This window comes from Candidatus Goldiibacteriota bacterium HGW-Goldbacteria-1, from assembly GCA_002839855.1.
In the GTDB taxonomy this organism is placed as follows: domain Bacteria; phylum Oederibacteriota; class PGYV01; order PGYV01; family PGYV01; genus PGYV01.
The window spans coordinates 1-57,671 of sequence record PGYV01000012.1 but is presented as its reverse complement, the minus strand read 5'-3'; the positions used below and the strand labels follow the sequence as shown (position 1 = coordinate 57,671).

General features: G+C 41.9%; 54 protein-coding genes (1 of these 54 running past the window's edge). 49 read left to right on the top strand and 5 right to left on the bottom strand.

The window, feature by feature from the left end; genetic code table 11:
- The 15 genes from CVV21_11415 to CVV21_11345 form a co-directional block, all read left to right on the top strand.
- A protein-coding gene (locus CVV21_11415) for a 6-bladed beta-propeller (GenBank protein PKL90754.1) crosses the window boundary here: on the top strand, window positions 1–798 show its 3' portion. It extends 297 nt beyond the left edge of the window; 798 of the gene's 1,095 nt are visible here — the last part of the coding sequence; its start codon lies off the left edge, out of view; the stop codon is at window positions 796–798.
- 71 nt (window positions 799–869) lie between these two features.
- A complete protein-coding gene (locus CVV21_11410) occupies window positions 870–1,967 on the top strand; it encodes a 6-bladed beta-propeller (protein ID PKL90753.1) in 1,098 nt (365 codons plus the stop codon).
- A gap of 344 nt (window positions 1,968–2,311) precedes the next feature.
- Window positions 2,312–3,154, top strand: coding sequence for a hypothetical protein (locus CVV21_11405; GenBank protein PKL90752.1), 843 nt, complete (start codon window positions 2,312–2,314; stop codon window positions 3,152–3,154).
- Window positions 3,155–3,220: 66 nt separating this feature from the next.
- The gene (locus CVV21_11400; GenBank protein PKL90751.1) at window positions 3,221–4,318 is read left to right on the top strand and encodes a 6-bladed beta-propeller; all 1,098 of its coding nucleotides are present in this window, start codon (window positions 3,221–3,223) and stop codon (window positions 4,316–4,318) included.
- A 104-nt stretch (window positions 4,319–4,422) separates the two neighbouring features.
- Window positions 4,423–5,514 (top strand): 6-bladed beta-propeller, encoded by a 1,092-nt coding sequence (locus CVV21_11395; protein PKL90750.1) that lies wholly within the window; start codon window positions 4,423–4,425, stop codon window positions 5,512–5,514.
- A gap of 349 nt (window positions 5,515–5,863) precedes the next feature.
- The gene (locus CVV21_11390) at window positions 5,864–7,033 is read left to right on the top strand and encodes a hypothetical protein (protein PKL90749.1); all 1,170 of its coding nucleotides are present in this window, start codon (window positions 5,864–5,866) and stop codon (window positions 7,031–7,033) included.
- Window positions 7,034–7,517: 484 nt separating this feature from the next.
- Window positions 7,518–8,951: a hypothetical protein gene (locus CVV21_11385; GenBank protein PKL90748.1), complete on the top strand. Its 1,434-nt coding sequence runs from the start codon at window positions 7,518–7,520 to the stop codon at window positions 8,949–8,951.
- 310 nt (window positions 8,952–9,261) lie between these two features.
- Window positions 9,262–9,555 carry a hypothetical protein gene (locus CVV21_11380; GenBank protein PKL90747.1) on the top strand — a complete coding sequence of 98 codons (294 nt, stop codon included), beginning with the start codon at window positions 9,262–9,264 and terminating at the stop codon, window positions 9,553–9,555.
- Window positions 9,552–9,953 (top strand): putative toxin-antitoxin system toxin component, PIN family, encoded by a 402-nt coding sequence (locus tag CVV21_11375; GenBank protein ID PKL90746.1) that lies wholly within the window; start codon window positions 9,552–9,554, stop codon window positions 9,951–9,953. The genes CVV21_11380 and CVV21_11375 overlap by 4 nt, the downstream gene beginning before the upstream one ends.
- Before the next feature lie 405 nt (window positions 9,954–10,358).
- Complete coding sequence (locus tag CVV21_11370; protein ID PKL90745.1) at window positions 10,359–11,372, top strand: hypothetical protein; 1,014 nt, start codon at window positions 10,359–10,361, stop codon at window positions 11,370–11,372.
- A gap of 183 nt (window positions 11,373–11,555) precedes the next feature.
- Entirely contained in the window at window positions 11,556–12,863 is a 1,308-nt protein-coding gene (locus CVV21_11365) for a hypothetical protein (GenBank protein PKL90744.1), read from the top strand.
- Window positions 12,864–12,958: 95 nt separating this feature from the next.
- Complete coding sequence (locus CVV21_11360; protein ID PKL90743.1) at window positions 12,959–13,156, top strand: hypothetical protein; 198 nt, start codon at window positions 12,959–12,961, stop codon at window positions 13,154–13,156.
- Between the two features lie 81 nt (window positions 13,157–13,237).
- Window positions 13,238–13,903: a hypothetical protein gene (locus CVV21_11355; GenBank protein PKL90742.1), complete on the top strand. Its 666-nt coding sequence runs from the start codon at window positions 13,238–13,240 to the stop codon at window positions 13,901–13,903.
- 195 nt (window positions 13,904–14,098) lie between these two features.
- Entirely contained in the window at window positions 14,099–14,728 is a 630-nt protein-coding gene (locus tag CVV21_11350) for a hypothetical protein (protein PKL90741.1), read from the top strand.
- Entirely contained in the window at window positions 14,725–15,537 is an 813-nt protein-coding gene (locus tag CVV21_11345; GenBank protein ID PKL90740.1) for a hypothetical protein, read from the top strand. Before CVV21_11350 ends, CVV21_11345 begins: the two co-directional genes overlap by 4 nt.
- 177 nt (window positions 15,538–15,714) lie before the next feature.
- Here CVV21_11345 and CVV21_11340 read toward each other — a convergent pair whose 3' ends face one another.
- Window positions 15,715–17,046, bottom strand: coding sequence for a hypothetical protein (locus tag CVV21_11340; GenBank protein ID PKL90739.1), 1,332 nt, complete (start codon window positions 17,044–17,046; stop codon window positions 15,715–15,717).
- 128 nt (window positions 17,047–17,174) lie between these two features.
- Between CVV21_11340 and CVV21_11335 the strand changes: the two genes are divergently transcribed.
- From CVV21_11335 to CVV21_11265, 15 genes are all read left to right on the top strand, one after another.
- A complete protein-coding gene (locus CVV21_11335) occupies window positions 17,175–18,368 on the top strand; it encodes a hypothetical protein (GenBank protein PKL90738.1) in 1,194 nt (397 codons plus the stop codon).
- Between the two features lie 43 nt (window positions 18,369–18,411).
- The gene (locus tag CVV21_11330; GenBank protein PKL90737.1) at window positions 18,412–19,857 is read left to right on the top strand and encodes a hypothetical protein; all 1,446 of its coding nucleotides are present in this window, start codon (window positions 18,412–18,414) and stop codon (window positions 19,855–19,857) included.
- Between the two features lie 102 nt (window positions 19,858–19,959).
- Window positions 19,960–20,391, top strand: a complete 432-nt coding sequence (locus CVV21_11325) for a polyketide cyclase (GenBank protein PKL90736.1) — start codon at window positions 19,960–19,962, stop codon at window positions 20,389–20,391.
- A gap of 205 nt (window positions 20,392–20,596) precedes the next feature.
- Complete coding sequence (locus CVV21_11320) at window positions 20,597–20,845, top strand: hypothetical protein (GenBank protein PKL90735.1); 249 nt, start codon at window positions 20,597–20,599, stop codon at window positions 20,843–20,845.
- A complete protein-coding gene (locus CVV21_11315) occupies window positions 20,845–21,216 on the top strand; it encodes a VapC toxin family PIN domain ribonuclease (GenBank protein PKL90734.1) in 372 nt (123 codons plus the stop codon). The genes CVV21_11320 and CVV21_11315 overlap by 1 nt, the downstream gene beginning before the upstream one ends.
- Before the next feature lie 454 nt (window positions 21,217–21,670).
- Complete coding sequence (locus tag CVV21_11310; GenBank protein ID PKL90733.1) at window positions 21,671–25,585, top strand: hypothetical protein; 3,915 nt, start codon at window positions 21,671–21,673, stop codon at window positions 25,583–25,585.
- Between the two features lie 85 nt (window positions 25,586–25,670).
- Entirely contained in the window at window positions 25,671–27,005 is a 1,335-nt protein-coding gene (locus CVV21_11305; GenBank protein ID PKL90732.1) for a hypothetical protein, read from the top strand.
- A 9-nt stretch (window positions 27,006–27,014) separates the two neighbouring features.
- Complete coding sequence (locus tag CVV21_11300; protein ID PKL90731.1) at window positions 27,015–27,707, top strand: hypothetical protein; 693 nt, start codon at window positions 27,015–27,017, stop codon at window positions 27,705–27,707.
- A 78-nt stretch (window positions 27,708–27,785) separates the two neighbouring features.
- Window positions 27,786–29,495: a hypothetical protein gene (locus CVV21_11295; protein PKL90730.1), complete on the top strand. Its 1,710-nt coding sequence runs from the start codon at window positions 27,786–27,788 to the stop codon at window positions 29,493–29,495.
- 79 nt (window positions 29,496–29,574) lie between these two features.
- Window positions 29,575–29,871: a hypothetical protein gene (locus CVV21_11290; GenBank protein ID PKL90729.1), complete on the top strand. Its 297-nt coding sequence runs from the start codon at window positions 29,575–29,577 to the stop codon at window positions 29,869–29,871.
- A 179-nt stretch (window positions 29,872–30,050) separates the two neighbouring features.
- Complete coding sequence (locus CVV21_11285) at window positions 30,051–30,971, top strand: hypothetical protein (GenBank protein PKL90728.1); 921 nt, start codon at window positions 30,051–30,053, stop codon at window positions 30,969–30,971.
- A gap of 364 nt (window positions 30,972–31,335) precedes the next feature.
- Window positions 31,336–32,091 carry a photosystem reaction center subunit H gene (locus CVV21_11280; GenBank protein ID PKL90727.1) on the top strand — a complete coding sequence of 252 codons (756 nt, stop codon included), beginning with the start codon at window positions 31,336–31,338 and terminating at the stop codon, window positions 32,089–32,091.
- A gap of 119 nt (window positions 32,092–32,210) precedes the next feature.
- Window positions 32,211–32,660 (top strand): hypothetical protein, encoded by a 450-nt coding sequence (locus tag CVV21_11275; protein PKL90726.1) that lies wholly within the window; start codon window positions 32,211–32,213, stop codon window positions 32,658–32,660.
- Window positions 32,661–32,822: 162 nt separating this feature from the next.
- A complete protein-coding gene (locus CVV21_11270) occupies window positions 32,823–33,656 on the top strand; it encodes a hypothetical protein (GenBank protein ID PKL90725.1) in 834 nt (277 codons plus the stop codon).
- Window positions 33,657–33,722: 66 nt separating this feature from the next.
- Window positions 33,723–34,445 (top strand): peptidase M48, encoded by a 723-nt coding sequence (locus CVV21_11265; protein PKL90724.1) that lies wholly within the window; start codon window positions 33,723–33,725, stop codon window positions 34,443–34,445.
- A 193-nt stretch (window positions 34,446–34,638) separates the two neighbouring features.
- On the opposite strand, the gene CVV21_11260 is transcribed toward CVV21_11265, so the two are convergent.
- Complete coding sequence (locus CVV21_11260) at window positions 34,639–34,980, bottom strand: hypothetical protein (protein PKL90723.1); 342 nt, start codon at window positions 34,978–34,980, stop codon at window positions 34,639–34,641.
- Window positions 34,981–35,162: 182 nt separating this feature from the next.
- Here CVV21_11260 and CVV21_11255 point away from each other — a divergent pair, with 182 nt between their 5' ends.
- The 4 genes from CVV21_11255 (at window position 35,163) to CVV21_11240 (ending at window position 39,670) form a co-directional block, all read left to right on the top strand.
- A complete protein-coding gene (locus tag CVV21_11255; GenBank protein ID PKL90722.1) occupies window positions 35,163–35,429 on the top strand; it encodes a hypothetical protein in 267 nt (88 codons plus the stop codon).
- Between the two features lie 155 nt (window positions 35,430–35,584).
- On the top strand, window positions 35,585–36,757 hold the full coding sequence (locus CVV21_11250) for a cytochrome C biogenesis protein CycH (protein PKL90721.1): 1,173 nt from the start codon (window positions 35,585–35,587) through the stop codon (window positions 36,755–36,757).
- A gap of 226 nt (window positions 36,758–36,983) precedes the next feature.
- The gene (locus CVV21_11245; GenBank protein PKL90720.1) at window positions 36,984–37,901 is read left to right on the top strand and encodes a hypothetical protein; all 918 of its coding nucleotides are present in this window, start codon (window positions 36,984–36,986) and stop codon (window positions 37,899–37,901) included.
- A 233-nt stretch (window positions 37,902–38,134) separates the two neighbouring features.
- Complete coding sequence (locus CVV21_11240) at window positions 38,135–39,670, top strand: sodium:calcium symporter (GenBank protein PKL90719.1); 1,536 nt, start codon at window positions 38,135–38,137, stop codon at window positions 39,668–39,670.
- A gap of 176 nt (window positions 39,671–39,846) precedes the next feature.
- On the opposite strand, the gene CVV21_11235 is transcribed toward CVV21_11240, so the two are convergent.
- Window positions 39,847–40,596: a hypothetical protein gene (locus tag CVV21_11235; GenBank protein PKL90718.1), complete on the bottom strand. Its 750-nt coding sequence runs from the start codon at window positions 40,594–40,596 to the stop codon at window positions 39,847–39,849.
- Window positions 40,597–40,847: 251 nt separating this feature from the next.
- On the opposite strand from CVV21_11235, the gene CVV21_11230 reads away from it, so the two are divergent.
- The 6 genes from CVV21_11230 (at window position 40,848) to CVV21_11205 (ending at window position 47,691) form a co-directional block, all read left to right on the top strand.
- Window positions 40,848–42,155, top strand: coding sequence for an aminotransferase (locus CVV21_11230; GenBank protein PKL90717.1), 1,308 nt, complete (start codon window positions 40,848–40,850; stop codon window positions 42,153–42,155).
- On the top strand, window positions 42,152–42,838 hold the full coding sequence (locus CVV21_11225) for a hypothetical protein (GenBank protein ID PKL90716.1): 687 nt from the start codon (window positions 42,152–42,154) through the stop codon (window positions 42,836–42,838). Before CVV21_11230 ends, CVV21_11225 begins: the two co-directional genes overlap by 4 nt.
- Window positions 42,839–42,901: 63 nt before the next feature.
- Window positions 42,902–43,591, top strand: coding sequence for a hypothetical protein (locus CVV21_11220; protein PKL90715.1), 690 nt, complete (start codon window positions 42,902–42,904; stop codon window positions 43,589–43,591).
- A gap of 46 nt (window positions 43,592–43,637) precedes the next feature.
- Entirely contained in the window at window positions 43,638–46,268 is a 2,631-nt protein-coding gene (locus CVV21_11215; protein PKL90714.1) for a hypothetical protein, read from the top strand.
- A complete protein-coding gene (locus tag CVV21_11210; GenBank protein PKL90713.1) occupies window positions 46,265–47,149 on the top strand; it encodes a radical SAM protein in 885 nt (294 codons plus the stop codon). Before CVV21_11215 ends, CVV21_11210 begins: the two co-directional genes overlap by 4 nt.
- Window positions 47,146–47,691 (top strand): hypothetical protein, encoded by a 546-nt coding sequence (locus CVV21_11205; protein ID PKL90712.1) that lies wholly within the window; start codon window positions 47,146–47,148, stop codon window positions 47,689–47,691. The genes CVV21_11210 and CVV21_11205 overlap by 4 nt, the downstream gene beginning before the upstream one ends.
- Window positions 47,692–47,744: 53 nt before the next feature.
- Here CVV21_11205 and CVV21_11200 read toward each other — a convergent pair whose 3' ends face one another.
- Window positions 47,745–47,924: a hypothetical protein gene (locus CVV21_11200; GenBank protein ID PKL90711.1), complete on the bottom strand. Its 180-nt coding sequence runs from the start codon at window positions 47,922–47,924 to the stop codon at window positions 47,745–47,747.
- A 1-nt stretch (window position 47,925) separates the two neighbouring features.
- Window positions 47,926–48,114, bottom strand: a complete 189-nt coding sequence (locus CVV21_11195) for a transcriptional regulator (GenBank protein PKL90710.1) — start codon at window positions 48,112–48,114, stop codon at window positions 47,926–47,928.
- A 586-nt stretch (window positions 48,115–48,700) separates the two neighbouring features.
- On the opposite strand from CVV21_11195, the gene CVV21_11190 reads away from it, so the two are divergent.
- From CVV21_11190 to CVV21_11150, 9 genes are all read left to right on the top strand, one after another.
- Entirely contained in the window at window positions 48,701–49,801 is a 1,101-nt protein-coding gene (locus CVV21_11190) for a hypothetical protein (GenBank protein ID PKL90709.1), read from the top strand.
- 11 nt (window positions 49,802–49,812) lie between these two features.
- Entirely contained in the window at window positions 49,813–50,622 is an 810-nt protein-coding gene (locus CVV21_11185; GenBank protein ID PKL90708.1) for a hypothetical protein, read from the top strand.
- Entirely contained in the window at window positions 50,622–51,587 is a 966-nt protein-coding gene (locus CVV21_11180) for a hypothetical protein (GenBank protein PKL90707.1), read from the top strand. Before CVV21_11185 ends, CVV21_11180 begins: the two co-directional genes overlap by 1 nt.
- Window position 51,588: 1 nt before the next feature.
- Window positions 51,589–52,539 carry a DUF1722 domain-containing protein gene (locus CVV21_11175; GenBank protein PKL90706.1) on the top strand — a complete coding sequence of 317 codons (951 nt, stop codon included), beginning with the start codon at window positions 51,589–51,591 and terminating at the stop codon, window positions 52,537–52,539.
- A gap of 21 nt (window positions 52,540–52,560) precedes the next feature.
- Window positions 52,561–53,943 carry a deoxyribodipyrimidine photolyase gene (locus CVV21_11170; GenBank protein PKL90705.1) on the top strand — a complete coding sequence of 461 codons (1,383 nt, stop codon included), beginning with the start codon at window positions 52,561–52,563 and terminating at the stop codon, window positions 53,941–53,943.
- A 1-nt stretch (window position 53,944) separates the two neighbouring features.
- A complete protein-coding gene (locus tag CVV21_11165) occupies window positions 53,945–55,465 on the top strand; it encodes a phytoene desaturase (GenBank protein PKL90704.1) in 1,521 nt (506 codons plus the stop codon).
- Window positions 55,452–56,264, top strand: a complete 813-nt coding sequence (locus tag CVV21_11160; protein ID PKL90703.1) for a hypothetical protein — start codon at window positions 55,452–55,454, stop codon at window positions 56,262–56,264. The genes CVV21_11165 and CVV21_11160 overlap by 14 nt, the downstream gene beginning before the upstream one ends.
- A gap of 27 nt (window positions 56,265–56,291) precedes the next feature.
- Window positions 56,292–56,882, top strand: coding sequence for a hypothetical protein (locus CVV21_11155; protein PKL90702.1), 591 nt, complete (start codon window positions 56,292–56,294; stop codon window positions 56,880–56,882).
- A 98-nt stretch (window positions 56,883–56,980) separates the two neighbouring features.
- Window positions 56,981–57,671, top strand: a 691-nt coding sequence (locus tag CVV21_11150) for a hypothetical protein (protein PKL90701.1), incomplete at its 3' end; no start/stop codon positions are given.

Genomic DNA, 57,671 nt, shown 5'->3' with positions numbered 1-57,671 from the left:
GTAGACAGCGTTACGGGCAGAGTATATGTTGCTAACAGAGGCATTGAAAGAATTTTGGTGTTTGACAATAACGGCACATTTATTAAAAGATGGGGAAGTCTTGGAAATCTGGACGGAGAGTTTTATGGTCCTACCGGTATAGCGATAGACAGTATTACAGACAGAGTATATGTTGTGGATTCCGGTAATAACAGAATACAGGTGTTTGATACTAATGGCACATTTATTACAAAATGGGGAGATATTGGAACCGAAGACGGGTATTTTGACTCTCCTTATGGCGTGGCTGTTGATGGCAGCACGGGACGGGTATATGTTGCGGATTCTTTTAATAGCAGAATTCAGGTGTTTGACAGTAATGGTACATTCATTACAAAATGGGGAAGCCGTGGAAGCGCTGACGGGCAGTTTGTATTTCCTTTTGGTGTGGCAGTAGACAATAGCGCGGACAGAGTATATGTTGTAGATACCGCAAACGATAGAGTACAGGTGTTTGACAGAAATGGCATATTTATTACTAAATGGGGAAGCATGGGAAGCGGAAACGGGCAGTTTCAATCTCCGTTAGGTATTACAGCAGACAGCATTACAGGCAAAGTATATGTTTCGGACACTGCTAATGACAGAATTCAGGTGTTTGACAGTAATGGCACATTTATCACAAAATGGGATGATGCCGGAAGTACAGTTGCGTCGTTGGTTTCGCCCTATGGCATGGCGATAAACAGCACTACAGGAATAGTATATGTTGCAGAATATACAGTGAGCAGAATGATGATGTATAAGGTTTATAATTGACGGTTTATTAAACGCCGCGCGGCAGATTTATTTGCCGTAACGGCGCGTGACAGTAATTATCAGGAGAGTTTATGAAAAAAATATTTTTTTTGACAGCTGTTATTTTAACTTTTAATATTATGCCCGGATGCAAGACGGCTGTCTCGCCTACGGTTCCGGCTTCTACAAGCACTGCTATTGCAACGCTGACGCCAAATGCAACGCTGACAATAGAGGCGATTGCCAATGATCTGGATAAAATTAATGCAACAAACACGGCAATTGCCGTTTTATCCGCAACTGCCACGCCAACGATGAGCGTTCAGTTTATTAAAAATTGGCTGGGTGGCGGAAGCGCAGATGGAGATTTTTCTATGCCTCATGGTGTATCGGTGGACAGTGTTACAGAAAGGGTATATGTTGCAGATACTTATAATAACAGAATTCAGGTGTTTGACAGCAACGGAGTATTTATTACAAAATTTGGTAGTGATGGAAGCGCCGATGGGCAGTTTAAGTATCCTCATGGTGTGTCGGTAGACGGTATTACCGGCAGGGTATATGTTGCGGATACCAATAACAACAGAATTCAGGTATTTGACACTAACGGCGTATTTATCACAAAATGGGGCAGTTATGGAATTAATGACGGACAGTTTAGTTATATTTGCGGCGTGACAGTGGACAGCAGTACCGGAATAGTATATGCAGCAGATGTTAATAATCAAAGAATTCAGGTGTTTGACAGTAACGGTTTATTTATCCGGAATATAGGGGGAGTGGGAAGTGATGATGTGGATTTAAATAACCCCAACTGTGTCGCGGTGGACAGCAGCACCGGAAGAATATATGTTGTTGATTACGGCCAAAACAGGATACAGGTGTTTGACAGTAATGGTAACTTTATTACAAAATGGGGCAGTTATGGAACCACAGACGGGAGGTTTCATTATCCATGGGGTATTGCATTTGACAGCAGCACCGGCAGAGTATATGTTTCGGACACTAATAATGACAGAGTTCAGGTGTTTGACAGCAATGGTACATTTATCACAAAATGGAATAATGCCGGAAGCGCAGATGAACTGTTGAATGTGCCCCGCGGCATAGCGATAAACAGCAGAACGGGAAGTGCATATATTGCACATAACTTTAGTGACATGATGCTGGTGTTTAAGATTTATAATTGAAAAGAATTAATAAATAATTGGTGCCGGACCTTGAAAGTAGAAAGTAAAAAGGAATAAGTTAACTAGTCAGACTATAGATTTTAAGATTGAAGATATAATCTTTTGTGGTTTATAATATGTGCGTCCGGGGTTGGGTCTACTTTGTAGCTCGTAAAAATCCTCTATGTCCCCGGACATTAAAATTGCTTCGCGATTTTAATGTGAGAATCGGGAATCGAAAATAGATAATCGGAAAAGAAGAGTATCTTGACACAGAATAATTGGTGCCGGACCTTGAAAGTGGAAAGTAAACAGCTTAAGACTTATCTTTAACAAGGAAAAACAGATAATTTTAGGAGGGTGTTATGAAAAAGAATAATATGCTGATTGTAACAATGATTTCACTTTCTATATTGTTTATAACGTCATTTTTTTCAGCGTGTTCCAAAGATGTTTCATCCGGACCCGATCCGGTCTATACCGCAACTCCTGTGCCTACTGCCGTAAACAGCAGGCTTTGCAGCGTTACGGCATACACTCCCGCCGGAGTCCTTTTGGGCTCGGAAGTTTACTACTATAATTTATCACAGCAGCTGGTAAGCCATGACGTTAAATATGCAAATGGTACTTCTGCCAATACATATGAGTATCTTTATGATGTAAATGGAAGGATTTATAAAATCAACTACTTCTCCGGCGGAAACCTGACCAAAATTGCCGAGTTTACCTACAACACAGCCGGGAAGCTTATTCATACTGATCAATATAAATATGATGGTGCGGTTTCAAGCCTTTTTTATGAAATGGATTTCACATATAATTCTGAAGGTAAGATAGCAACAAGAAGAGTGGCTGATGACGGTGACCGCATGATTTTTAACACGGTTTTTGTCGGGAACACCCATGGACAATATACAAGGCAGGATTTTTATGACTCTTCTAATGTTTTTTTTATGAGAATTGAGCAGGATTTTGACCACAATAACGTAATGAGAGTCAGGCGGCAGTATAACAGTGTTTTAACTGTTCAGAATTCAGTGACAATAACCGCCAGTGATGAAGCAAAGAAGACGGATATTTATGTATTAAACGGATTAAATACACTTCAGCAGCATGGGGTTTATCTCTATGAAGACGGAGTTCCAAATATAGATGAAAACGCTGCTGATATGTATGAGCAGGTATATTGCTATTTCATTGTTTTGTAACCTTGTCGAAACCGCCCGGCAATGTGACTTGATTTAAAAAGAAAGAATTATCGTGCCGGAGGGTGTTTGAAAAAAATATATGTCTTAACAGCTGTCATTTTTGCGGTTTTTCTTATGCGCGGATGTAAGACGGCTGTGTCGCCTGCGGTTCCGGGGGCTACAAACACAGCCGCTGCAACTCTGACGCCGAACGCAACGCAGACAATAGAGGCTATTACCAATGGCCTTAATGATATCAACGCGACAAACACGGCAGTTGCCGTCTTATCCGCGACCGCGACACCCACGGCAAATGTTCAGTTTGTTAAACAGTGGGGCGGTACGGGATCCGCGGACGGGCAGTTTGGGAACCCGTGGGGCATTGCGGTTGACGCCGTTAATAAAAGGATTTATGTTGCGGATTCATATAATGACAGAATACAGGTGTTTGACAGTAACGGGGTGTTTATTACAAAGTGGGGCAGCTTAGGCACCGCTGACGGGCAGTTTGATACCCCTTGTGGCGTGGCAGTTGACAGCGCCACAGGCAGGGTATATGTTTCGGATTCCTATAATAGAAGGGTTCAGGTTTTTGACAGTAACGGTACGTTTATTATGAAATGGGGAAGTTATGGAACCGCGGAAGGGAATTTTATTGGCCTTTGGGGTATTTCGGTAAACAGCGGTACAGGAAGGGTATATACCGCGGAAGACGGCAATGAAAGAATTCAGGTGTTTGAAACTAATGGCAGGTATGTTATAGGCGATGGTGTTATTGTCAGCCCGGATGGGCATTTTGTTCTTCCCCGGGGTGTGGCAGTTGACGGTATTAACGGTTTGGTATATGTCGCGGAAACTAATTTTAACAGAATTCAGGTGTTTGACATTAACGGCGTATATAAAACAAAATGGGGCAGTGCCGGAAGCGAAAACGGGCAGTTTAATATAATTTTTGGAATCGCGGCAGACAGCGGTAAAAAAAGGGTATTTGCCGCAGATACTTATAATAACAGAATTCAGGTGTTTGATGAAAACGGTACTTTTGTTACAAAGTGGGGCGTTTTTGGAACCGGAAACGGGCAGTTTAATGAACCCGGCGGTATTGCGGTAGACAGCACCGGGGGCCTGATATATGTTGCTGATACCGGTAATAACAGAATTCAGGTGTTTAAAATTTATAATTGAACAGTCTTATAATTCAGCGCGTCATAAAAATTTACGGCAGGTTTAATTGCCGGTAAGGCGCGCCGGTTAGAATTAACAGAACGCATTAATCATCAGGAGCATTTATGAAAAAAATACATTTCCTAACGGCTGTTATTTTTATGGTTATTCTTATGCACGGGTGTAAAACAACTGTATCGCCGGCTTTTCCTGAAGCTACAAACACTCCGGGCGCAACACAGACGCCTAATGCAACGCAGACAATTGAAGCGCTGGCCGGCTGGTTGAATGGAATCAGCGCGTCTAAGACGGCAATTGCGGTTTTATCCGCAACCGCAACACCCACAATAAGCGTTCAGTATATTAAAAAATGGGGCGGTTTTGGCGGCGAGGACTGGCAGCTTAGTGATCCTGCCGGTGTTGCGATAGACAGCATTAAAGGAAGGGTATATATTGCAAATAATGGCGTGATTAAGGTGTTTGACAGAGACGGAGTTTATGTCACAAAATTTGGAAGTTACGGCAGTTCTGACGGGCAGCTTATTTCCGTTGAAGATGTTGCGGCAGACAGCGCTACAGGCAGGGTATATGTCGTGGATACCGGGAATCACAGGATTCAGGTATTTGACAGTAATGGCGTGTTTATTACAAAGTGGGGAAGTTTAGGCGCCGCTGACGGACAGTTTAATAATCCGTGCGGTATAGCCGTTGACAGCGCCACAGGCATGGTATATGTAGCGGATACCGAGAATCAAAGGATTCAGGTATTTGACAGTAACGGCACGTTTATTACAAAATGGGGAGTTGCCGGCAGTGAAGACGGACAGTTTAACACCCCTTTGGATGTTGCAATAGACAGCGCCGCGGGAAGGGTATATGTCGCGGATTCCGGCAATGACAGAATTCAGGTATTTGACAGTAACGGCACGTTTATTACGAAATGGGGTGGATATGGAACCGCTGACGGGAAATTTCAATTTCAATATAGTGTTGCAGTGGACAGCGCCACGGGCAGGGTATATGCGGCGGATACGCATAATAACAGGATTCAGGTATTTGACAGTAATGGTGTATTCATTAAGAAATGGAATAATTCAGAAATTGCGGACGCGCCCCTGTATCTGCCGCATGCTATTGCAATTGACAGCGGTACAGGCAGTGTATATGTTTCGGTACCGCCGTATTATATAATAGCGATGTTTAAGGTTTATAATTAAGTGGATAATAGGGGACGGACCTTAAGTTGAGATTTGATACTGCCGAATGCGGGAAATAAATATTAATAACAGGGGAAAATTATGGGGAATGATGGTGCAAGGTCAAGGACGCTGACGTTTTTTCTGTGTTTGTTTTTGGGATATCTGGGAATAAATCGGCATTGGCGGGTTTCCGGACGGTGACGGCTATGCCTTATCCGCGTGGTCGCCTGCAGGCTGTGCGATAGCAATAGTATTGCTGGTATTGGGGGCAATAGGCGGCATAATTTCTATCTTTTTGGTTCTAATTTAGTTAAAGCGCAATGTACAAAATTTTTAAGTTGAAATTGACAGTAATTTAGGAGGTCATGTGCGTAAATATTCTTTTTACATTCTGTATTTCTTTATTCTTTTACTTGTTGTTATATCGTGTAAAAGATATAGTAACACATTTTCGCCAAGCCAACCTGAATCAACAGCCACGCCTGCGTTTACCGCCACAATTACATTAACGCCGACGCCTTCCTGGAAATTTGTCGCGGGGGTATTCGCCGGAGGTAAAGGTTTAGATTATACGATAAGTAATGGCACACATTATTTAGCGGCAGCCGATCCTGATTTATTTGATTATCCCAGTGTTTTTAAATTGACAGGTGATAAATTTGTAAAACAGCCACTAATTGATAATTCTGTTGGTTCCAGCGGGGTTCGTGATATTAATATGGTTGTTGATGGGAATAATGTGTATCTTTCATATTATGAATACAGTTTTTCTGCTGCAACTGTAAAGAAATTTGATGGAAATACATGGTCTTTTTTAGGAGACAGGGTGTTTGCTAAGACTGATATAGATTCAAGTTCGATGGATGTTTACCAGGGAGTTCCTTATCTTGCTTACAGGGATGACACAAATAACGGTAAACTGAGAGTTGTAAAGTTTAATGGTTCAAATTGGGAAGATGTTGGTTCTTCCGGGATCCCTGATAATCAAGTAAACAACGTTTCGCTGCAAGTTTCTAATGGCAAAATTTATGTATCTTTTTTGGAATATCTTACATCGGGCATATCTGTAGGCAAAGTAATCAAATATGAATCCGGGGTATGGCAGGAACTTGGTTCGGGCAGCATTTCTTCGGATTTAATCAGAATTTTGACTCTGTTCGTAGACGGTGATACTCCATATGTTGCGTATAAAGATGGCTATGGAAATTGTTATGATACAACCTGCGATGGGATTACGGTAAAAAAATTATTTGGCAGCACCTGGGCAATGGTAGGGGATGCGGAATTCTCTTTGGGAAGAGTCGACGGAATTTCTTTATATGTATATGACGGAGTGCCTTATGTTGCTTTTATTGATGCAAAGCTTCAAAGTAATGTTACGGCGATGAAGTTTGATGGTGCGTCTTGGGTATATATAGGTAAGCAGGCTTTTATGAACGATAGCAGCGGTCTTCCGAAAATATTTGTTTATGACGGTATTCCATATGTCGCTGCAACTTATAAGGGTGTATCAGGGTTAATGAAATTTTCAAATTAGAAGTAATAAAAGGGAACAGACGAGTAAAAAGTAATCCGACACCGTGCCTTGACTCATGACTTTGATAGAATAAACGGTAATAAAATATAGTGAAATGTGTAATTGTTGGGAAATATCATAAGCGGTTAGAATGCATTATTTACCTGGTTTTAAGCAAAGCGCCTTTAAAATAAGGAGATTTTTGGTATAATGTCTTCAGTCAAGGCACGGTGTTGGGTTTTCTTAGGAAACGTGACGGTGAAACGGTAAAGAAGGTACAAAACCGGATCAACAACTACCCGAATACAAGACAGCCAATGACATGATAATGCAAAATGTTGCAAGGAAAATGTGTGGGATCTTTGAAGTGGTGCAATAAAACTTGCAAGTTGCCCCGGCGCTAATGGCAATAATTTTTTAATAATTTAATTAAAAAAAGGCTGTATACTTAGCCCTTACTAATTATTTAGAAGTAATTATTTTGGGATATATAAATGGAGGGAATATGAAAAACGTAAAAATGACGGTGGTATGCGTTGTAGTAATTTTATCTTTAGTAGCTTTAAACGGTTGTAAAAAAGCTTCTCCAACCGCTCCGGTTGTAAGCACAAATACGCCTGCTGCGGTCATAGGTACCGCGACTTTAACTTCAACAATAACGCAGTCAGTTACGGGTACAGGTACCGCGACGGCAGTTTATTCCGCTACCGCCACAATGACCCATACAATAACCTGCAGCATGACGCAGTCTTCAACAGCAGAAAATACTTTCACGCTTACCGCAACGGTTACGCCTGTATTTTCTGCTACGCTGACAGTCACGCGGACATCTTCGGCTACACCTACAAAAACTGTCACGCAGACGAATACGGTGACAGTGACAGCCACGATAACGCTTACCGCAACAGCAACAATAGCCGCCTGGCAGTATGTAGGACCTGCGGGTTTTTCTGATGGAGGTGTAAATTATATTGCCTCATATGTATACAATGGAACGCCATATGTGGCATATCAGGATGAAGCAAACGCAAAGAAAATTCTGGTAAAAAAATATAATGGCGCAGCATGGGAGACAGTTGGAAGCTGGCTTACAAACGGGGAAGCTGACTCGATATCCGTTTTTGTGTATAACGGCATTCCATATGTTTCTTACGCGGATAACGATTACGGTTTCGGCGTGGTAGTGAAAAAATATAACAGTTCAGCGTGGGAACTGGTGGGCACAGGAGGTTTTTCTGCGGCTGATGTATATGACACATCATTGTTTGTTGACAGCGGAACGCCATACGTTGCATACAGGGATGTTGGAAACGGTTCCAAGGCTACGGTTATGAAATTTAACGGAAGCTCATGGGGTGCGGTAGGCAGCGCGGGCATATCAGCCGGAATAATAAATACTCCATCTTTATATGTGTATGGCGGGTCACCTTATGTGGCATATGATGATGTGGCAAACGGCGGAAGATCTGCTGTAATGCAGTACAGTACATCATGGGCAGCGGTGGGTAATGCCGGTTCTTCGGGTTTGCAGGCTTATTATCATTCACTTGATGTATCAACAGGTACACCATACCTGGCTTCAGTGGAAGACGGCATAGTAAAAGTTAAAAAATTTACAGCCGGAAGCTGGGCTCAGGTTGGATTGAATCTTACAACTGTAAGCGTAAATACAGGAGGGTCTTCCAATTCTGCTTACTCATCAATTTGTCTTTATGGCGGCATACCATATGTTGCATACAGCGATGCGGATAATGCAGGCAAGGTAACAGTAAAAAAATATAACGGAACCAGCTGGGTTCTTGTAGGCGCGGCAGGTTTTTCTCCCGGGTATGCGGGTTTTGTTTCCATTCACGCGGATACCGGGACAGGAACACTGTATGTTTCCTTTAAGGATTCAAACCTAAGTGCAAAAGCAATGGTTATGAAATTTACTGAATAATCAAAATATAATGTAAAAAAGCCGGGCTGGAAATTATAAGCCCGGCTTTTTGTGTTTTAAGCGTAATAAGTAAAAGGGGACGGACCTTGTGTTGAGAGTAATAAAAATGGTGCCGGAGCCTGATTCGTGACTTGATAATGGCAATAACAAACGGCAGGCATGGGGATACTTTCTGATTTCAAAGTCCGGCACTATTTCTTTTTTTTCTTTGTATTGCAGGTTTTTCCTTTTATCAAATTGTTGTATAACTGTCAAACATATGTTATACTTTTATTACAACAGGTAAATAACGAACCGAAGGAGGCCGAAGATGAAGTTCATAACAGTACGGGATCTGGCCGTGAAAAATAAAAAAACAAGGCAGATAATGAGCAGGGAAGACAGCGTTTTAACCCTGAACGGAAAACCTATAGCCTATATGCTGCCCATTAATGAGGATAATTTTGAGTTTGTGGTAAATGAGGCTATGAGAATCAAAGCTGCAGCAGCGTTTGGAAGAATGCAGAAAAAGGGTGCGCACGGGGGTATCGGGGAAAAAGAAGGGCTTAAGGAAATTCAAGAATACAGGGCGGATAAAAGAGGCGCCCGTAAAAAAATTAAATGATAAAGGCGGTAATTGATACTAATGTACTTGTATCCGCTCTGTTAAGCCCCGGAGGAAAACCTTCGCAGGTTATGCAGATGGTTTTTGACGGCAGGATATTTCCGGTTGTAAGCAAAGCGGTGCTTGAAGAGTATCAGGGTGTGCTGAGCAGGAAGAAGTTCGGGTTTTCGGCCGCAGATCTGAATGCATTTCTTTTTTTTATGGGAAAAGATGTTTTTGAATGCGTTGATTCGTCCGGGTTTCATGACAACGTGCCGGAAGATGACATTATTTTTATAGCGGCGGCTGTTTCGGGCGGCGCGGATTTTATAATAACAGGAAACATAAAACATTTCCCGGGAAAAAAATATGGGAATACCAGAGTGGTAACACCGGCAGAATTTCTGGAAGTAAGCTAAAGAAATAAAAAAGTAAACCGACACCGTGCCTTGACTCATGACTTTGATAGAATAAAGAGCAACCCAACACCGTGCCTTGACTCATGACTTTGATAGAACAAACGCCAATAAAATATAGCGGAATGCGGATTTGTTGGAAAATAATGATGTTTAAAATGTGTTTCAGAATACAGCCGTGTAAATAAAATAAGCGTTTAAAATTTATTATTTACGTGGTTTTAAAGAAAGTGCCTTAAAATTTGGCGGATTTTTGTATTATGTCTTTAGTCAAGGCACGGTGTTGGGATTTCTTTTTGCCAATAGGGCACGGCCCAATGGCTGATATATACTTTTATGGTCCATTACCGGCATTTGCCCGCTTGAAATATTACTTTAAATATGCTTTAATATAAAAAAGGAGGGCATATGCCGGATACCAGATTTATAACCACAAATCACATAATTGCCCTTGTTGCCGAGATTAATGAATTAAAAGGTAAAATAGAGGGTTCCAGAGTCAAGCTTGCGTATAAACCCGCGCTTCAAAAAGAAGCTTTTTTACGCAACGCCCTTGGCTCAACAGCTATAGAAGGTTTTGTACTTAGCCTTCCGGAAGTTAAAGCGCTGGCAGCGCAGAAAAATCCCGGACGGGAATTAAGCATTGCCGAAAGGGCGGTCTTAAATTATCTTGCAGCTATCAGGTTTGTTCAAAAAGCATCCAAAAAACCGCTCTCACAGAACACTATATTAAAACTTCATCAGATAACCACGGAAGGCACGTTAAAGGGCAGCGCGGCCGGAGAGTACCGTAAAATACAGAATTATGTAGTTGATGGTCTGGGTAACATAATATACAAACCGCCGGCCTCAGTTAAGGTGTTAAAGCTTATGCAGGATCTGGAGAAATGGATAAAAACAAAGGCAATAGATTATCCCGCAGAAATCGCATCGGGGCTTATTCATTATAAGTTTGTGGCTATACACCCGTTTGTTGACGGCAATGGAAGGGTAGGCAGGCTTCTTGGAATGTGGGAGCTGCTAAGGCGCAATTTTGACACGCTACATATTTTTTCCGTGGATGATATCATATACAGGCACAAAAGGAATTATTATCTTGCGCTTAAATCCGCATCCGGCGGAGACTTAACAGGCTGGCTTGAATTCTATCTGGAAGCGGTGGCGCAGGCTTTGACAGAAGCCTGGACGCGCGTTTTGGAAGCGGGTGTAGTTTCCATGGGCCGGGATATTACACTTACCCCAAAACAGGAAAAAACACTGAATCTGCTTAGAAACGCAGGCAGATTAAGCGTAAAGGAATTATCATCCGCACTTAAGATTACAGTACAGGGAACACATTTTATTTTAAAACCACTGCAGAAAGCGGGTATAATAGCAAGAACCGGCGGCAGAAAAACAGGAAAATACGAACTGGCGGAGTAGTATGTCATTATATCCGTTTCAAAGACAAGTAACCCGACATCGTGCCTTGACTAATGACTTTGACAGAATAAACTCCAATAAAATATAGCGGAATGTGGATTTTTTTGGTATTGTCAATTGGTTAAGTGGGTGACACCAATTTGATTGATTTAAAAAAAGATAGACTTAAAGGGGTGAAGATTAATGAAGATTAGGGTGATTTTTATTTGTTTGTCTGTTTTTCTATTTTCCTGGAATTTACATGCTTTTTCTGAGCAGTCGGAGGCAACTGCGACACCTACATGTATTCCGCTGAAACAAATAAGTGTTAAAAAAGCAATGAATTTTGAAATACAAATAGGCGAAGAACTGGAAACTTTTACCAACAGGGAAAACAATTATGTTTTTATAGGTAAATCAGATACTTTAAAAAACGGTAATTTTGATGTTCTTGTTGTTAAAACTGATGCCGGCGGTAAAATAATGTGGAAAAAGTATTTTGGGGAAGCTGAAGATGATTGGGGCATTGATATAATTGCCGCTGCAGACGGATACGTTTTTGCCGGAAGTTCAGGTGATAAACCATTTATGGCTAAAATAGACGAAATGGGCAAACTTTTGTGGTATAAAACCTTTAATGAAAAAATTAAGGAGGGGTATTTTACATCAATTACAGTAAACCCTGCCGGGGATATTGTTGCCACGGGCCAGATTGATGATGAGAATGATGATAACGAGAAGGTTTTTATTGTTAAAATGAATTCTGCGGGGGAAGAAGTAAAAAGAGAAAGTTTTATAGGTACACATACAAAATCTGCAAGAGGGTATAAAATTGCTTTTATTTCTGAAAATAAGTATTTGGTATCCGGTAATTTATGGAAAAATGGTTTGTTGTTTTCTATGGATGAGGATCTTAATCCTATTAATACAATCACAATGAATAATAAAGGGATTGATGAGGGGCTTCGTCTTGAAACGGTATACAGCGGCAACGCAGGTGATTCCATCCGCGATTGGGGATATGTCAGATGCGCGGAGCTGCATGATTTTGTGGATGTAAACGATAATATTTTTGCAATAGCAATATTAGATGGTGAAGATTTTGCACCTATGCAGAGATACCTTATGAAGTTTGAGAAGTTTACGCCAAAAAAGGGGTATTTATATTCTACTTTATGCAGGAATTTTGACATGCGGTCAATTTGTAAGACGGCCAACAGGGATATTTTTGTAAGCGGTGATACCTGTAAAACATCTGGTTTATTTTCATCCTGCGACAACGTTATTCTTAATGTTGACAGCGATTTAAATATAAATTGCGCATATTCCCTGAAGGTTGGCGATTACACAAGAGTAATTGATATGAAAACCTGCAGCGACGGCAGGCAGATAATTTTTGGAGAGTTTTATGAAAAAGAATTCCGCGAAAAAAACAAATACACTTCAAATGACGAAACGAAAAAGAAATATTATATTGTACAGACAGACAATGATTTTTCTATATTAAAATAACCCGACACCAAGAAAAAGCATAACAGCAGACGGATAAGAGTGGAGAGTTAATACTGCCGGATGCGGGAAATAAATATTAATAACAGGGGAAAATTATGGGAAATAATGGTGCAAGGTCAAGAACGCTGACGTTTTATTTGTGTTTGTTTTTGGGAATCGGCATTGGCGGGTTTCCGGACGGTGACGGCTATGCCTTATCCGCGTGGTCGCCTGCAGGCTGTGCGATAGCAATAATATTGCTGGTATTGGGGGCAATAGGCGGCGTTTTTTCTCTCTTTGTATTTTTGCTTTAGGCTCAATTCAAATTTGGGGTCAGACTCCAAAATTGAATTGCGATTCTAAGAAAAATTATTAAAAAAACGGCGGAGGTTTAAATGATGAAAAAATTTGTATTTGTATTTATTATGATTGCGGTAACATCCCTGTTGGCGGCGGCGGATGAATACCTGTTTGATGTCACGGTAGGCGGAAAAACATCTGACAGTATATGGATAATTGATAAACGCGGCGGGGATACATATTTATATAATAATATTGACGGCGTTACAACAACCGCTGTAAACACTCCTGACGGCGAAACTTTACGGTTTACAATAGATGACGATAAAAACAATATTCATATAAAAACAGAAAGAATGGGAAATGATATTTTTTCCATGGGAGTTTTCAAAGGAAACAGCATAAGCAAAACGGTTAAGTCTGAAGAGGGCAAACCTCTTTATCAGTATATATTTGTCCAGGGCGGCAGTTTTGCACTGTCAAAAGAGAAATCACAGGAATTCGCAATGGTAAGGCCTTTTGATTTTGAAGTTTTTAACATGAAGCTGGAGAAAAAAGGAAATGAAACAATTGATGTTCTTGGAAAACCGACGGAAACAGTAAAAGTGGAAATGAGAATGGCGGGATTTTTGTCTGTGTTTTGGAGCGCGGATTTTTGGTTTAGAACTTCAGACGGCGCCGGGGTGAAATACAGAGGGCCGCAGGGCCCGCCGGGAAGCCCGGAAGTGAACATAAAACTTATCAAAGAAACCCATAAGTAAGAAAAGATAATAGGGGACGGACCCTAAGTTGAGAGTTGAGAAACAAGTAAACGTGTTAGGCCTCACTTGGGTATAAGAGAATGGGGCGGAGATGACAGGTGACAGGGCAATTTCAACCGATAAAGGGATTTTATTGACAAAACTGCTTTTATATTGTATATTTCTAAAAACATGTAAAAAAGGCGGTTTTTGGAAATGAAGTATATTGACTTTAAAAACAGTTATCAGAATGTACCTGTGTTTAATATTTCCGCGCTGGAAGGCGCGGCTTTAAATCGGCCTTCGCTTAGGGATAATATCAATAAATGGACAAAAAAGGGTTATCTGTACAGGCTTAAGAATAACCTGTACACGCTTAATGACAATGACAGGAAAATCCCTTTAAGCAGGTTTTTCATCGCCAATTATATCTATACTCCTTCATACGTAAGCATGGAATACGCCATGTACCATTACGGAATGATTCCGGAGACTGTCCATGAAATGACATCCGTAACCGCTTCCAAAACCGCTGTTTTTGAAAATCATTTCGGCGTGTTTTCATATTCCAACCTTAAAAGCGCGCTTTTTTTCGGCGCTGTACCGCAAAAAGATGAAAATGGAATGAATGTACTTGTGGCGGCGCCGGAAAAGGCGTTTCTTGATTTTGTATATCTTAGATATTGCAGGCGTTCTAAAACAGAACCTATTGAAGGTTTTATTGAAAAAAACAGGGTGCAGAACCTTAAATTGCTTGATAAAAAAGTCCTAAACGCTTATATCGTCAAATTTCCGGCAAGATATGCAGAAACGCTGCGCCGGGCTTATGAAAAGGGGGAAAAATGAAAGAACTTATTTTTCAGGATATTGAAAAAAATCAGTCGGCAGAGCAGAAAACAAACATACTAAGGGAAAACCTGCAGGTTATTATTTTAAAGGAACTTTCAGACCGGGGTATGTTTAAGAATATTTCATTTGTGGGCGGAACCGCGCTGCGCATTGTACACGGTTTAAACCGTTTTTCGGAAGATCTGGATTTTTCGCTGACCCTGAAAAAGGGATTTGATTTTGACGCAATGTGCCAAGGGCTTTATAACAGCCTGAATAAAAGCGGCATTGAATATAATAAAAAAACCGGAGGGCAGGCGGTAAAGTTTTTGTTTTTAAAATTCCCTGGGCTTATCGCTCAGGCCGGCGCGGGCAGTATGAAGTCCCAGAATATAAGCGTTAAAATTGAAGTGGATATGAATCCGCCCGGCGGGTGGCGCAATGAGACCGTGCTGATAAATAAATTTTATATTTTTCAGCTTAACTGCCACGATTTGCCGTCGCTGTTCAGCGGCAAACTGCACGCCTGCCTGTTCCGAAAATATTCAAAGGCAAGGGATTATTACGACCTGTTGTGGTACCTTACAAAGAAGGTAACGCCTAATTATAAAATGCTTTCAAATGCCGCGCGCCAGACAGAGAATAAAGAAGCGGTTTATGACAGTGCAAATCTGCCTGCGGCGCTTTTAAAACGTCTTGAAAAGGTTGATTTTAAACAGGTTAAATCGGATGTTGAAAAATTTCTTATAAATAGAAATGAAGCGCAGATGCTTACGCTGCCGGTATTTAAACAGCTTATAAAGAATAAAAGCTGGAGCGGGGAATAATTAAGTAAACATGTCCTGCCGTGTTTATAAAGTAACCCGGCGCCGTGCCCTGACTAAGGGTTTTAGCGGAATATGCAAAGATGAAATACAGCATGTCGCGTGTTTGTTATTAAATTTTAAACGCCCTGTCCGGTGGTTTACCACGGACAGGGCGTTTTTAATTAAAAGATAGTGAATTTATTTCTTAATTTCAAAAAGTGAAAACAGCTCTTTTTCGTCTTCTGTATATGTCTTAATATCAGTTTTATCAAACGCGGTGCGGTAAAAAAGATAGATAAGCCTGTCTTTTTTCGTGGTAAAGAACACGTTCCATTTTGTCCCGGTGCTTTCATCCGCGTTTGGAACAACAGCTTTAGACCATTTTGTGCCGTTTACCATAACAGGCAATATTTTAATTTTTTCATCAAGGTTCCATTTTGCCGGAATTGAATTGCTTTCATTTCCGTTATTTATCCTTGCTTCCAGGGCGTGTATCAGCTTTAAAGGGGAATTGATTACCCCGGAATCTCCCATAAGCGTTTTTTCAACTTCGGTCAGTTCAATTGACCTTATCATTGCCGCGTATATTCCTTGTTTGCCTGTTTCGTTATGCCTGATTACAGTGTAACTGTAATGGCCCGGAGGCAGCTTGATAAAATACCAGTTTTCGTTCATTTGCAAATTGATATCCTCTGATAAAACCGCGGTGTTGCCGTAAATGGCTTTTAGAATTTTGTTAAAACCGATTGATTTTGTGACAAATACTGCCGCAATTATTCCGGCGGCTGTTAAAAAAATTATTAACGCGGCTGTAATCGCGCAGCCCGCGCCGGAGTCTATTGCTTTTATTTTATCAGGCGATATTTCATCGGCTTTGGACGCGCGTATTTTTGCGTAAGTGATGTATTGTATTGACTGGACTATGGTGCTTAACAGATTGAAAATGATCATTAAAGGAAAGAATAAAAAAGCGTTTACAGGCGCTAACCTGTAAATAAAAGGCGTGAAAACTGACACAAGGACAAAAAGCAGCATGGTCAGGAAGATTATTCCGGCGTTTCCTTTTGACAGATGCGAACTAAGTTTTAATGGCCCTATTTCTTTATCTTCCACGATAACCGCAATGACGGCAAACCAGTATTTAAAAGCTATTATTATACCGGGAATTATTAACAGAAAAGAACCCGCCATGATTGCCGCGGTTATAAGTAATCCTACCAATAACAGCTTTCCGCTTACTTTAACGCCGGCCATAAAAGCCTCTGAAAAACTTATTTTAACGCCGTTATAAGATTTATGAAATAACGTGTATAGCGCGCCGTTGTTTACCAGCATAAGAAACGCGTTTATAAGCATCGCGGGAATAATAAAAGAACTGCTTGCTTTTCCCGCGGCAGCAAGGTAGTGAGTGACTGCATAGGGTATAAGCGAAATAAGGTCAATAATTATAATTAAAGCCAGATTGTTAAAGTATAGCTGCGCCCCTTCCTTGACACTTTCTGTAAAAGAAACCTTTTTTGTCTTTTCCATTAAAACCCTCCCAGGTATAGTTTAGTAAACTGCAAACAATTTATTTTGCGGTAAAATTGATAAAGTGTCAATTGCAAAATAGTTTAAATGGGAATATAATAAATTGTTTTAAAATATCAGGAGGGTGTATGAAAAAATATATATTACTTTTGGGGTTTTTATTGCCGGCTTTAAATCTTTTTGCGGTTGACGGGGTTCTGCTGATCCATAAAAACTTTAATCTGGAAGACCACTGGTATAAAACCGTTTATGAGAATGCTCCTAATATCGCGACAACGGGAAAAGTCTATCAGGATGAATTTTTCTTTATAAATGTTGTTTTTGGGAATTATAAAGCTGATAAAAACGGGCATATGAATGTTGTTTATGATATTAAAGTTACAAATCCTGAAAATGAAATATATTTTCAGCAGAAAGATATACCCGCAATTGAAACGGATGGGCTTAATCCTAAAGGAGTTTATATTGCCCGCGGAAACATAAAGATTAACCTTGAAAAAGACAAACCGCTTGGGAAGTATAAAGTTGAGGCTGTGCTTAAAGATAAAATTGAAGGAAGCGAGAAAAAACTGGAAGGCGATTTTCAGCTTGCGGAGTTTGAAGGGGAAGAGCCGGTTAAAAATGACGATGAACTTGGCGAATGGATGATGAATTATTATAAAAAGCCGGAACCCGGAAAGGTGTTAGCCAATTATTTGTATTATGGCAAAAGTGCATTATCAGAAAGCGACAGTTCTTTTGTGCCAATGTTTGCTTTTGTCCTTAATGTTTTTAATAATAATATGTTTTTAGTGCCAATAGCGCTTGAAGAGTATAAGAAAGTTGATTTAAAGGCAAAACTTTACCTGCTGTGGCTTTTTAGGTATTCGGATTATGATTTTAAAGATTTTTTTGCCGGCCTTAAGGGCGATGAAAAAACCGCTTACGAAAAGATAAAAGACGTCGAGTACGTAAAAAATCCATATAAAAGTATTGAAGACGGCGGGCAGCTTGACGCATTGTGGGGGGAGTTTTTTGCCACCGGCAGTTATAAACCGGTTAAGCGGCTTGTTGAAGTCCTTGAATACGGCAAATATAATGACAGGGTGGATAATTATAAAAATATCACCAGCCCCACCAAGAAAGATAAAGAAGAACTTTTAAAAGGTGCTATCTTTGGCGCCGCGGTAAAATCACTGTTAAGCAACTGCAGCCGGCATGATTTGGTTTTTGATTACTGTTACTTTGCCTATGAAAATGAAAAAGATCTGGATGCCGGCGCCCGTTCATGGCTTGCTTCTTTGTTAAAAAACGTATTGAAGCAGAAAGACAAGGAAAAATAGCAAAAAGGGATTATTATCGTTATTTACACGTTGAGGAGGGTTTATGAAAAGGACTTTATTTATTATGTTAATTCTGACTTTATTCTGCGCTTTTGCTTTCGGTGATTCCGAACAATACAGCAAAGGCTGCTCGCTTATCGGCGAAGCGGAATTTGACAGCGCGGATGCCCTTGCGGATTCTATGATAAAATCCGGTAAGAATGTCCACGAGGGCTACACGCTTAAATCAAGCATATATCTGTCCCGGTATCTTGTTAATAAAGGTGATGTGGCAATTTTCCGCAATTTTGATGAATCTATATTCTCCCGTGCTGCCGCATATACGGGAGGCCTTCCTTATACTGTAGATAAAGAAACAGCTGCCGTGTCAGAGGGGTATTTGATAAAGGCGATAAAGGCAAAACCGGACTGGCTGACATCTTATTACACGCTTTGCCATATGTACTCGGTTTCATATAATACAGACAAACTTATAGGGATGATAAAGCGCATGAAGGCACAGTTTCCGGACAACCGCGATATGATAGCGAATTTTGGGGATTACGCCGTAAACCTGTATAAAAGGGCGGATTTTAATTCTGCTGTAAAGGTCTATAAAACATTGATAGAAATTTACCCGAAAGAATCACTGTTTTCAAACGACCTTGCGGTGTTGTATGTCCGTGAAGGCGATTACGAAAAGGCGGTGAAGTACGCTGATAAGTGTATGGAAATCGGGAATGTTGACAGCATTACGGCAATGACTGTTACTTCTATTTATTTTTCGGTTGAACAATATGCCAAAGCACTGAAAGCGGCGGAGATTTATTCCAAACTTGAAGGCAATGATTATCATCTTGCATACAAGGGGATGTATCAGCGGCTCTATAAAAAGCCTTCCTGGGCAAACACCCTGAAGCAATTCAAAAAAGGCGAAGATAATGATGTTGAATTCATTAATTTATTTATCGGGCAGGGCGATAAAGCCGATCTGAAAACCCTGAAAATAAGTAATATTGACAGCAACCTTCGTATGTTTGCTCTTGAAATAATGGGTAAAGAGAATCCGAAATCGCTTATCATTAATATTAATCTGGCGTATGACCTTTTAAAATACAGCCTTTATTCCAGGTCGAAAAAAGTAATGGACAGAATATATGCCAATGTTACCCTTTCAAAAGATGAAAAAAGGGAAGTGGATTATTACTACGCGTGGGCCCTGCAAAATCTTGCGGATAAGTCCGCGGCGGATAAATACTGGTCCGGCCTTTGTGAAGATGACGATGCCTACATTCATGATGCCGCGTATTACTTTCTGGGTATAAACTCCGCGAAGGCAGATACTGACAAGGCCCTGAAATATTTTAAAGTGATTAATAAAAGCGGTTCAAATACAAAATACGCGCAGATGGCTGATGATATGGTGAATAATATAAACGATGCTGATTTCAAAATGCCACGGATGATGGATATAAGCAATTCGCTTGAAATGCATCCGTCGGATAAGTGAACGGGGGCAGGCCTTGCTGATAACTTTTATCTTTGTCAGGGGTTGATTTTACCCGTGCTGCGGTAACTTTAATTTTAAATCTGATGTAATAAAATAACATTAATGAAAGGGGGTTGTATGGCACATCCGGGGAGTAATTCATTCAAACACCTTGTTGAAAAGTGGGCGGAGGCTTATAACAGCCATAATGCGGATGCCATCGCGGAGTTATACCATGATGATGCGGTCAATACGCAGATTCCTTACCCAAGCCCTGTACAGGGACGGGAAGGTATCCGGGCTGTATATAAAAAGACTTTTCAGGCTTTCCCTGATATCCGCCTTGAAGTTGAAAAACTGCTGGAAAACGGTGACGGGGCGGCGATTGAATGGGTATTCAAAGGCACAATGAGCGGTGATTTTGCGGGGCATCCGCCCACAGGCCGCGGTTTTAATATGCGCGGATGTGAAGTTTTTCAGTTTAGGGAAGGGAAGATTATTTCGCAGCACGGATACTGGGATAAACAGACGATGTTCAGCCAGCTGGGTATTTAAAAGCGATGGGGTCAGCCCTTGCTTACAGTTCTTTTTAAACTAAAATATTGTGAAATGCATAATACTAAACGCCTTATCCGGGGTTAAAAGTGGAAAGTAAATGCATCTTATTACATTTCTCTTGTGTATAACGATTTTTAACTTTTTGTTATACGAAATCATCTTTTTCTGATATACTTGTATACAGGATAAAAAGGAGGATGGTATGAAAACGCAGCTGAAGGCATTAAGGCTTGAAAAATCTGTTTTAGATTCCCTTGTTCCTATTATAAAACGGAAAAAAACCAATTTTTCCACAATCGTAACAGAGGCGATAGAAAATTATATTGAAGCACAGCATTTTTCAGAAGATATTGAGGCGGGTTATGGGGCCTGGAGTGATAAAAAACATCCCGAACTTAAAAACGGAACTGATAATTATGTAAGAAAGATGCGCAAAGGCAGAAAAATCTGATGCCGTTATTTGATACGGATGTTTTAATTGATATCCTTCGTGGTAAGGCCGGGGCAAAAGAGGCCGTATTAAAATATTCCGGCATGGAAAACCTGATAAGCGTTATTACCTATGGTGAAATACTGTTTGGAATGAGAGAACATGAAGATGAAAAAACACTGATGTTTTTAAATGCTTTTAAAACGGTTGGTGTTGAAAAAGAGACAGCTGAAATTGCCCTTGATATAAAACGCAGGTCAAAAGGCCACTCTTTAGAGTTGTATGACTGCCTGATAGCCGCAATCGCAATAAAGAGAAATATACCCCTTATAACGCGTAATAAAAAGCATTATCCGGATAAAAGGGTAAGGGTTATAACTCCGGAATATTGATTATTTTTTGAAAATAAAATTACCACGCCGGGCCCTGAAAGTAGAAAGTTAATGTGCCAGGTATTGCTTATAATTTTTATTTGTTAAATGATGTGGAAACTTATAATTCAATACGCCCTGTCGTGGGTCTTAACTGAGGATAGGGCGTTTGCTTTCTGTCTTTTGTCTTGGGTTTAACAACGAAAAACGAGACGCAATGTATTGCGTCTCTACTTTAAACGACAACAACCGGTTAATGACGGTGCGTGATTTTCGGTCTGATGATTTTAAGGATTATCAGAGGTGAAGATAAAAGGTTAAAAGCGGACATTTTCACTTTGCCAAAAATCCGGAAAAACACCAAATATTTCCTTGACACCATGATTTATTGTATTAAAATCAATTCGGGAAAGCAAATTCCTTTTTTTTGATACTTTATTTAAACGCTTTAATAATAACCTTAGACGGGGGTTTTATGATAAGAAAAACTGTTTTGAATGCGAAATTTCGCGTGATGATTTTTATGACGGTTATGTTTCTGATGCTGTCTTCCTTATTATACTCCACTCCGTTATCACAAAACGGGCAGCTGAAGGTTATAGGTAATCAATTGTCAAATGAATGCGGACAGGCAGTACAGCTTAGGGGTGTTTCCAGCCATGGGCTTCAGTGGTATGGTTTGGCAAGCTGCATGGATTATTGCTGTGCGACAGAATCGGCTATTCAGTATCTTGCAAATACTGCCGGAATTGATATTTTCAGAATTGCGGTTTATCCGGATGATGACCCCACTTTTGGATACATATCAAATCCCAGCGGATTTACGGCACAGGTTAACAATCTTGTTCAGATATGCGAGCAAAACGGGATATATGCCCTAATAGACTGGCATGTAATGGGCGAATCCAATCCGCTTGTGAATCTGACATATGCACAGCAGTTCTGGAGCGACATGGCAACCGCCCACAAGGACAGGAAAAATGTAATCTATGAAATATGTAATGAGCCAAACTATACAAACGGCGACGGTTCATGGACAAATATCAGAACTTATGCAAATACAATAATACCGCTTATAAGAGCGATTGATCCTGATTCGGTTATAATAGTGGGAACCCCTAACTGGTCACAGCTTGGTTCTGATGTTGTAAACAACAAACTTTCATATTCCAATATCATGTACACATTCCACTTTTACGCGGCAACTCATGACACAAGCATGCTTACTCCTTATATCAATCAGCTTCCTATTTTTGTTACCGAGTGGGGTACAACAGAGGCATCGGGCGCGGGAGGGACAAACAATACCAGGGCAGATGAATTTATAAACATAATGGCCGGTAATACAGGCGGCCCTAAAATAAGCTGGTGCGCATGGTCATGGTCAGAGGCTCCGGAAACTTCAGGCATGCTGAATGTTGGAGCGTGCACTTCAGAGAACTGGACATCGCTGAAACCGACCGGTTCTTATGTCATGGGAAAGATTTCAAGTCCCGCTGATAGTTTTGGCACATGTTCTGTTCCAACCCCTACGCCTACCAGCAATGGGCTGACCCCTATACCAACAGAGACAATTCCGGCAACAGACCTGCGCCTGGACAGCATGACGGATGGGGATGACACCAGCAATATTTGTACATACTGGTATTCATACGATGACAGTAATGACTGTACTGATAAGGACTGTGTGGCCAATCCGCATGGAAACTCGCAGATAGTTCCATGGTCAAAGGACCATTGGGAAGATCTTGGACTGCCGGTTCAGAAATTCTACATGCAGCAGCCGGGACGCAACGGCGCGGGCGATTACGCCGCGCGTATTACGGGCGTGGTCACCACTACGTTCTTATACGGATTTACAGGGCTTGGGCTTCCGCTTGTGGAACCGGAAGGACCCGTTAACATAAGCACGGCCACCGGAATAAGTTTCTGGTGTAAAAGCAGCCAGTCCAGGGATTTCAGGCTGAAAATAAATTCACCGCAGGCATTCGGCGGAAAGTTAGACGAAGACATGTACGGTTATGTCTTTACCGCGGGAACTTCGTGGCAGAAAGTAACTGTTGATTTCTCCAGCCTGTTATTTTCACAGGAAGGCTGGGGAGACAAAACCGTAACAAAAACAATGGCGCTTTCTGCTGTTGATACAATTCAGTGGCAGACGGAAGGCCAGACAGGCGCGCCTTATAATTATGACCTTTGGATTGACGACGTGGTGCTTTTAAACGCGCCTGCCGCCCTTAAGACGGTTGCTGCCGGCGGCTGTTCACCGCCCACTAACACGCCCACGTGGGATCCGTTACAGCCTACTTTTACAAAAACACCCACGCCTGCTTATGAAATGCGGGTTAACTGCGGCGGCGCCCAATATACTGACGGCGCGGGCAAGATATGGCAGGCAGACAAGGCTTTTACAACAGGTTCGTGGGGGTATGAAGGCGGCGGCGGAGTTGCCGATAATTCAGCCAATGGCGTAGCCGGGACCACGGATGATACGCTTTACCAGTTTGAAAGGTGGGGAAGCCCGTTTTATCGCTTTACACTGCCCAACGGCACTTATCAGGTTACTTTAAAATTCGCGGAGATGTATTTTACAGGAACGGGTTCAAGGATTTTTGATGTATTAATTGAAGGTGTTACTGTCGTTGATAATCTGGATATTGTAGCCGCGGTCGGCGCTAAAACCGCACACGACGTTACGGTAATAGTAACCGTGACTGACGGCAGGCTTGACATAACTTCAAGTGCAACCGTGGACGGCGCGCTGTTTAACGCCATATCAATTATGGGATATTCTTCGCCTGTTAATACGCCCACTTATACACACACCGCAACATATTCGCGGACTTTTACACGCACATATACAAGGACAGCCACAAGGACGGCAACGTCCACGGCTACAAGGACAATTACAAGAACATCAACACCGGTTATAACTCTTACCAATACGGCAACAAATACTTTAATTGCCACGCGTACGGTCACGGTTACAAACACTGCTGTTCAGACATTCACTTTTACAAGAACCGCAACGCAGACCGTCACAAGAACGCAGCAGCCAAACACGGCAACTAACACAGTTACACGGACACTTTCCGCAACGCCCACTAATTCCGGGACAATAACAACCACCATTACCCCGACAGTTACTGTTACGCTTACTTCAACTGACTCGCCGACGCCCACGGCAACAACAGGGGCGTACCTGACAGCCGTAATAAATGTTTCTCCTGACACTGTAAATACGGGCGATACCATAACGGTAATAATGCAGGTGGAAAACACAGGTACAGGCGCCGCCTCTGATGTATTGCCTTCAGGCCTTGTGCCTTCGGGTACGGGAAGCGTGACGCTGGTTTTGGCGCCGTCTATAGCGGTAACCATACCTGCGGGAGCAACCGCTTCGTTTACCTGGATATATACTGCGGCATCGCAGGGAGTTGTTACATTGCAGGCAAGCGCGGGCGGTATTGACTCTGTTGGGACATGGCCGGTAACAAGCGGGGTTGTCACAAGCAATAATCTGGCAATAGGCGTGCCGCTGCCCACGAACACACAGACATATACGTTCACGGACACCGCGACAAATACGCCGACTTTTACCCATACATTTACCGCGACAGATACAGCAACAGACATGCCTACGCAGACTTATACAAACACGCCTACTGACACAACAACCGATATACCAACTGAAACGTCAACACATACGCCTTCGTACACATCCACACATACGGCCACAGATATGCCGACAGGGGCAAATACGCACACGTTGACAAATACTCCCGCTGTTACGGCAACGCATACTGATACCGCGACGAATACGCCGACAGATATCCCGGCTGAAACGTTCACGCACACTTCAACGTATTCCGCAACCAATACTTTTACACGCACATATACATCCACAAATACTCCCACGCACACTAATACTAATGCATGGACTTCAACAAACACTCCTGTTGACACATCCACATACACCCACACGCCGACAAATACACCTGAAAATACGGCCACTTATACTAACACTCCGGAAAACACATTTACGCCCACGCCGACTTTAACGCCGGCGGGTTCCAAAGACCTTGAAATTAAGGATGAATTTGTATTCCCAAACCCGTATAATCCGAATCTTGGATTGCCTTTCAGGATAAGGGCATCTTTCACCGGCGGGCACAGCAGTGTAAGCATAAAGGTTTACACCCAGTCGCTGCGCTGTGTTAAGGAATTTACTTTTGCAGGTTCTGCCTGGCCGGGGATAAGGACAATGGAAGTTCCCGCGCCTGTGCTTTTAAATCTGGCGTCCGGCAGTTATTATTTTGTGATAACGGCAGAGGATAAAACCGGCAAAAAATCCGCAAGCGGAATTTCAAGTTTAATAATACTTAAATAAGTGCGGTTTAATATTTCAAAAGCCCTGTTTTAGGCCTTAATCCTGAATAGGGCTTTTGACAGTTGAAAATATAGGGGGAATTATAATGTTTAAAATGGGCAGAATTCAATTTTTATTAAGTGTATTTTTGTTGTTTACATCAAGTCTTATGGCGGTTCAAGTGTATGAAACTGATTTGACAACAAAAGTTCCGGCTGAAATCAATTATCAGGGGTATATTACAGACAGTGCCGGGGTGCCTATAAACGGATTAAAAGACATCAATATTTTAATTTATGATTCTTTAACAGGCGGTAATATGATGGCAAGTACAATACGTTCATCTGTTAATATATCAAACGGTTATTTTAACCATATATTCGGATCGACAACTGAAAGAGAAGGAGGAGTGTTTAAATATTATTATACCTCTACCGGTAATTCAAGCATACGATATAATGTTGATTTCAGAAAAAAATACTATATTGAAATACGGTTTACTGATGTAGGTTCGTCAGCATGGGAAACACTTTCTCCGCGTCAGGAAATGACATCAGTTCCTTATGCTATGGCTGCCAGAAAAGTTGTTTATACCCAGGTGCTTACAGTGGCTTATGACGGCGGCGACGAAGGCTCTGTTTCGCGTGCGGTTGATAGAATATTGGGGCAGGGTACTTATTCAACCGAGGGGCCTTTGACGCCTGCGCCTTCTATTAACACTCCGTGGGTTATAAAAGTTCAGGGCGGCCGTTTTAATGAAGCCGGCACAACCGGCGGTTCGGGCAGGGTGATTTTGCCTGATTACGTTTCGGTAGTGGGTGAAAGTTCAAAAAGTTCGCAACTTGATTTAGGGGGTATAACACTGGGCAAAAGTTCATCGCTTGAAAATATTAAAATATGGGGTGGAACCGGTCTTAACATCATTAGTGCTTCAAATGTTACGGATGCACGTGTACAAAACTGTGTTATTGAAGGGCAAAATATAAATTTTGGTATAGATTTTTCGGGTTCGGTTAATTGTGTCGCACAAGGAAATCAAATAATTGGATATGGCGCCGGCGCGGCAAAAGGAATTAATCTGGCCGGTTCAAGTTATTGTTATGTAAAGGATAATTTAATAGATATTGCATATTCTGTACTTCCCGCAAGTACTTCCGGTTCCAGGGGTATAACAGATTCCGGTACGCCGTTTATTGACTGCTACATAACAGGCAATACTATCAGATATGTTACAACGGGTGCGGCGGGCACTACAGCTTCAGTCGGAATATTTCTTACAGCAGGGGGAACCGGCAGTGTTGCGAACAATGTTTTTCATAAAGGTGCGCCCGCTAAAGATATTGTGAACGGTGCTACAGGCGCCCTGCCTGTATGGGGCGCCGCCGGCCCGCGCGGTAATTTTAATATGCGCAGCGACGGGACTGCCATGCCGTCTTTTTAAGGGTAAAAGATGAAAAAAGTTTTCTTTTTTTTAGCGGCTTTTTTAATATTTAGCGTTTTTTCTTTAAACGCGCAGTCATCCGCGAATTATACGATTGTTAAAAATGTCCTTGATGGAGGTGGAAATACATCTTCTTCTTTGTCGTATAAGTTGTTGAATGCAGTGGGGCAGATTGCTGTTCAGACTTCTTCATCTTCCGGGTATATACTTTATTCGGGTTACCTGCATCCTGCCGCGCCTGCTAATACCGCCACTGTGACGGCCACAATTACGTCAACGGAAACAATTACGGCTACAGCGACAATGACACAGACAAAAACAAATACAGCCACCTGCTCGCCGACAATTACACTGACCCCAAAAAATACATTTACCCCAACTGTAACCGCAACGGTTACATGTACACCCACGCCAACCCCGGAACTTTTTGCCGCCAATTTATCCGGCGCTTATTGTTATCCGTCGCCTTTAAGGATGGACAGGGGAAATAATATTTTGTTTTTTGTAAATCTTACAGAAAAAGCGGTAATTAGAATTTATAATTTAAACGGGGAACTTGTTTATACGGCAATAAAGGATGACAAATCACCCGGTTTTTCATGCAATCTTAATGGCAGCGCTTTTGTACCGGGAGTATATGTTTATGTTATATCTGACGGCAGCGGCGGTATAAAAAAAGGTAAATTCGCGGTTTTGCGTTAGGGCCGGAAAAAATCTTTTTATTATTCATCAAATAATAATTAATTGGCTTAGTGGGCTATATCAATAACAGGGGATTGTATGAAGTTAAACTGCAGTAAGATTTTAATTTTTTTGATTATAATATTTTATACGGCTCTCCCTTTACGCGCCGCGGAAAATATCAGCGGCACGGAATTCCGGCTTATGTTTAACAGGGCCGGCTCCGCGTCATCGTCAAAATATCTGATAATACTGAGCGCTGTAAATACATCGGGCACGGTTGAAATTCCGGGACTGTCATTTTCTCAGCCGTTTACGGTATCCCCCGGCGTGGGAACAAAGGTTGCGCTTCCCGTTGATGCTTATGTTACATGTCATGATTGTATAGAGCAAAAAGCGGTTCACATAACGGCGGATAATGATGTCGTTGTATACGGTTACAATATGGCAACTTATTCATCCGATGGTTTTTTGGGCATACCGGTCAGTGCCCTTGGTACGGAATATTTTATTTCAACGTTCGGGAATTTCACCACTGATCCGGAAATGGGAGTCGCCGCGTCGGAAAATAATACGACTGTTACTATTAACCCTTCTGTCAGCACAGGTTCAAGGCCGGCGGGAGTTCCTTTTAATATAGTGCTTAATGAGGGGGATGCATATCAGCTCTATGAAAATCTTGATCTTACAGGCACGCATGTTACCGCGGATAAACCTATAGCTGTTTTTTCGGCTCATGAAAATGTTTTTGTGCCGTCAATGACACTTGCGGGGTCTTCAAGCGATCACATTGTTGAACAGAATTTTCCGGCATACAGCTGGGGTAAAGAATTTATCACGGCTCCTACCGGTAATTATATGATAAATGATACTTACAGGGTTGTGGCTTTAAGCGACGGGACGGCGGTAAACATAAATGGGGCTGTTGTTGCAACCATAAACAGGGGAAAATTTTACCAGACTGCGCTTTCCATGCCGTCCAGAATAACAACAAGCAAACCGGCACAAGTCATGCAGTATATGCACAGTGTTGACTACGGCGGAAAGGACCCGTCCATGATAACCGTGATTCCGTGCGAACAGTTCAGGAATTCTTATATCGTAAGCACCGTTAACCCGTCAATTGGCACAAATTACATTAATATTATTGCTCCTTTAGCTTCTGTCGGACTGCTGACCCTTGATGGGAACCCTGTGCCGGCAGGGGATTATAGTGCCGTTACGGGAAGCCCTTATTATTATGTAAGAATTTATGTTTCGCAGGGTGTTCATGAACTATCTGCTCCTGATCCTTTTGGGGTATATGTTTACGGCAACGCAAGTTATGAATCGTACGGTTATCCGGGAGGTTCGGCAGTCAGGGATATAAGGCCCACTTTGACTGCAACTATGACGGCCACGTTAACCGCAACCGAGACAGCGACACAGACTGCCACCTGCACGGCTACAGCATCAGAAACCGTTACAATGACATCCACAGCCGTTCCTACGGCAACTGCCACAAATACTCCGCCGCCGCTTATGCTTATACTTAAGGGAAATTATCCGAATCCGTTTAAGTATGATACGGATATCATTTACTGGCTGTCAGTTGATGCGGTTGTAAGTGTTAAAATATTTACGGTATCCGGTGAAGTCCTTCTGGAAAAGCAGGGTATAAACGCGCTTGCCGGGTATAACAGGTTTTATTGGAAAGGTAAAAACCGGGCAAATAAAGATGCTGCTTCCGGATTGTTTATTTACAAAGTGACAGCATGCACCGAATCTGAAAAAAAGTCGGAAATGTCAAAATTGGTGCGCGTAAGATAATACGGGTATTACATTCACGGCGGGTGGGGACGGATTATGGACGGGAAAAACTGATGTTCTAAGCCATGACGGAACAGACATGGCTTCAACAAATACTTTAGATGACAGACGCGCCGCGTATATAGAAGCGGTAGTAACAGGCACCGGGACTTTGTCTTTCTGGTGGCGCGTATCATCGGAGCCTGATTATGATGAATTTAAATGGATTGCGGATGGAGTAGAGCAGGAAAGTATATCGGGAGACACGGCTTGGGCGCAGGTTTCCGTCTTTATAGACGGCACCAGCACAATAAGGTGGGTTTATGAAAAGGATTTATCGCTCTCGGGAAATGACGATAAAGCATATCTTGATCAGGTTATATTCACACCGCAGTAGGGATTAAACAGTATAATATTACGTTAAAGATTGTAATCTTTTTTGTTTCTGTTTTATTTACGGCAGCAGGATAAAAAAACAAATTAAACGTTATTTTTTATGCCGGACGGTCAGTTTTGCCGTTTGTTATATTTACAACAGAGTGATAAAAATATATTAAAACATAGAGGGGGGGTATTATGAAAATCAGTTTTCATTTTTTTTTGTTGTGTGTTTTGGCTGTTGCTGCCGCTTTTACGGGATGTTCGGGGTGCTGCTGCAAGCCCAAAGACGGGGAAATAATTAACTCTATCACGCTAAATTACCGCGCAGGTAATGTTCCTAAATCTTATCAGGCAAATTTTCAGGAAGGCAGCAATTCGTATACAATTAATTATGATGAATTTCCGGCAGGTATACCTTTTCAGGCTTACTTATCAGCGAAAAGCAGCGCCTGTATTATGTCTGTTAAAACATCGTGGAGAAAAGAACACGATGACCGCATGGTGTTTTACCAGCCATGGCAGGAAAAACAATTTTTAAATAAATGTATGGTGTCATCATACGGGCAGCGCATAACCGGGCTAGCCGGAGCCGTAGGGGATGTTTACGGCTTTTTTGTATCCGGGGCAGATACAAAGGGAAGAAGCATAAATAATTCAAACCTTTTTGTCCGTTTTAAGTATATTCCCGGAATTAGCCCCGCAAATACACCAACCCCGGGGACAAGTACAAGCTGCCTTTCGCAGGGGCAGCTGCTTGTAAGCCTTGCGTGGAATCAGCTGCAGTCAGGGGCTAAATGGGCGGGCTCGATAGCGCAGAATCAAATCAATTCATATTGCGCCGGCAGAAGGATAAAAAAGATTATAATACCATATAAGGTGTCGTGTTTTGCCCAGCCGTCAATAATTATGACTGACTGGCGCGTAAAAGTGGGCAGCACGGAATATACCGGTTTTACATGTAATGAGGCGTCCAATCAATGTGTTAAAGACGTAAATATACCGCTTTCGGCTTATACGGTGGAAGCGCACTCGCCGAACTGGCATTCCGAAGACCCAAATTCGCATCCTTCGGTTTTAAATTTTCAGCCGGTTATGATTAATTTTAAGGTTGAATAGGCGGTTTGGTCCTTTAAATGCCCTGTTTGACGTCAGGCCTTAAACACTTAAACAGTTGATAATTAACGAAAAAATACTTTGATGATACATCCTAAATCCGTAGAAAATAAAATCTATCCGGATTGACAGAAAATTCTGATTTTTCTAATGAGGGGAGTATTATATATATTAAAAGATTACCTGAAAATCTTAAAAAAGCCTATGAAACCGTATATAAAGTCAAAAACAGGATAAAATTCAGGAAAACGAAATAGGCGAAAAAAGTCAATGTCTGACAGAGTATTTGCATTACAAAATACTTGTTTGGCTGTAATAATTATTAAACATTAACATATTGAAAATTTGAATTGAAGGAGGCTTAAAAATGTTAAGAAGCTTAAAGAGTCTTAAAGGGTACAGCGCGCTGACGCCGGAAGATGAAATGGGAAGTGTGGAAGATTTCTTTTTTGATAACAAGTTGTGGATTATAAGGTACCTTGTGGTGAAACTGGATAAACAAATACCGGGTAAAAGTGTTCTTGTAACTCCGAAAGCACTGATTAAGGCCCCGGACTGGGAAACCAAGAGTTTTGTATTTGATATTTCTTCGGACATGCTTGCCAAGTGTCCGGATATTGACTTGAAAAAACCGGTAAACAGGCAGGAAGAGGACAAACTGCTTAAACATTTCAGCTGGCCTGTCTATTGGCAGCAGCAGTCTATTTACGGCAGCCCGGTTATCACGGGTATTAATCCTGGAAAAATAACACAAGAACCCGAAGAAGAGCCTGAAGAAAAAAATGTTGACCCGCACCTGTTCAGCGTACAAGGCCTTATTAAGTATAAAATACAGGCCAAAGACGGAGAAGTTGGTAATGTAGAGGACATCATTATTGATGACGAGACATGGCAGGCGCATTATCTTGTCATAGATACAAATTCCTGGCTGCCCGGAGGCAAGGTGTTGGTTGATCCGTCATGGGTTGACGAGTTTGAATGGAAACGGGAAAGTGTCAGGGTAAGCGTTACTAAAGAAACGCTTAAGCAGAGCCCCGTTTATGACCCTTCGTCGCCGGTAAACAGGGGATATGAGACAAGGTTGTATGATTACCACGGAAGGCCCAAGTACTGGGAAAAGTAAAACAAATTATTGTGTCAAAATGTATTGTTAAGAAAATGAATATGTAATAAATTAATAGCGGGTAATAGTAATAATTGTATTATTATTCAGGGAAAAAAAATCCTTTAAGGGGGTGTTTTATGACGGGGAAGTTAACAGGGATATTAAGGTTAACGGTCTGTGTTTTGTTGGTATTTGTCCTTGTGGGGTGCGGAACCATATTGTACCCGAAACGTGCGGGGCAGAAGGGCGGTCAGATTGATGTAAGCGTTGCCGTTATGGACGGGCTTTGCGTACTGCTGTTTGTTGTTCCGGGAATTGTGGCATACATTGTTGATTTTTCGACCGGATGTATTTACCTGCCGGGGACTTACGGAAGCATGGAACCGGAAGATATGAAAAAGGTCTCGTTTGACCCGGATAACAGTACTGTTAAAGACATAGAGGATATTGTGTCAAAAGAAACCGGCATTGATATTTCCGCAAACAGCCCGGCGCTTAAAATATATTCGTTTGAATCGTTAAGCGAACTTGAAAAAAGCGCTGCAGTTTTAATGCTCGGTGATAAGATTGTTTTAAGCCGCAGATAACAGCAGTTTAATTTCTAATAAAGCAAACGCCCTGTTTTGGGTACAAACCCCGGACAGGGCGTTTGCTTTTTATTGTTTTGCGTATTTAACAGTATATTGTATAATAACCAAACAGCGCTTTAAGTTTTGGGGGAAGGCGTAATAGAATTAGGAGATAATTATATGAAAAAAATTACGTTTATATTAGGTGTTTTATCCGTCTTTATACTGCCGTTTATCGGATGCAAAAAAACATCAGCCCCCACAATGCCCGCGCCGCCGGATACCATGATGACAGTAACAGAGATAATAAAGATATCTGATTCTGCCAGGGCGACACAGACGCATGAAGCCGCGTCCACATCAACAGCAATTGCGGCGCTTTTTACGCATACATCCACAATGACAATCACCTCCACTCCCACAATCACAATAACCGCGACAAAGACAGTTACCGCTACTGTTACATGCACAAGCACCGCGGCTCCGCCGGTTTATATTCTTTACGATCCTCTTACAGAAGGGCCGTCGCCTGACCCTGCCAAATGGGATTATCAGAGTTCGGGAGCGGGAAATACCATAAATGTTGGTTTCGGCAGATTTGATTTAAGGGCAAAAACAAGTGTTCCCGGAAGCGATGCGGTTGTTTCAATGACATCAAAATGCCCTGAGGGCACAAAAGCATTTAAAGGGCGTATCTATTACTATGGTTTCAGCGCCATTGGATATGATGATTATTGTATGTTTACGATAGAAACAGGAAATTCGCAGGATGGATTTACACAGAAATTTTATCAGTTAGCCAGATCCTATTTTGAAGGTAATTATATAATCTTTGAGGTTAAACATATATCAGGAAATAATTACACCGTAAGTGTCAACGGCAGCGCGCCGGAAAACGTTGTGTACGCGCATCAGCCTCAGGTAAGAATGAAACTGGACATACATTTAACATCTAATTTTATTGGAGCCACAGCCAGTGCTATTTATTGGGCAAAGGATTTTTATTATTACTGACAGGCATCGGGGAAGATGAAATAATATTATGATATAAAATGTTTTAAATCATACTTGGGAGGGTTTATGGAACCTGTTCATTCAAAGGAAAGTATTTACGGAAGTATCGCTTTTGTCATGGGAATTCTTATCCTTATCGGTGCGGTTGTATCTCTGATTGGTATTGTGATTCTGCTTGTTGTTTTAATCGGCGTTATTATTTCGCATGGCTACTTTGCCGCTGTTATCAGGCAGAATTCTATTAAGGTGTCAGATAAACAGTATCCTGAAGTTTACGAATCCGTTAAAAAGCTCTGCGGCGCAATGAAGATGGCATCAATACCGGAAGTATATATCATGAACGGCGCGGGCGCGCTTAACGCCTTTGCGGCAAGGCTGCTTAAAAGGGATTATGTAATAATATATTCCGACATATTCCAGATGGCTTACGAAGAGGGCGCGGAAGAACTTGAATTTGTGCTGTGCCATGAACTGGTTCATGTAAAAAGAAAACACACTTCTAACTGGGTGAAAAAAATAGGCGCGATGTTTGTGCCGTTTCTGGAACTTGCTTATTCCCGCGCGTGTGAATACACCTGCGACATGCAGGCGGTGTATTTTACAGGCAAGAAAAGCAGCCATGCACTTGCGATGCTTGCGGTGGGGAACAAAGTACATAAAAAGATAAACCTGCAGGCGGTAATTGAACAGTCGCAAAACGAGCGCGGGTTTTTCCCGTGGCTGGTTGAAATAACTTCCACACACCCGGCACTGCCAAAGCGGATAAAGAATTTAGAGGCGGCAGGATAAAAGTTTTTATATCGGTTCAGGATTGGTTTAGTTTAATTGAAAGTCAGTTTTTGTCTTCTGATGTTAAGGTATAATACGTCGTGTCCGTGGTTTAAATCCGCCTGTCCCGCATGGTTGATTGGATTTATTTCTGAAAAGGCGACCTGTTAAACGGATGTGTTTGTTATTAATCTGCAGAGGGCGTCCTTAAGTGTTATTTACGTTTTTTAAGTTTTCCGTAGACGTCTTTTGTTATTTCCATGACAAGATTTTTATCATTGTCGTTCAGATTTTTAAGCAAAAGTTCTATTTGCTTCTGGTATTTGTCTTTGCTGTTAACAGGGGCGGATTTAAAATTAATAAGATTTGTAACAGGGGTGTTAAGGGCTATTGCAAGTTTGTGTATGGTTTCAAGGCTGCATTTATTTCTGCCCCTTTCTATCTGGCTTATAAAATTAGAACTTATTCCCGATAACTCGGCAAGCCTTTCCTGTGTAATATTTGATTTCGTTCTTATTTCCTTTAATCTCTTTCCTGTTTCTTTATAGATGTCCATTTAGCCACCCCGTTTCATATGATTATAGTAAAAATCATATTACCACTGGTGCTATATAACAACATACTATAAATTAGGCTGTTACTTGACTTATGGTTATAATAATGGTAAAAATATACTGTGATCTTAAGGGCATATAGGAAGCTTGGGGCGGGTGAATTTTATAAGGGCTTGGAGGGGATATGGGGAGTGTTCAAACGGAGGCGCTGCTGCGAAAAAAATATGAACTGATACGCGCGCTTGATTGTGCAGGCGATTCGGTGAAAAAGAATCAATTAACAAAACAGCTGGTAAAAGTTGAAGAGTGGATAGAAGAAGCAAAGAAAAATAGTGATTGCGGTAAAAAAATGATTAATCAGGAGCCGGTATCAGGGCTGCGTGTTAATGGCGGCACGGAAAACCCGGTTTTTGATTTTCAATCCGCACGGGAAATTTCCGGAAGGATATAAAACGCCCCGAATAAGGTATATTGATCTGACGGCACCTCAATAAAAATCCTTTTTATTGTTTTGTAATTTATACTTGATTGATAACTCTATCTGTGTTAACCTTTTAATAAGTTAACCAAAGTTAACCTTTGTTAAAGTTAACATAAGGAGGGTTTATGGAAAAGAAGGAATTTTACAGCATACCGGAACTTGCAAAACTTATGAATATAAGCCGTATAGCGGTTTATAAGAAAGTTAAAAAAGGTCAGATAAAAGCAAAAAAGGCGGGCAGGGATTATGTAATTCCGTCATCTGAAGCGGATGATTTTATTGTCAGCGATGAAGAACCGGCGGCTTATGGCTGGATTTCAAAAGGCGAACTTGCAATATATGAATCGGTGAACGGGCCTTCTGTGCAGGCAAAACTTATTAATGATTCCATATGGCTGACACAAAAACAGATAGCATCGGTTTTTGGGGTTAAAAGGCCTGCTATTACCAAACATATTAATAATATAATAGATTCAGGAGAACTTGAAAAAAATGCAGTAAGTTCCATTATGGAACATACTGCAGAAGACGGTAAAAGTTACGGTACTGTTTTTTATAATCTGGATATGATTATTTCTGTAGGATACAGGGTGAATTCAATTAAAGCCACCCGGTTCAGGGTTTGGGCTACGTCCGTTCTGCGCGAATATGTTACAAAAGGGTTCGTGCTTAATTCTAAAATGCTTAAAGACAGCACTATGAAACTTGATGAACTTAAGAATGCCGTGGGGATTCTTTACAGGGCAATTAATGATGAAAGCTTCAAGGGGCTTGAAGCGGAATTAATAGAGGTCATTAACAGTTTTGCCGGTTCGCTGAATATTCTTCAGAATTATGATGATATGAAACTTAAATCGGGCGGTAAAAAGAAACAGGAATATGAACTTACATATGGTGACGCTATCAGCGTTATTGAAAAATCAAAGGTGCAATATATTAAAGGCAAAAAGGCATCCGCGTTGTTTGGAAAAGGCAGGCCTGATAAACTTAAAAGCCTGCTTGGCGCGGTAAACCAGTCTTTTAACGGCAAAGATGTGTACCCGACTGCGGAAGAAAAAGCCGCGCATTTATTATACTTTGCCGTAAAAGACCATCCGTTTGCCGACGGCAATAAACGTATTGCCGCGATATTGTTTTTATATTACCTGGCAAAGAACAGGCTGCTTTTTAAACCGGACGGCAGCACGTCTATCAGCAACGGCGCGCTGGCATCGCTTACGCTTTTAACTGCGATAAGCGCCCCCGCGGAAAAAGACACGATTGTAAAAGTGATTTTAAATGTCATGAGCGCAGGGTAGAAGAATTGATAATGGTTTTTGATGCTGTTTTTGTTTTTAATGTAGAGGCGTAATACATTACGCCTCCGGGGTTAAAAACAAGACGTAATATGGTTCCGGTAGTGGTAGACGCGGGTCTTTAGCCCGCGGATTTTGAATTTTCCAAGCCAGGCACAATAAATATTCTGTAAGTTTTTACTGTTCAAGTGATACAATAAGTTTAAATAAATAATTTGCCGGAGAGAAAATGAAAAAAATACTGTTACTTCTTGCGGTTTCGCTGCTTTTGTCTTGTTCGGGGAAGAATACCGCGTTACCCGCGGTGCAGACAGATCCCAAAATTCAGTATATAGCGCAATATACCGGGACTACAGATGTTTCAATTACAAATTCGGGTTTTGAAAGCGCTGATGACTTTTCCGGATATTTCACAGTGCCGCAGAACCACATGGAGACAGCGTCGCATGAACTTTCACAGGATAATATCTATGGCGGCAATTTTGCGCACAAAGGGTGGATATACGGGGCAAATACGGTGATTTATGGTACAAACACAAACCACAGGGGATATCCCACGGTTCAGATGTATAAAGATAAAGGGGTTTTTAGCGGCCCGGTGTTTATTGAACTTATGGTATGGCTTGATATCGCACTGGAAGAAATGGAAAATAAAAACTGGTTTTCATTTGTCACATTATGTACCTATTCTGACGACAGCTGGTACAGGGTTATAACCGCGAATATAAGTTATAACCACAACCTGCACCTGTTTCATGTACCTAATCAGGGGGAACATGTCATAGATATATATGAAAATGACGCAATAGCGTTTCCTATGAGGCAATGGGTGAAAATAACAATGCTTGTTGATTTCTCATCCCAAAATCAGTACTCTTCGCCTTACGCGAAGCTTTGGCAGGATGGGGTACTTGTATCTGCGGCCACATTTAATCCAAGGATTAATCCGCCTGCTGATTCTGCTTTGTGGCCCGCGTGCCTTTCGGGCTGGGACGGGAATGATGTGGCGGATGCGGAAAGTATGTGCTCTTTGACATATGAACAGGGCCTTGCACAGGCGCATTTTGGCCTTTATGCCGCGCCTTTGCTGTCATCCGGCACGGCATATAATGATAATTTAAAGATTTACGAACTTTTGTATCACTGACATATTATCTGCATTCATACGCTTGCAAACAGTAAACTTTCATATCCGCGGATATAATTAGGAAACAGATTTAATGTATTGTATTTATTATCCGCTTTTTTTACTTTGTAAATCTTACTCCGGGGAATTAACAAAAACTGCGTACTTCTGAAAAAAATTGCGGTATTTTAACTTTGAATTCAAACCTGTTTATTGTAAAATAACAAAATCGTATTTTACAATTTGGAGGCGCCATGAAAAAAAGGCAGTCGTGGGGTTCGCGGCTTGGAATTATTATGGCTGTGGCGGGTTCGGCAATAGGGCTTGGCAACTTTTTAAGGTTTCCGGTGCAGGCCGCTTCTAACGGCGGAGGCGCTTTTATGATTCCTTATTTTGCCGCGCTTTTGCTTGTGGGAATTCCGCTTATGTGGATTGAATGGACAGCAGGGCGCTACGGCGGCGGTTTTGGACACGGTACAGCGCCGGGAATATTCCACACGATGGGCAACAAAAACCGTTTTATTAAATATTTCGGCGTCGTGGGCATGTTTGGGCCGGTTGCCATTTTTCTTTATTATTGCTACATAGAATCATGGCTTTTAGGATTTACTTTTTATTCGCTTACCCCGCAATACGCAAAGGCGCTTGAAGCGGGGCTTACCGCGGAATTCTTTGGAAATTATATAACCGTAAAATCCCCCTTATCGCCCGCTTACATATTTTTTATAATAACTTTTTCGCTGAATTTCCTGATTCTGTTTTTTGGAATAAAAAACGGGATAGAGCGCGTGTCAAAATTTTTAATGCCAGTTCTGCTTATGCTTGGATTATTTTTAACAATAAGGGTTCTTACCCTTGATTCCGCCGGCACAAAGATGGGATGGTCTGTCAACGAAGGCCTTGGTTTTATGTGGAATCCTGATTTTGCGGTGTTAAAAAACGCAAAAGTATGGCTTGCCGCGGCAGGGCAGGTGTTTTTTACCTTAAGCGTGGGAATGGGCGTTATTATCACGTACGCCAGTTATTTAAAAGAAGAAGACGACGTGGCGTTATCCGGCCTTACCGCCGCTTCCACCAATACGTTTGCCGAAATAATAATAGGCGGCAGCATTGTCATACCCGCGGCTTTTGCTTTTTTTGGGCCGGAAAAAATAATACAGGTGGCGGGCAGCGGCGCTGTAAGCCTTGGTTTTATAACAATGCCTATTGTTCTGGCAGAAGTTCCGTTTTCAGCGTTTTTTGCCTTTGTCTGGTTTCTGCTGCTGTTTTTTTCCGGCATTACCTCATCCATATCAATGCTTCAGCCTTCAATCGCGTTTTTTGAAGATGAATTTGACGCCTCTCGAAAAAAAGCCGTTGCCATTATAGCCGCTGTGACGTTTATACTTATTCAGCCGGTAATATTTTTAATGTCCCACGGGCTTATTGACGAACTTGATTTCTGGGGCGGCACTTTCGCGCTTGTCCTTTTTGGCACCTTTGAAGCTGTGCTTTTTTCATGGGTGTTCGGTATTGACAAGGCGTGGGATGAAATCCATAAAGGCGCGCAGATGCGTATCCCGAAAATTTACAAGTGGATAATAAAATATATTACCCCCGCTTTTTTAATCGTGATACTTGTCATGTGGTTCATACAGGACGGATGGCCTGTTATAACAATGAAAAATACCTCTGAAGCGGACAAAATTTACATACTGTGGACAAGGATAGGGCTTATGGCGCTTTTTGCCGCCCTGTGCGTTATGGTGAAACTTGCGTGGAAAAGGCGCGGGGAAAAGGGGGATGAATAAAAATGAAAATATCTGGCATAATTTTTATGGCGTCCGCGTGGCTGGTAATTATTCTTACGCTGATATACTGTTTTGTAAGGATAATAAAAGAGAAAAACGGTAATTAAGGTACGCCCGGTCTGTGTCTGCGGATAAAAAAAGGCGCGTTTTACCGCGCCTTTTCCATAAGTATAAATTTACTGTCTTGACATTGTTACGTTGTCAAAGATAAATTCCACAAAAGGGGTTGAAAGCCCGTCGCCTTCAACGCTTATGTAAAATCTTACCTGTTCCACTATGGCAAGTATCTGTGGCGTGGTCAGCGTTGTGCTTGTGTTGGTGAAAGTATAAGGGTCAAGCGACAGGGAAGCCCAGTTACCTGTGCGGTCAAGTTCTATTCCTGATATTTCAAGCCTGTGTGCTATTGTCGCATCTATAAGTGAAATGTTTAATTTTATCTTATCTGCTAAAACGGCATCTGTGTTTACCTTGTAGCTGAAGTTTAAACGGTTATAAGCGGAAAAATCGCTGCCAACCCCGTTTACCGAACGCGTCTGAGGATAAGCGGCAAACCATTTGTTATTATCATTCTGAGCGGTCGCGGAAACGCTGTATGCTTTTGTGCCGTATTCTGCCGGCTGCGATGAAAGTGTAATGCAGTTTTTGGCGTAAAGATCAATTCCTGTTGTTACAGCGCCCAGGACCTGGTTTGTGCAGTTAGAACATATTATTGAGGTAATACATGATGACTCTTCAAAATCCGCAATTGTGACAGGCGTTGCCGTAGGTGTATTTGTACCTGTATTTGTGGCTGTGTATGTTGCCGTGAATGTGGCAGTCGGCGCAGTTTCGGCCGGAACTGTAGGTGTTTTTTTACTGCAGGAGAGTATAACTGCCATAAAAAGGACAATAGATATGAAAACATAAAGACCTGAATTCTTTGACATGCTGCACCCCTTTATTTTTTTGTCAGCTAATTATAATTCACCTGTCTTGCAGTGTCAAATGATATATGAATTTAATTGCTGTTTTAACCCGTATTTTTTTGGGGCGCATAAAATAAGTATAAACGGGGTGCTGATTGCCATGTTTATCTGCACGTTGTCATTGGGGGAAATTTATGTTAATATTTATTAATTAATTCAAAAAAAATTAACACTCACAGCGCTATTGACTGTTAAAAAATTAGGAGAATGCCATGAGAAACAACATAATTCATCCCGGAGCTGACGAACTTACGTATGAAATACGCGAGATAGTAAAGGTTGGAAATAAGATTGCAAAGACTGGCGTTGACATAATATGGGAAAACATCGGCGACCCGGTTGCCAAAGGTGAAAAAGTACCCGAATGGATAAAGGACATTGTGGCGGACACGGTAAAAAATGATAATTTAAGTTACGGGTATTCTCCAACCGAAGGGCTTTTAGAAACCCGTGAATACATAGCAAAAGAACGCAACCTTGAAGGCGGCGCGCAGATAGTACCGGATGACATTCTGTTTTTTAACGGCCTGGGCGATGCCATAGCGACAATATACAATTACCTGAATAAAGAGTCGCGCGTAATAGGGCCTAACCCGGCGTATTCAACCCACTCTTCCGCGGAAGCGGCTCACGCGGGTTCGCGCCATATTACGTATAACCTTGACCCCGATAACAGCTGGTATCCGGACCTTGCCGATATGCGCGAAAAAATAATCAGGCACCCTGAAATAAGCGCGATTTTAATTGTCAATCCTGATAATCCCACAGGTATGGTATATTCGCAGGATGTAATAAAGAAAGTTGTGGATATTGCCAAAGAGTTTGATTTGTTTATAATATCGGATGAAATTTATTCCAACCTGTTTTACGGAGGCTCAGTTCATAACAAACTGGCAGCGGTAATAGGCGATACCCCCGGAATGGCGCTTCGTGGAATATCCAAGGAATTCCCATGGCCCGGTTCGCGCTGCGGCTGGGTGGAATTTTACAACAGGGACAAAGACGCGAAATTTGCCCGTTACGCCAAGACAATCATGGATGCCAAGATGATGGAAGTATGCGCGACAACGCTTCCGCAAAGGGTGCTGCCTAAAGTGATGGGCGATGACAGGTATTACCCGTATCTTGCGCAGCGCACCGCCAGGTACTGGGAAAAATCACAGGCCGCTTACGCGGTATTCTCCAAAATGCCTCAGCTTAAGGTTAACCTTACAAAGGGCGCGTTTTACATGACTGTCGTGTTTAAAGACGGCGTTTTAAAAGACGGACAATCTTTAAAACCAATTAATGAAAAAGCCGCGGAGATAATAAAACCGCTTTTAAAAACAGACGTTCTTGACAAACAGTTTGCATACCACCTGCTTGCGTCAAGGGGGATATGCGTTGTGCCGTTATCGTCAGGATTTAATTCAGACCTTTATGGCTTCAGGATAACACTGCTTGAAACAGACATGGATAAGTTTAAAAATATAATAAATACGATAGCGGATGCGATAAAAGAGTATATCTCTTCAAAATGATGCGGGAGGTTTGCATGGCAAAGAAGAGCCCGGCGGTTATTGTTATTGCAGTTTCATTTTTGTTTTTTATGGTATTAATCGGGTGTAACAATTCTTCGGAAACTCCTTCTTCTCCCGCGCCGGCAACCCCGACACCCACAACTGCTGTGCCTGATGATTCTGACAGCGACGGCATTCTTAATACCGCTGATAATTGCCCTTCTGCTGCAAACGCAGACCAGGCTGATGCGGATAATGACACTTTTGGCGATGCGTGTGATAACTGCCCAATGGTTGCAAATTTCGGACAGCAAAATAGCGATGGCGATACAAAAGGCGATGCCTGCGATAACTGCCCTAATACGGCCAATAACGACCAGTTAGATTCTGATAGCGATGGAAAAGGCAATGTTTGTGACAATTGTGCTTTTGTTTCAAATCCCGGCCAGTCTGATGCTGATGGCGACCAGGTGGGCGACGCGTGTGATAACTGCCCGGGTATTGCAAATACAGATCAGGCAGATGCTGATAGTGACGGCAAAGGCAATGCGTGTGACAACTGCCCGTCAATTGCAAATGCGGATCAGTTGGATAATGACGGTGATTCTGTGGGGAATTTATGTGACAACTGCCCGGATATCGCGAACCCGGATCAGGCCGATTCGGATATGAACGGCATAGGCGACGCCTGCGACACTGAATAGAAGTTACGTAAATATTGCTTATAATTAATTTGAAGTAATATAGAAATTAAGGGGGAATGAATTTTGAAGAAAAATGCACTGTTTTTAGCGGTTGTGTTAACTGTGTTATTTTCATGTTCAGCGCATAAATCTCCTGCGGCTATTGATCTGGCTGTTAATACGGACGGCTGCAATAGGGTTGCGGGTTTTGAAATTTTTGATGTTACAGGAAGTAAGATTATGTCTGTAAATGTTACATATGATGCAGCCGGAAATCTGGCAAGAAGGGATGTCTACAACGGCAATGGAACTTTTGCGGCGCATATGGAACACAATATTTCAAATACAAGATGGGATACATTTGATTCTTTAGGCAATAATGTTGAGTGGGCGGAACAGACATTTACAGAAGCCATGCTGACAGGTCAGGTCAGATATACTCCCGGACCTTCTGTATATAACAGCATTGCCAGTAATCTTGTAAATGGGGTATATGACACAACATACTTTTATCGTGATACAGGGGCTATAAGCAGCGACTATGGAAAATACTTTTATCTAAATGACAGGCTGGAAAAATATGAAATCAGATCGGTAATCGGTGATGTTCTTATGAAGTATTTTGTTTTTGATTATTCGCAGGATTCTGTAATAACTGCAAATCTTTACGAAGGAACAGGAGTGTTGACGCAGCATAAAATGGTTTTTCGTACAGAGTGCATGCCATCAAATGTTACCTTTGATACTTTTTTTGTAATGATAAGTAATATGTAAAATTAACTTATACCTGTTTAGGTTATAATAATTATCCGGGAGATTTATGAAAAAGATAACTGCTGTTTTTTTATTACTGGCTTTATCTCAGATAATTTACGCGGACTTTAACTGGAAAGCGTACAAGACAGAGCGGTTCACCCTGTTTTACCGCCCCGGCACAGAGCAGAAAGCCCTGCGGCTTTTGGAATCAATGGAAAAAAACGCGCCTATGGCTGAAAAACTTACGGGTAATACTGTCCCAAATATACCCGTGCTGCTGGAAGAATTTGGCCGCGTAAATCCATACGGCGGGTCGGCTAATCCCGTCTATTACAAAATAAGCCTTGCAAATAACAGTTATGAAGACGCAAACGGCCTTGCTAATGTGGCGGTTCACGAATTTGTCCACATGCTTCACCTTACCAATTCATCGGGTATACCGGGTTTAATCACGTTAATAGCCGGAAATATTGCCGCGCCTAATCTGCTATCGCCCGGCTGGGTGACAGAGGGCATAACCACCTTAAGCGAAGATAAGCTGTCGCCTTATACCGGAAGGTTAAACACGGGGTATTTTGATGCTTATATGGCCGCCTGTGTGGCGGACGGCAGGTTCCCGGACATTTTAAAAGCCACTTACGCGCCAAATGAAGCGCCTTCATATATGGGATGGTACCTGTTTGGCGGGGAATTTTTCAGTTATTTAAACGATACATACGGCGAAGAAAAATTTGTGCAATTTTTTAATTCTTTCGGCGCGTCGCCCGCTTCGTACCTGTCTCCGTTAATTCCGTTTGCCGGAATTGACAGGACGTTTGATGAAATTTTTGGAAAAGTTACAACGCAGCTTTGGGATGACTGGGAAACGGAACAAACCGCGAAATATATGGATTATGAAATTGAAGGGACACAGGTTACAAATCACGGCTGGTATTCATTTACACCCGTGGTGTATGGAAACAAATTATATTACAGAAAATCAGTTAACGAAAAAAAAGGCGCTTTTAAGGTTAAAGCTTATAATGAAATTGTTGAAGTTGATATTGAAAACGGGATGCCTAAAACATTAATATCCACCACTTCGTCATTTAACGTGCCCCCATATTTTAACGGAGATTATATATATTACGGCGTGGCGCAGATTGCACCCGGTTTTGGCAATATATCACAGGATACTTTTGGCGGCGACACGGTAATTTTCAGAAAGAACCTTGTTACCGGCAAAGAAGAAGAAATCGTAAAAGGCGATATAAGGGCATTTTATGTTGATAATAATGTAAGCATAAGCATTATCTACGCGGAAGAAAATAATGATACCCCGGGATGCAGAATAAAAAAACATATTCTTTCATCCGGCGCCGAAGAACTTCTTTTTGACACGCAGTACAATGTTCATTCAATTGACGGGCATGACGGTATCATATATTTCTCCGGCGGAAAAGAGAATGAAAATCCCGACATAATTGCCATAAATACCGGAACAGGGGAGTTCACAAAAATAACTGACACGCCTTTTCAGGAAAGAAACGTACGCCTTTACGGTGACAAACTTTTTTTTAACGCCAACTTTGGCCCTTTTAACTGTATTTACAGTTATGATTTAAAGGATAAAAAGTTTTACCGGCTTACGCAAAACGGTACGGCAGAAGCGCCGGCCTACAGTGAAAAGACAGGCGAAATATTTTATTCATCCCTTAACTCCTATGGTTTTGACATTTATAGAAAACCCGCTGTTTTTGATAAGTTTGTCCTGCCTGCGGAAAAATACACAGAGCCGTATTTCAGCGGGCTTAATGTTAAAGATGTAAAAGAGGCCGGAATAGGCGACAGTTTCGCGCTGCTGATACCAAAAATACGCGTTCCGTTATTGTATTTTGACAGTACCGGCAGTGCGGCTACGGGGCTTTTACTGTCCGCGGAAGACGCCCTGGGTAATCTGTCTTACATGGCAGAGGGAATATATGACTGGCAGGAGCAGAAACTTGGGTACAGTATTAATATAAGTTCAAAATTTCTGGCGCCCATGAATTTTTATTATGTGCTGTCAGATTATGACGGGCCGGAAATTAACACGGGTATCGGGTATCCGCTTTACACAAGCCTGCTTCCGGGGTTTACTTCTCTGCAGGCGGGCCTTTCTTACAGGCTGTTTGATTATTTTTACAGGGATGAATTCAGGCCGTATATTTTTGCCGGATTCAGTTTCCCAAATACCGATATAAGGCTTACTTTAAGCGCTGCGCTGGAGCCGGATTACGAATATGATGCCTTGTTAAGAACCGGAATATATCCTTCGTTGAATATTAAACAGGATTTATTTGACGGTATGTTTTCGGTTTCGGCTGATTATGTTTATGACCCTGATAATAACGCTGACACTTTTGCTGTTTTAAGGGGTTATTCTTCCGATATGAAAGGCAATTTTGGCACAAAGGTATCTGCTGAATACACCTGCGTGTTATTTGAAATCCGTAAAGGGTTATGGAACCCGAATTTTTACCTTGAAGACGCGGCAGTGGCATTGTTTGCTGATTCCGCCTTCTCTCAGTATGAAACAAGGGCGTCCTTTGGGGCGGAACTGCATCTGGAAGCATTTACGCTCTTTTCAGTCCGGCTTGACATAAAGTTCATGGGGGCATACAGCATTGACGAAGCTGTTACCGTGGGTTTTGGAATAAGCGTGCCGGGATTATGAAACGGTTTAAAAAGACATACATAGAAATAACAAACGCGTGCAATTTATCGTGTGATTTCTGTCCGGGGACAAAGAGAAAATCAGAATTCATGGCCGCGGAAATATTTGATAAAATCCTTGAGCGCATAAAAGGGCACTCTGACAACCTGTATTTTCATGTAATGGGCGAGCCGCTTCTGCACCCGCTGCTTGGCTTGTTTCTGGATTTGTGCGCGCAAAAAGGGTTCAGGGTAAATTTAACCACAAACGGAATCCTTGCGCAGCGTCTAACAGCATATGCCGGTAAAACAGCTTTAAGGCAGGTAAGTTTTTCACTGCACAGCCTTGAAGGAAATAATAAGTCACAGACAGAGAGTTATTTAAACGCCATATTTGATTTTATCAGGGCTGTTAAGGGAAAAAATATTTCTGTTTCTTTAAGGTTGTGGAATTTAATTGCTGATGAAAAAAATGAACAGAATCAGTCAATAATAGAAAGTTTTAAACAGCGCCTTGGATATACCGGCGATATTCAGCAGGGCGAAACGCCTGTAAACGGGATAAAGATAGGCGATAAGGTTTTTTTAAAACAGGCGGAGAAATTTGAATGGCCTGACATTAACGGCAAAGAACTGCCCGGCGAAGCTTTCTGCTATGGGCTAAGGGATCAGGCAGCCATTCTTGTTGACGGCACTGTAGTGCCGTGCTGCCTTGACGCGCAGGGTATTATGAACCTTGGCAATGTTATTGAAACGCCTTTACAGGAAATAATTGACAGCCCGCGGGCAAAAGCCATTTATGACGGATTCACCCAAAGGCGCGCGGTTGAACCGCTTTGTCAAAGGTGTTCTTTCAGGAAAAGGTTTGATTATAAACTTAAAGCAGACGGAGGACGTGTATGAATAATGCATCTTCAAGAAAAGAATGCCCCAGGTGCGGCGCTGAATTAAAAGGCGGCGAGGATAAATGCCCGTCATGCGGCAGGCCTATGATATTGGGTGGTGCGGATGGTCAGGCTGTAGGGCCGGTTGAAAAACCCGTTAACTGCCCTGTGTGCAAACTTCCAATATATAAAGCAAAGATTGCCGGAAGGGAAATGCTGCACTGCGCGGAATGTGAAGGCAGCGCGTATCCAAGGGACACTTTAATGAAAATGCAGGCGCTTGAAAAGAAGATAATTGACATAAGCGCGGAAGAACGCGATTACAGAAGGCCGCCGTTTTTTGAGAAAAGGGAAAAACCGCCGTTTCTTATATGCCCGTTTTGCGGCAAGAAAATGGCTGTAAAAAAATTAGGGCAGATGCAGGCGGATATGTGTACGGAATGCAAAGCGCTTTGGCTTGACGCGGGAAAGGAAAAACACATAAACGATATTCTGGGCGCTTATAAAATGTCTATAATGAACGCGTCCGGAAATAGCGGGGGGCGCAGGGAAAGAAGATAAGATAAAAAAACTCCGGGCGGAAGTATTTACCGCCCGGCAGGGTAACATCAAAATTAAAGAGCCAGGTAAAGCCTTTTTAAAACCGAATCTATCCTTACTATTTTACCTTCTTCTTCATAAGTCTTTTCCATACTGTTCATCATCCTTTTTGCCGTGCTGTCATTACTGATAAGAATTTCTCTTTCTTCCATTGTGATTACTCCCGGGCTGTAGCTGTTCCTGTCATTGTTCATGTTACACGCTCCTTTTAAATTTTTTTAGCATTTTAGCTATGTGATATTCCTGAATTTTGCTTGGATAGTTGCGCCCGTTAAACCAGCGGTTAACAGTGCAGAAAGCAACTTCAAGTTTTTCCGCCAGTTCCATCTGTGAAATTTTCTTTTCTAACCTGTATTGTTCAAGTTCCTTTATCATATTCTTCATATATCAAGTTATAGCATTTTATAGCATTTGTGTCAAGAGAAAAAATATCGAATTTAGCTATAAGCAGTTAAGCATAAGCGGAAGGAAATACGCATACGCGGAAATAAGAATGGTGTTTAGAAGTAGAGACGCAATATATTGCGTCTTGATCTTAGGTTTGATTGTATTTGTAGGGATAATACTTTTACTCATACAAAAAAAACGTGTTAAGTTATAAGTCTTTAAGCATAAATGGAAAAAGAGAGGGGATGTAGTTTGGTTTTGTTTTGGTAGACGCGGTTCTTTAGCCCGCGGTTGGAGCAGGCTTGTGAGTGGAAATCCCGGCAATTAAGCGGGCTTGCGAGCGAAAGCAGCAGGGACAGTTGATTGCAAAAAAACACGCGCCTTAAAAGGCGCGGCTACCAGTACCAAACCGACCCTCCGTGCATCCGTCTCTCCGTGCATCCGACCCTCCGTCCCTCCGTCTCTCCGTGCATCCGTCTCTCCGTGCATCCGACCCTCCGACCCTCCGTCCTTAATAAATCCGCTTTTAAAAATTTAAAAAAGTGATATTCTATATGTTATATAAAATAATAAAGGGGAATAAATGAAAAACAGGATAATTAAAATATCTTTAATTGTAATAGCTGCCGCGTTGATAATTCTTTTATTTTTAATTAAATGCGATAAAAATAAGTTTGCCCCGGGAAAAGATATTCCGGAACCTATTCCCGCGGCGGGGATGTATAAGACGGGGGATAAGGCAAGCTTTATATTAAGGGACCAGATACCCGGCGTTAAAACAAAGTATTCGGTATTTCTGTTAAAGACAGATTTTAACGGGAATCAGGTATGGCTTAAAACATATGACGCACAGAAACCAAGGTGGGCGGAAGCTGTTTTTGTTTCCACTGACGGATCAATAAATATACTTGGAAGGCAGTATGATACTGAATCCGGAGTTTCGCTGCCATTCCTAATCAGTTGTAATGATAAAGGTGAAATTATAAGCGAAAAGGAATTCGGTGAAGACAGTATTGAAATAAACCTTGAAGGCGGCGGAGCCCTTGAAGCAGGCGCGGTAAAAATACCAAGCCAGCCCGACACGGGTTATTATTATGAACAGGTGATGCCGGATAAATCGCTGCTGCAGAGGTATTCCGGGATTAAGTATTTTGAATGGGGAAACTACGGCGTCATTGACCCGGCAGGTAATATATATGAACTTAACGGCGCAGAGATACCCGGCGCGGAATTTCATGAAATGTCAGTGACAAAAAGAAACGAGAAAGGCGGGACTTTGTGGAACTTCGTTTATGGCGGCGGATATTTTGAACGTACTTATTCAATATGCGGCGGTAAAAACGGCGGTGTGATTGCCGCCGGGGTCACTGAATCGTTCGGCGCGGGCGGGTCGGATGCTTACCTTATAAGTGTTGATGCTGCAGGCAACTGCCGATGGGCGCGCTCTATTGGAACAGATGGAGATGAAGCCGCGTACTGGATAGAAAAACAGGGCGATAATTCCATTATAGCGGGGGTATCTTGCGGTGTTAATAATACATGTGATATAATGGTTTCATTGATAGATAAGGCGGGAACACCCCGGTGGATAAAGTATTATGACGCGGGTGCGGATGAAGCCGCGTATTATATTTCAAAAGTCAAAGACGGCTATTTAATCACCGGTATATCCGGAAAATTTTAAGGGAGACACACATGAAAAAAATTCTTTCTCTGGTAATGGCTTTGTTTTTTATTACTTCCTGCGCCACTTTAACTTCAACAAAGTATGACCCTGTTTTAATTCCGGAATCAATGGAAATGCAGCTTGGCCTTGCCACAAAAGTACAGGTGGATTTACAGTATAAAGCCCTTGCAAATACAACTGTTCAGTCTTATGTTTCGTCATTGGGAAACAAGCTTGCGGCAAACGCGGAGCGCAGCTCTATTAAATATACGTTTTCAGTTGTGGATTCCACGGAAATAAACGCTTTTGCGGTGCCGGGAGGGTTTGTTTATGTCACTTCCGGAATTATTAAAAACTTAAATGACGAAGCGCAGCTTGCCGCGGTAATCGGCCATGAAATAGGGCATATAGCAAAAAAACACAGCGTAAAACAGATGCAGCGCCAGCTTGTGGCACAGTACGGCCTTGCCTATGTTGAAAATATGATGTCTTCGGGGGAAGAAGGCGCAACAAAATCACAGATTGCTTCAATGGTTTCCGCGATAGGGCTTAATTTTCTTTTTGCTAAAAATTCAAGGGAAAACGAATTTGAAGCTGACGAACAGGGCGCTTATCTTTCGTCCTCGGCAGGATATGACCCCAAAGCCATGATAGATGTGCAGGAACTTTTGCTGAAATTAAGGGCGTCAAAACCGGGAGTCCTTGAACAGATGCTGTCAACGCATCCCATATCTGAAGAGAGAATAGCGCACGCGGCTGAATATATTAACGCAAAGGGGCTTGCTTCCACCGCCAGAAATAAAGCTGCGTTTGACAAAATTAAGGCAGTAATAAAATAATGATGACAACCAAACAGCGTGTTGTTGTAATTGCGGCAATTTTTGTAATTCTTGTTGCTTTTCTGCTTACGTTAAGATGCGGCAGGGGAAGTATGAATAAAGCGGCAGCGCCTAAGGCGGCTGCCACCGAAGTTATTGAAGATACAACAGCAAAGCCCGGCGAAAAGAAAGCGGCTCCTTCGGCAGCCGGCACCACAAAAATGAAAGGTTACGAATTTAATATAAAAGAAACAGAGAAAGGGAAAGTTTTCGAGGTTATAAAAGACGGCAAAGCGATAATTACAAAAGAAGCCGGGGAAAAAGAAGGCTTTAAACTGAATACTGCCGGTGAAAACAAGTCCCTTCCGCAGGCGTTTTCTGATGTCACGGGCGATAATAAGCCTGATTTGGTACTTCAATCATATTCTGAAAAAGACAGCTGTTCTAATGTATACTCCGTTTTTTCTGTTGAGGATGACTTTAAACTTATGGCAGAGATTAAGGGGCTAAGTGAGGGGATTTCTTTTAAAGACTTAAACGGCGACGGCATTCCGGAGCTTTTGGGTAATGACTGCACCTTTTTAAACTGGTGGGCTAATTTTGGAAATGAGACCGCGCCTAAAGTTATTCTTGAATATAAAGACGGTGTGTTTGTGATTGCGGCAGACCTTATGAAAAAGTCACCCCCGCTTGATGAGGAAATGCAGGAATACGCAGCAAAGAATAAAGATGAATTTATTTCATACGTCTGGGAGTATATGCTTGCGCTGGTGTATGGCGGCAATGGGGATAAGGCGTGGGATTTTTATGACATGGTGGAATGGAACGAGGACTGGGAAGAGTCAATGACAGAAGCGGGAAGAAGTACGGATAAGTCCGATAAGGGTGATTTTTTAGAGGCGTTCAAAGAGCACCTGTCCACAAGCCCTTACTGGGAAGAGATAAAGAAAATGAATAACTGGGATCTTGAAGGGCAGATGCTTTAACATGGAGATAAAACCGGTAGTTTTTGTAAGCAAATGTATTGAAACCTGCGCGTGCAGGTATGACGGGCAGCGTGTTAACAGTATATTTGTTGAAAAACTTCTGAAATATGTTGATTTAAAAACCGAATGCCCGGAAACAGCCATTGGGCTGCCTGTTCCAAGAAAGACTCTGCGTATTGTGTCTGATGATTCTAAAATGATGAATCTGCGCCTTTTTCAGCCGGACACAAGCCTTGATTTTACGCAGAAGATGAACACGTGGGCGGAAAATTACCTTGAAAAACTGGGGCGGGTGGACGGTTTTGTCCTTAAGTCCAAGTCGCCTTCGTCGGGGTTAAAAGATGTAAAGATATACGCGTCCGGCGAGCATGGCATGATGCTGACAAAAAGGGGCGCGGGATTTTTTGGCGGTAAAGTGCCCGTTCATTATCCGGGAATACCCGCGGAAGATGAAGCACGCCTTTTAAATGCCGCCATAAGAGACCACTTTTTAAAATCAGTATTTTTAATAGCGGGTTTTAGAAAGGCATCTGACAGCGGCCGTGCTTCACAGCTTGTAAAATACCACTCTGAAAACAAACTTCTGTTTATGTCGTATAATCAGAATATAATGAGAAAGATGGGAAAACTTGTGTCAGGTTCAGGGAGTGGAGATTTTAAAGGCTTATGTGAAAAGTATTTTGCCGAACTGCTTTTACTGACCGCTTCACAGCCAAAGGTATCAAACATTGTAAACACAATGATGCACGCTTTTGGTTATTTTAAGGAAGGTTTAAAAGCTGCGGAAAAAACTTTTTTTCTTGAAATTCTCGGCAAATATCAAAAAGGAAAGGTTATTCAGGCTGTACCTTTAAACCTGCTGAAACTTTTTGCCGTAAGGTTTAATGAAGAATACCTTTTAAGCCAGACCTTTTTTGAACCATACCCCGAAGAACTTGGCGGCGGAGACTGATAAAAACTAAGCAGGGGATTAATGGAAAGTTTCAACCGTGTCAAAAAACTAAACAATAAAAACGAATTAAAAGGCAGGTATGTCCTTTACTGGATGCAGGCATCGCAGCGCGCGGAATATAACCACGCACTGGCTTTTGCCGCGGATAAAGCAAACCGGTTAAAACTTCCTCTCCTGGCGGTCTTTGGGCTTACGTTTGGCTATCCATCCGCCAATTACAGGCATTATGCGTTTATGCTGCAGGGTTTAAAAGAGACAAAAGCCGCCCTTGAAAAAAAGGGAATAAAACTTGGTGTTATAAAAGACAGCCCTGATAAAGCGGCTGTTAAATATTCCGCGGATGCCGCGGCGGTAATAACAGACATTGGTTATACAACAATTCAAAGGCAGTGGAGAAAGTCGGCCGCAGAGAAGATAAAATGCGCTTTTTACGGCGTTGAAAGCGATGTCATAGTGCCGGTTGAAGCGGCGTCGCCCAAAGAGGAATACGGCGCCGCCACAATAAGAAGAAAGATTAATGTTCAGCTTAATGATTACATAATTCCATTTAAGGAAGTTAAACCCAAACTATCTTCGTTAAACATAAAAACTGATGATATTGACATTAGTGATTACGTCTCTGTGCTGGACTCATCCGGAATGAATAAAGATGTGACGCCATCGCCTGTGTTTACGGGCGGCACTTCACAGGCAAAAAAACACCTTAAGGATTTTATTGAAAACAAGCTTTCTCTATACGCTGATTTTCGCAGCCATCCGGATAAAAACATAGAATCAAATTTAAGCCCTTACCTGCACTTTGGGCAGATATCTCCTTTGTATATTGCCGTTGAAGTACTAAAAGCCGGAGGTAAGGTGGCGGGCAAGTTTCTTGATGAACTTATTATAAGGCGCGAACTTGCCGTTAATTTTGTCTATTACAATAAAAATTATGAAAATCCTGAATGCCTGCCAAACTGGGCGAAAGAGACTCTGCGGATTCATTCGGTTGATGAAAGGCCTTATTTGTACACGCTTAAACAGCTTGAAACAGGAGCCACGCATGATAAATACTGGAATGCGGCACAGTTGCAGATGGTAATAACAGGAAAGATGCATAATTATATGAGGATGTACTGGGGCAAAAAAATAATAGAGTGGTCAAAAACCCCGGAGCAGGCTTATAATAAAATGATTTATCTGAATGATAAATACGAACTTGACGGGCGTGACCCCAACAGCTATGCGGGTGTTGCGTGGTGTTTTGGCAAACACGACAGGGCATGGCCGCAGAGAAAGATTTTTGGAAAGGTCAGATACATGAATGACAAGGGGCTTGAAAGAAAATTTGATATGGACACTTACGTTAAAATGTGGAATATTATGCAGATAAGCAATCATAAGAATCTTAAAGGGGGCAAGTGAAATGGAAAAGAAAAAGGTAATAGTTGTAGGCGCGGGTCCCGGCGGTTTAACTTCAGGGATGATACTTCAGCACCGCGGTTTTGATGTCACTATTTATGAAAAAGCCGGTGTTGTCGGCGGGCGCAACGCCGCCATTAAACTTGGGCAGTATACTTTTGACACAGGCCCCACTTTCCTTATGATGAAGTTTATTCTGGACGAGATGTTTACTGAAACCGGAAGGAATTCAGAAGACTATCTAAAATTTCATAAACTTGACCCTATGTACAGGTTAAAGTTTACGGATAAGCAGATTCTTGTAACTGATAATCATGAAAAGATGGAAAAAGAGATTGAAGAAATATTTCCGGGAGAAGGTAAAGGTTTAACGGCATACTTAAAAAACGAAGAGAAAAGGCTTAAATACCTTTTCCCGTGCCTGCAGAAGCCATATTCTTCCATATTTGACATGATGAAAAACCCGCTTTTAAAAGCCCTGCCGCACCTGGACCTTGGACGAAGTGTTTTTAATGTCCTTGGCAACTATTTTAAACCGGAAAAGTTAAGGTTTGTCTTTACGTTTCAGTCAAAGTATCTGGGAATGTCCGCGTGGGAATGCCCGGCAGCTTTTGCCATGATAGCTTATATAGAACATAAATGGGGTATTTATCACGTCATAGGCGGGCTGAATAAGATTTCAGACGCAATGGCAAAAGTATTTGAAGAAGAAGGCGGAAAGTTAAAACTTAACACCCCGGTTAAAAGGATTATTAACAGCGGTAAAAAAGCCACGGGTGTTGAACTTGAAGACGGGACAATAGTAAACGCCGATGAAGTTATAGTAAACGCGGATTTTTCATACGCCGCTACCGCCTTAATGGATAAAAAGCATGTAAAAAAATACAGCCCCGCAAAACTTGCAAAAAGAAAATACTCCTGTTCAATATTCATGTTATACCTTGGGGTAAAAAAGAAATACGATATGCCTCATCACAACGTGTTTTTCGCGGAAAAATACAGGGAAAATGTGGATGATATCTTTACCCGCCTTAAACTGTCAGAACAGATATCGTTTTACGTGCAGAACGCCTCTATAATTGACCCCACACTTGCGCCTGAAGGCAAGTCAGGTATTTACATACTTGTGCCCGTTGCCAGCTTAAAAGGAAATATTGACTGGAAAAAAGAAAAAGACGCGTTTAGAAAACGCGTGCTTGAAGAAGTGGTAAAAAAGACAGAGATGAAAGACCTTATGGATAATATAGAAGAAGAAAGGATTTACACGCCTGAAACCTGGCGCGATGACCTGAATGTTTATTACGGCGCCACGTTTAACCTTGGCCACAACCTTACGCAGATGCTGTATTTAAGGCCGCGCAATAAGTTTGAATGCCTTGATAACTGCTATCTGACAGGCGGCGGCACGCATCCCGGAAGCGGGCTTCCGACAATTTATGAATCCGGAAGGATTGCCGCAAATATGATAAGTAAAAAACACGGTGTAAAATATAAAGAACCATCATCGCTTGATGATAAAATTTAAGGGGAAGCATATGAAAAAAATACTGTTTTTATTTGCTTTAACTTTTGTTTTTGTACTTGGTGTTTTCGGGGAAAGCGCTTTTAAGTATATCCCTTATAAGAGCGCGTCATGGGAAATTAAAACTGTTGTTGAAGGCTCTTACCCGATGAAAATGGATCAGAAAGTATTTTATAAGAGTAATAAGATGAGGATAGAAGGTGTTTATAAAAATCCGGATTCCGGCAAAAACGAAGAACAGGTAATAATTGTAACAAATGAATCAACGTACATGTACATGCCGCAGAGTAAAAGCGGTTTTAAATACTCGAATAAAAGCGATTCCAATCCGCAGAAACTTTCAAATGTGCAGGCACAATACAGGGATAAAGCGAAAAAAACCGGTTCTGAAAAAGTTAACGGTGTTGCGTGTGAAATATGGCAGTACACCATTGACGAAGACGGGGAAACTATGGAAGTTAAAGAATGGAGAGGCAAAGACGGTTTTATCTACAGGACAGTGTCAGAAACAATAAAAGGGGATAAGTCAAAATACACAAGCGATGTTATCTCATTGAAAAAAGATGTGAAACTGGCGGATTCGCTTTTTGAAATTCCGGGCGATATAAAAATGGTTGATATGGAAAATTTATTAAAAGGCATGCAGCCGGACGTTAAAAAAACAGGGAATAAAAAAGCCGTGCAGGATGACAGCGGGGATGAATCTGAAGAAGAAGCCGAAGATGAAGATATAAGCGGGCAGATGCAGGAAAAGGCGGCAAAGGAAGCGGCGGACATGCTTAAAGGAATGTTTGGACAATAAGTCCGTAATTAAAAATTGGAGGAAAAGATGAGCGAGAAAATATTATGCGCCAAGTGCGGCAAACAGATGGTGTTAAAACAGGGTAAATTCGGAAAATTTTTCAGCTGCACAGGATATCCGGACTGCAAGACAAGCATGCCTTATCCCGGGCAGAAAAGGCTTCCGCAGGGCGAGGAAATTTCATACGTGCGCGGATGGTGGAAACAGCAGGCTTCAACAATGGTGTTTTTTACCGGCAAGGAAGAAGTGGCAAAATGGATATATGAAAAAGACGGCAATATAACTAAAGAAGGAAAGGTAATTGACGGCAAAATATGCACCTTTCATTCAAACTGGTCGCTTAAATCCGATATGACCGCGGTTAATAACGTGCTTGAAGGGCCTTTTGAAACATATGACGAAAACGGAGCCATAGCAGAGCGCGGTATTTATAAAAATGGTAAAAAGCAGGTATTATCAGCTGATTCAGACGACACTTTTGCGGTTGACAGCGAACCTTCATATGACAGTTTTAATGATCTTGAAAAGTCTGTGCCTGTCGCGTCTGAAGTTGTTAAAGAAGAAGCGGATGATTTTGACGGAGTGCCAAAAAAGGATGATGAGGACCTGCCGTTTTAGAACGGCAGTTTAAACATATAAGCAGGAACTTTTTCCGCTAAAATCTGTCATATAAAGTAAGGGGTATGAAATCTGATTAAATTTTAGCGGAGGTTCAGATGAGAAAAACATCGGCGGTTTTATTAACAGCTCTCATTTTCTTGCTTGTATTAAATATCGGCTGTAACCCTAAAAGGAATCCCACGACACCTGATATAACACCCGTTATTCCCGGAATTTCCACCCCGGTTGCCACGAATACTGCGGTTGTGGGATGCGTGCTTCCGGATCTGACCATTACCGGAATGACAGCGACTTACAGCAATGTAACACGGGGATGCGTGGATAATTACGATCATCCCGGTTATATTGTTTACCTGAAAAATCAGGGATGTGTAACGGTTACAGGCGCTGTTTCAATAAATGTAAACGGAGTGGTAATCAGCTATTCATACAACGGCGGGCTTGCACCCGGGGAAACGGAAAACGTCTGGGTGGAAAACACGCCTCCGTCAGGTTTTTCGATGAGCGCGATAGTTGACCCTTCAGATGTTATAGCTGAAACTGACGAATCAAATAATTCTTTCCAGGCACTGGTTCCACCGCTTACACCGCTGCCTATATGTACCGTGCAGACATCGGTTACGCATACAGTTACAATTACCGTTACTCCCACGAAAACTTTGACTGTACCGCCAACACCAACACCTACCGGCAGCCGGACAGTAACAACAACAGGCGGGCCGGACCTTATAGTCCTTTCAGTAATAACACAGCTTCAATTCCCGCATAGCTGCCTTAGCGGCGATG

Bases quoted from the DNA above. Each gene is read 5' to 3' on its own strand.
- CVV21_11225 (PKL90716.1), top strand. From the start codon at position 42,152: ATGATGCGGGAGGTTTGCATGGCAAAGAAGAGCCCGGCGGTTATTGTT.
- CVV21_11265 (PKL90724.1), top strand. From the start codon at position 33,723: ATGGAACCTGTTCATTCAAAGGAAAGTATTTACGGAAGTATCGCTTTT.
- CVV21_11275 (PKL90726.1), top strand. From the start codon at position 32,211: ATGACGGGGAAGTTAACAGGGATATTAAGGTTAACGGTCTGTGTTTTG.
- CVV21_11310 (PKL90733.1), top strand. From the start codon at position 21,671: ATGATAAGAAAAACTGTTTTGAATGCGAAATTTCGCGTGATGATTTTT.
- CVV21_11160 (PKL90703.1), top strand. From the start codon at position 55,452: ATGATAAAATTTAAGGGGAAGCATATGAAAAAAATACTGTTTTTATTT.
- CVV21_11285 (PKL90728.1), top strand. From the start codon at position 30,051: ATGAAAATCAGTTTTCATTTTTTTTTGTTGTGTGTTTTGGCTGTTGCT.
- CVV21_11175 (PKL90706.1), top strand. From the start codon at position 51,589: ATGGAGATAAAACCGGTAGTTTTTGTAAGCAAATGTATTGAAACCTGC.
- CVV21_11395 (PKL90750.1), top strand. From the start codon at position 4,423: ATGAAAAAAATACATTTCCTAACGGCTGTTATTTTTATGGTTATTCTT.
- CVV21_11235 (PKL90718.1), bottom strand. From the start codon at position 40,596: ATGTCAAAGAATTCAGGTCTTTATGTTTTCATATCTATTGTCCTTTTT.
- CVV21_11205 (PKL90712.1), top strand. From the start codon at position 47,146: ATGAATAATGCATCTTCAAGAAAAGAATGCCCCAGGTGCGGCGCTGAA.
- CVV21_11290 (PKL90729.1), top strand. From the start codon at position 29,575: ATGGCTTCAACAAATACTTTAGATGACAGACGCGCCGCGTATATAGAA.
- CVV21_11280 (PKL90727.1), top strand. From the start codon at position 31,336: ATGTTAAGAAGCTTAAAGAGTCTTAAAGGGTACAGCGCGCTGACGCCG.
- CVV21_11405 (PKL90752.1), top strand. From the start codon at position 2,312: ATGAAAAAGAATAATATGCTGATTGTAACAATGATTTCACTTTCTATA.
- CVV21_11250 (PKL90721.1), top strand. From the start codon at position 35,585: ATGGAAAAGAAGGAATTTTACAGCATACCGGAACTTGCAAAACTTATG.
- CVV21_11155 (PKL90702.1), top strand. From the start codon at position 56,292: ATGAGCGAGAAAATATTATGCGCCAAGTGCGGCAAACAGATGGTGTTA.
- CVV21_11335 (PKL90738.1), top strand. From the start codon at position 17,175: ATGAAAAAATATATATTACTTTTGGGGTTTTTATTGCCGGCTTTAAAT.
- CVV21_11360 (PKL90743.1), top strand. From the start codon at position 12,959: ATGGGAAATAATGGTGCAAGGTCAAGAACGCTGACGTTTTATTTGTGT.
- CVV21_11170 (PKL90705.1), top strand. From the start codon at position 52,561: ATGGAAAGTTTCAACCGTGTCAAAAAACTAAACAATAAAAACGAATTA.
- CVV21_11375 (PKL90746.1), top strand. From the start codon at position 9,552: ATGATAAAGGCGGTAATTGATACTAATGTACTTGTATCCGCTCTGTTA.
- CVV21_11230 (PKL90717.1), top strand. From the start codon at position 40,848: ATGAGAAACAACATAATTCATCCCGGAGCTGACGAACTTACGTATGAA.
- CVV21_11315 (PKL90734.1), top strand. From the start codon at position 20,845: ATGCCGTTATTTGATACGGATGTTTTAATTGATATCCTTCGTGGTAAG.
- CVV21_11410 (PKL90753.1), top strand. From the start codon at position 870: ATGAAAAAAATATTTTTTTTGACAGCTGTTATTTTAACTTTTAATATT.
- CVV21_11245 (PKL90720.1), top strand. From the start codon at position 36,984: ATGAAAAAAATACTGTTACTTCTTGCGGTTTCGCTGCTTTTGTCTTGT.
- CVV21_11370 (PKL90745.1), top strand. From the start codon at position 10,359: ATGCCGGATACCAGATTTATAACCACAAATCACATAATTGCCCTTGTT.
- CVV21_11195 (PKL90710.1), bottom strand. From the start codon at position 48,114: ATGAAGAATATGATAAAGGAACTTGAACAATACAGGTTAGAAAAGAAA.
- CVV21_11320 (PKL90735.1), top strand. From the start codon at position 20,597: ATGAAAACGCAGCTGAAGGCATTAAGGCTTGAAAAATCTGTTTTAGAT.
- CVV21_11295 (PKL90730.1), top strand. From the start codon at position 27,786: ATGAAGTTAAACTGCAGTAAGATTTTAATTTTTTTGATTATAATATTT.
- CVV21_11165 (PKL90704.1), top strand. From the start codon at position 53,945: ATGGAAAAGAAAAAGGTAATAGTTGTAGGCGCGGGTCCCGGCGGTTTA.
- CVV21_11215 (PKL90714.1), top strand. From the start codon at position 43,638: ATGAAAAAGATAACTGCTGTTTTTTTATTACTGGCTTTATCTCAGATA.
- CVV21_11325 (PKL90736.1), top strand. From the start codon at position 19,960: ATGAAAGGGGGTTGTATGGCACATCCGGGGAGTAATTCATTCAAACAC.
- CVV21_11260 (PKL90723.1), bottom strand. From the start codon at position 34,980: ATGGACATCTATAAAGAAACAGGAAAGAGATTAAAGGAAATAAGAACG.
- CVV21_11385 (PKL90748.1), top strand. From the start codon at position 7,518: ATGAAAAACGTAAAAATGACGGTGGTATGCGTTGTAGTAATTTTATCT.
- CVV21_11180 (PKL90707.1), top strand. From the start codon at position 50,622: ATGATGACAACCAAACAGCGTGTTGTTGTAATTGCGGCAATTTTTGTA.
- CVV21_11380 (PKL90747.1), top strand. From the start codon at position 9,262: ATGAAGTTCATAACAGTACGGGATCTGGCCGTGAAAAATAAAAAAACA.
- CVV21_11355 (PKL90742.1), top strand. From the start codon at position 13,238: ATGATGAAAAAATTTGTATTTGTATTTATTATGATTGCGGTAACATCC.
- CVV21_11185 (PKL90708.1), top strand. From the start codon at position 49,813: ATGAAAAAAATTCTTTCTCTGGTAATGGCTTTGTTTTTTATTACTTCC.
- CVV21_11340 (PKL90739.1), bottom strand. From the start codon at position 17,046: ATGGAAAAGACAAAAAAGGTTTCTTTTACAGAAAGTGTCAAGGAAGGG.
- CVV21_11305 (PKL90732.1), top strand. From the start codon at position 25,671: ATGTTTAAAATGGGCAGAATTCAATTTTTATTAAGTGTATTTTTGTTG.
- CVV21_11210 (PKL90713.1), top strand. From the start codon at position 46,265: ATGAAACGGTTTAAAAAGACATACATAGAAATAACAAACGCGTGCAAT.
- CVV21_11240 (PKL90719.1), top strand. From the start codon at position 38,135: ATGAAAAAAAGGCAGTCGTGGGGTTCGCGGCTTGGAATTATTATGGCT.
- CVV21_11255 (PKL90722.1), top strand. From the start codon at position 35,163: ATGGGGAGTGTTCAAACGGAGGCGCTGCTGCGAAAAAAATATGAACTG.
- CVV21_11200 (PKL90711.1), bottom strand. From the start codon at position 47,924: ATGAACAATGACAGGAACAGCTACAGCCCGGGAGTAATCACAATGGAA.
- CVV21_11330 (PKL90737.1), top strand. From the start codon at position 18,412: ATGAAAAGGACTTTATTTATTATGTTAATTCTGACTTTATTCTGCGCT.
- CVV21_11365 (PKL90744.1), top strand. From the start codon at position 11,556: ATGAAGATTAGGGTGATTTTTATTTGTTTGTCTGTTTTTCTATTTTCC.
- CVV21_11345 (PKL90740.1), top strand. From the start codon at position 14,725: ATGAAAGAACTTATTTTTCAGGATATTGAAAAAAATCAGTCGGCAGAG.
- CVV21_11300 (PKL90731.1), top strand. From the start codon at position 27,015: ATGAAAAAAGTTTTCTTTTTTTTAGCGGCTTTTTTAATATTTAGCGTT.
- CVV21_11350 (PKL90741.1), top strand. From the start codon at position 14,099: ATGAAGTATATTGACTTTAAAAACAGTTATCAGAATGTACCTGTGTTT.
- CVV21_11190 (PKL90709.1), top strand. From the start codon at position 48,701: ATGAAAAACAGGATAATTAAAATATCTTTAATTGTAATAGCTGCCGCG.
- CVV21_11270 (PKL90725.1), top strand. From the start codon at position 32,823: ATGAAAAAAATTACGTTTATATTAGGTGTTTTATCCGTCTTTATACTG.